At 39.5% G+C, this 57,671-nt stretch carries 53 protein-coding genes, 4 tRNA genes and 2 pseudogenes (1 of these 59 running past the window's edge); 34 read left to right on the forward strand and 25 right to left on the reverse strand.

Annotation, left to right across the window (positions count from 1 at the left end):
• Nucleotides 1-225, forward strand: a pseudogene (locus B0183_RS12435) (IS256 family transposase, variant Zn-binding type); the annotation flags it as partial.
• A 524-nt stretch (nucleotides 226-749) separates the two neighbouring features.
• On the opposite strand, the gene deoD reads toward B0183_RS12435, so the two are convergent.
• The 3 genes from deoD to B0183_RS01480 form a co-directional block, all read right to left on the reverse strand.
• Nucleotides 750-1,469 carry a purine-nucleoside phosphorylase gene (gene deoD / locus B0183_RS01470; protein WP_005712241.1) on the reverse strand — a complete coding sequence of 240 codons (720 nt, stop codon included), beginning with the start codon at nucleotides 1,467-1,469 and terminating at the stop codon, nucleotides 750-752.
• A 28-nt stretch (nucleotides 1,470-1,497) separates the two neighbouring features.
• Nucleotides 1,498-2,277, reverse strand: a complete 780-nt coding sequence (gene deoC, locus B0183_RS01475; protein ID WP_005712239.1) for a deoxyribose-phosphate aldolase — start codon at nucleotides 2,275-2,277, stop codon at nucleotides 1,498-1,500.
• Nucleotides 2,278-2,368: 91 nt separating this feature from the next.
• Nucleotides 2,369-3,628, reverse strand: a complete 1,260-nt coding sequence (locus B0183_RS01480; RefSeq protein ID WP_078208226.1) for a NupC/NupG family nucleoside CNT transporter — start codon at nucleotides 3,626-3,628, stop codon at nucleotides 2,369-2,371.
• A 282-nt stretch (nucleotides 3,629-3,910) separates the two neighbouring features.
• Between B0183_RS01480 and uriH the strand changes: the two genes are divergently transcribed.
• From uriH to B0183_RS13145, 6 genes are all read left to right on the forward strand, one after another.
• On the forward strand, nucleotides 3,911-4,843 hold the full coding sequence (gene uriH / locus B0183_RS01485; RefSeq protein ID WP_035522194.1) for a uridine-preferring nucleoside hydrolase UriH: 933 nt from the start codon (nucleotides 3,911-3,913) through the stop codon (nucleotides 4,841-4,843).
• A 180-nt stretch (nucleotides 4,844-5,023) separates the two neighbouring features.
• Nucleotides 5,024-6,127, forward strand: coding sequence for a PfkB family carbohydrate kinase (locus tag B0183_RS01490; RefSeq protein ID WP_021112727.1), 1,104 nt, complete (start codon nucleotides 5,024-5,026; stop codon nucleotides 6,125-6,127).
• The gene (locus tag B0183_RS01495; RefSeq protein WP_015939678.1) at nucleotides 6,120-7,028 is read left to right on the forward strand and encodes a pseudouridine-5'-phosphate glycosidase; all 909 of its coding nucleotides are present in this window, start codon (nucleotides 6,120-6,122) and stop codon (nucleotides 7,026-7,028) included. The genes B0183_RS01490 and B0183_RS01495 overlap by 8 nt, the downstream gene beginning before the upstream one ends.
• Before the next feature lie 189 nt (nucleotides 7,029-7,217).
• Nucleotides 7,218-7,913: an N-acetylmannosamine-6-phosphate 2-epimerase gene (locus B0183_RS01500; protein ID WP_021112750.1), complete on the forward strand. Its 696-nt coding sequence runs from the start codon at nucleotides 7,218-7,220 to the stop codon at nucleotides 7,911-7,913.
• Between the two features lies 1 nt (nucleotide 7,914).
• Entirely contained in the window at nucleotides 7,915-8,802 is an 888-nt protein-coding gene (locus B0183_RS01505; protein ID WP_078208227.1) for an N-acetylmannosamine kinase, read from the forward strand.
• Between the two features lie 131 nt (nucleotides 8,803-8,933).
• Nucleotides 8,934-9,257 carry a transposase-like zinc-binding domain-containing protein gene (locus B0183_RS13145; protein ID WP_415578959.1) on the forward strand — a complete coding sequence of 108 codons (324 nt, stop codon included), beginning with the start codon at nucleotides 8,934-8,936 and terminating at the stop codon, nucleotides 9,255-9,257.
• On the opposite strand, the gene B0183_RS01515 is transcribed toward B0183_RS13145, so the two are convergent.
• The 14 genes from B0183_RS01515 to fbp form a co-directional block, all read right to left on the reverse strand.
• A complete protein-coding gene (locus tag B0183_RS01515) occupies nucleotides 9,258-9,932 on the reverse strand; it encodes a phosphoglycolate phosphatase (RefSeq protein ID WP_078208228.1) in 675 nt (224 codons plus the stop codon).
• 56 nt (nucleotides 9,933-9,988) lie between these two features.
• Nucleotides 9,989-11,320, reverse strand: coding sequence for a ribosome rescue GTPase HflX (gene hflX, locus B0183_RS01520; RefSeq protein ID WP_457591950.1), 1,332 nt, complete (start codon nucleotides 11,318-11,320; stop codon nucleotides 9,989-9,991).
• A 49-nt stretch (nucleotides 11,321-11,369) separates the two neighbouring features.
• Nucleotides 11,370-11,651 carry an RNA chaperone Hfq gene (gene hfq, locus B0183_RS01525; RefSeq protein ID WP_005712219.1) on the reverse strand — a complete coding sequence of 94 codons (282 nt, stop codon included), beginning with the start codon at nucleotides 11,649-11,651 and terminating at the stop codon, nucleotides 11,370-11,372.
• Nucleotides 11,652-11,705: 54 nt separating this feature from the next.
• On the reverse strand, nucleotides 11,706-12,650 hold the full coding sequence (gene miaA / locus B0183_RS01530) for a tRNA (adenosine(37)-N6)-dimethylallyltransferase MiaA (protein ID WP_075606170.1): 945 nt from the start codon (nucleotides 12,648-12,650) through the stop codon (nucleotides 11,706-11,708).
• 32 nt (nucleotides 12,651-12,682) lie between these two features.
• Nucleotides 12,683-13,585 (reverse strand): c-type cytochrome biogenesis protein CcmI, encoded by a 903-nt coding sequence (gene ccmI, locus B0183_RS01535; protein WP_078208230.1) that lies wholly within the window; start codon nucleotides 13,583-13,585, stop codon nucleotides 12,683-12,685.
• The gene (locus B0183_RS01540; RefSeq protein ID WP_020997106.1) at nucleotides 13,585-14,043 is read right to left on the reverse strand and encodes a cytochrome c-type biogenesis protein; all 459 of its coding nucleotides are present in this window, start codon (nucleotides 14,041-14,043) and stop codon (nucleotides 13,585-13,587) included. Before B0183_RS01540 ends, ccmI begins: the two co-directional genes overlap by 1 nt.
• Nucleotides 14,044-14,048: 5 nt before the next feature.
• Nucleotides 14,049-14,588 (reverse strand): DsbE family thiol:disulfide interchange protein, encoded by a 540-nt coding sequence (locus B0183_RS01545; RefSeq protein WP_021116207.1) that lies wholly within the window; start codon nucleotides 14,586-14,588, stop codon nucleotides 14,049-14,051.
• Between the two features lie 47 nt (nucleotides 14,589-14,635).
• The gene (asd, locus tag B0183_RS01550) at nucleotides 14,636-15,529 is read right to left on the reverse strand and encodes an archaetidylserine decarboxylase (RefSeq protein WP_042905445.1); all 894 of its coding nucleotides are present in this window, start codon (nucleotides 15,527-15,529) and stop codon (nucleotides 14,636-14,638) included.
• Between the two features lie 187 nt (nucleotides 15,530-15,716).
• The gene (locus B0183_RS01555) at nucleotides 15,717-16,679 is read right to left on the reverse strand and encodes an ABC transporter permease (RefSeq protein WP_078208231.1); all 963 of its coding nucleotides are present in this window, start codon (nucleotides 16,677-16,679) and stop codon (nucleotides 15,717-15,719) included.
• 1 nt (nucleotide 16,680) lies between these two features.
• Nucleotides 16,681-18,321, reverse strand: coding sequence for an ABC transporter substrate-binding protein (locus B0183_RS01560; protein WP_021117347.1), 1,641 nt, complete (start codon nucleotides 18,319-18,321; stop codon nucleotides 16,681-16,683).
• Nucleotides 18,318-19,259 carry a sigma 54-interacting transcriptional regulator gene (locus tag B0183_RS12585; RefSeq protein WP_234701708.1) on the reverse strand — a complete coding sequence of 314 codons (942 nt, stop codon included), beginning with the start codon at nucleotides 19,257-19,259 and terminating at the stop codon, nucleotides 18,318-18,320. Before B0183_RS12585 ends, B0183_RS01560 begins: the two co-directional genes overlap by 4 nt.
• Before the next feature lie 809 nt (nucleotides 19,260-20,068).
• A complete protein-coding gene (locus B0183_RS01570; protein ID WP_005712203.1) occupies nucleotides 20,069-21,091 on the reverse strand; it encodes a LacI family DNA-binding transcriptional regulator in 1,023 nt (340 codons plus the stop codon).
• 128 nt (nucleotides 21,092-21,219) lie between these two features.
• Nucleotides 21,220-22,815, reverse strand: coding sequence for an ABC transporter substrate-binding protein (locus B0183_RS01575; protein ID WP_078208232.1), 1,596 nt, complete (start codon nucleotides 22,813-22,815; stop codon nucleotides 21,220-21,222).
• 147 nt (nucleotides 22,816-22,962) lie between these two features.
• Entirely contained in the window at nucleotides 22,963-23,964 is a 1,002-nt protein-coding gene (gene fbp, locus B0183_RS01580) for a class 1 fructose-bisphosphatase (protein WP_021114086.1), read from the reverse strand.
• 121 nt (nucleotides 23,965-24,085) lie between these two features.
• On the opposite strand from fbp, the gene mpl reads away from it, so the two are divergent.
• The 7 genes from mpl (at nucleotide 24,086) to rpoD (ending at nucleotide 34,295) form a co-directional block, all read left to right on the forward strand.
• Nucleotides 24,086-25,474, forward strand: coding sequence for a UDP-N-acetylmuramate:L-alanyl-gamma-D-glutamyl-meso-diaminopimelate ligase (gene mpl, locus B0183_RS01585; RefSeq protein WP_021114085.1), 1,389 nt, complete (start codon nucleotides 24,086-24,088; stop codon nucleotides 25,472-25,474).
• Nucleotides 25,475-25,805: 331 nt separating this feature from the next.
• The gene (gene rne / locus B0183_RS01590) at nucleotides 25,806-28,763 is read left to right on the forward strand and encodes a ribonuclease E (RefSeq protein WP_174221452.1); all 2,958 of its coding nucleotides are present in this window, start codon (nucleotides 25,806-25,808) and stop codon (nucleotides 28,761-28,763) included.
• 92 nt (nucleotides 28,764-28,855) lie between these two features.
• Nucleotides 28,856-29,137: a hypothetical protein gene (locus tag B0183_RS01595; RefSeq protein WP_021116200.1), complete on the forward strand. Its 282-nt coding sequence runs from the start codon at nucleotides 28,856-28,858 to the stop codon at nucleotides 29,135-29,137.
• Nucleotides 29,138-29,658: 521 nt separating this feature from the next.
• Entirely contained in the window at nucleotides 29,659-30,063 is a 405-nt protein-coding gene (locus B0183_RS01600) for a hypothetical protein (protein ID WP_052157431.1), read from the forward strand.
• Between the two features lie 169 nt (nucleotides 30,064-30,232).
• On the forward strand, nucleotides 30,233-30,448 hold the full coding sequence (gene rpsU / locus B0183_RS01605; RefSeq protein ID WP_005712190.1) for a 30S ribosomal protein S21: 216 nt from the start codon (nucleotides 30,233-30,235) through the stop codon (nucleotides 30,446-30,448).
• Between the two features lie 143 nt (nucleotides 30,449-30,591).
• A complete protein-coding gene (dnaG, locus tag B0183_RS01610; RefSeq protein ID WP_016527503.1) occupies nucleotides 30,592-32,340 on the forward strand; it encodes a DNA primase in 1,749 nt (582 codons plus the stop codon).
• A gap of 98 nt (nucleotides 32,341-32,438) precedes the next feature.
• Entirely contained in the window at nucleotides 32,439-34,295 is a 1,857-nt protein-coding gene (gene rpoD / locus B0183_RS01615; protein ID WP_021112717.1) for an RNA polymerase sigma factor RpoD, read from the forward strand.
• Nucleotides 34,296-34,614: 319 nt separating this feature from the next.
• Here rpoD and B0183_RS13150 read toward each other — a convergent pair whose 3' ends face one another.
• From B0183_RS13150 to B0183_RS01635, 4 genes and pseudogenes are all read right to left on the reverse strand, one after another.
• Nucleotides 34,615-34,827 (reverse strand): hypothetical protein, encoded by a 213-nt coding sequence (locus B0183_RS13150; protein ID WP_415578958.1) that lies wholly within the window; start codon nucleotides 34,825-34,827, stop codon nucleotides 34,615-34,617.
• A 590-nt stretch (nucleotides 34,828-35,417) separates the two neighbouring features.
• Nucleotides 35,418-36,389 (reverse strand): tRNA dihydrouridine(20/20a) synthase DusA, encoded by a 972-nt coding sequence (gene dusA, locus B0183_RS01625; protein WP_035523677.1) that lies wholly within the window; start codon nucleotides 36,387-36,389, stop codon nucleotides 35,418-35,420.
• Between the two features lie 114 nt (nucleotides 36,390-36,503).
• Nucleotides 36,504-37,367, reverse strand: coding sequence for an SAM-dependent methyltransferase TehB (gene tehB, locus B0183_RS01630; protein ID WP_062924243.1), 864 nt, complete (start codon nucleotides 37,365-37,367; stop codon nucleotides 36,504-36,506).
• A gap of 223 nt (nucleotides 37,368-37,590) precedes the next feature.
• Nucleotides 37,591-37,785, reverse strand: a pseudogene (locus tag B0183_RS01635) (cation transporter); the annotation flags it as partial.
• Between the two features lie 32 nt (nucleotides 37,786-37,817).
• Here B0183_RS01635 and B0183_RS01640 point away from each other — a divergent pair.
• The 15 genes from B0183_RS01640 to rapA all read left to right on the forward strand — a co-directional run bounded on the left by B0183_RS01640 (nucleotide 37,818) and on the right by rapA (nucleotide 48,933).
• Nucleotides 37,818-38,789 (forward strand): aminodeoxychorismate synthase component I, encoded by a 972-nt coding sequence (locus tag B0183_RS01640; protein ID WP_021116195.1) that lies wholly within the window; start codon nucleotides 37,818-37,820, stop codon nucleotides 38,787-38,789.
• Nucleotides 38,767-39,372, forward strand: a complete 606-nt coding sequence (locus B0183_RS01645) for an aminotransferase class IV family protein (protein WP_021114078.1) — start codon at nucleotides 38,767-38,769, stop codon at nucleotides 39,370-39,372. Before B0183_RS01640 ends, B0183_RS01645 begins: the two co-directional genes overlap by 23 nt.
• Before the next feature lie 132 nt (nucleotides 39,373-39,504).
• Nucleotides 39,505-40,623, forward strand: coding sequence for a recombinase RecA (gene recA, locus B0183_RS01650; protein WP_021112712.1), 1,119 nt, complete (start codon nucleotides 39,505-39,507; stop codon nucleotides 40,621-40,623).
• A gap of 52 nt (nucleotides 40,624-40,675) precedes the next feature.
• Nucleotides 40,676-41,131 (forward strand): recombination regulator RecX, encoded by a 456-nt coding sequence (recX, locus tag B0183_RS01655; RefSeq protein WP_005713086.1) that lies wholly within the window; start codon nucleotides 40,676-40,678, stop codon nucleotides 41,129-41,131.
• Nucleotides 41,124-41,429 (forward strand): N(4)-acetylcytidine aminohydrolase, encoded by a 306-nt coding sequence (yqfB, locus tag B0183_RS01660; protein ID WP_005713088.1) that lies wholly within the window; start codon nucleotides 41,124-41,126, stop codon nucleotides 41,427-41,429. The genes recX and yqfB overlap by 8 nt, the downstream gene beginning before the upstream one ends.
• A 7-nt stretch (nucleotides 41,430-41,436) precedes the next feature.
• Nucleotides 41,437-41,967: a DNA topoisomerase family protein gene (locus tag B0183_RS01665; RefSeq protein WP_021112716.1), complete on the forward strand. Its 531-nt coding sequence runs from the start codon at nucleotides 41,437-41,439 to the stop codon at nucleotides 41,965-41,967.
• A complete protein-coding gene (locus tag B0183_RS01670) occupies nucleotides 41,967-42,521 on the forward strand; it encodes a Sua5/YciO/YrdC/YwlC family protein (protein ID WP_005713092.1) in 555 nt (184 codons plus the stop codon). Before B0183_RS01665 ends, B0183_RS01670 begins: the two co-directional genes overlap by 1 nt.
• A gap of 3 nt (nucleotides 42,522-42,524) precedes the next feature.
• Nucleotides 42,525-43,343, forward strand: a complete 819-nt coding sequence (aroE, locus tag B0183_RS01675; RefSeq protein ID WP_005713094.1) for a shikimate dehydrogenase — start codon at nucleotides 42,525-42,527, stop codon at nucleotides 43,341-43,343.
• Between the two features lie 182 nt (nucleotides 43,344-43,525).
• Nucleotides 43,526-43,602 (forward strand) — tRNA-Met (locus B0183_RS01680).
• A gap of 3 nt (nucleotides 43,603-43,605) precedes the next feature.
• Nucleotides 43,606-43,690 (forward strand) — tRNA-Leu (locus B0183_RS01685).
• 24 nt (nucleotides 43,691-43,714) lie between these two features.
• Nucleotides 43,715-43,789: transfer RNA gene (locus B0183_RS01690), tRNA-Gln, on the forward strand.
• A gap of 46 nt (nucleotides 43,790-43,835) precedes the next feature.
• Nucleotides 43,836-43,910 (forward strand) — tRNA-Gln (locus tag B0183_RS01695).
• 117 nt (nucleotides 43,911-44,027) lie between these two features.
• Complete coding sequence (gene ubiK, locus B0183_RS01700) at nucleotides 44,028-44,288, forward strand: ubiquinone biosynthesis accessory factor UbiK (protein ID WP_005713096.1); 261 nt, start codon at nucleotides 44,028-44,030, stop codon at nucleotides 44,286-44,288.
• 18 nt (nucleotides 44,289-44,306) lie between these two features.
• Nucleotides 44,307-45,950 carry a glucose-6-phosphate isomerase gene (gene pgi / locus B0183_RS01705; RefSeq protein WP_078208234.1) on the forward strand — a complete coding sequence of 548 codons (1,644 nt, stop codon included), beginning with the start codon at nucleotides 44,307-44,309 and terminating at the stop codon, nucleotides 45,948-45,950.
• Nucleotides 45,951-46,026: 76 nt separating this feature from the next.
• Complete coding sequence (rapA, locus tag B0183_RS01710) at nucleotides 46,027-48,933, forward strand: RNA polymerase-associated protein RapA (protein WP_078208235.1); 2,907 nt, start codon at nucleotides 46,027-46,029, stop codon at nucleotides 48,931-48,933.
• A gap of 266 nt (nucleotides 48,934-49,199) precedes the next feature.
• On the opposite strand, the gene B0183_RS01715 is transcribed toward rapA, so the two are convergent.
• From B0183_RS01715 to hemB, 3 genes are all read right to left on the reverse strand, one after another.
• Nucleotides 49,200-50,411, reverse strand: coding sequence for an anaerobic sulfatase maturase (locus tag B0183_RS01715; RefSeq protein ID WP_021112760.1), 1,212 nt, complete (start codon nucleotides 50,409-50,411; stop codon nucleotides 49,200-49,202).
• Between the two features lie 6 nt (nucleotides 50,412-50,417).
• Nucleotides 50,418-50,999, reverse strand: coding sequence for a Crp/Fnr family transcriptional regulator (locus B0183_RS01720; protein ID WP_038515068.1), 582 nt, complete (start codon nucleotides 50,997-50,999; stop codon nucleotides 50,418-50,420).
• 208 nt (nucleotides 51,000-51,207) lie between these two features.
• Nucleotides 51,208-52,230 carry a porphobilinogen synthase gene (gene hemB / locus B0183_RS01725; RefSeq protein ID WP_078208236.1) on the reverse strand — a complete coding sequence of 341 codons (1,023 nt, stop codon included), beginning with the start codon at nucleotides 52,228-52,230 and terminating at the stop codon, nucleotides 51,208-51,210.
• Nucleotides 52,231-52,409: 179 nt separating this feature from the next.
• Between hemB and B0183_RS01730 the strand changes: the two genes are divergently transcribed.
• From B0183_RS01730 to nrdD, 4 genes are all read left to right on the forward strand, one after another.
• Entirely contained in the window at nucleotides 52,410-54,026 is a 1,617-nt protein-coding gene (locus tag B0183_RS01730) for a DNA recombination protein RmuC (RefSeq protein ID WP_042905434.1), read from the forward strand.
• Nucleotides 54,026-54,589 carry an anthranilate synthase component II gene (locus tag B0183_RS01735; RefSeq protein WP_035495974.1) on the forward strand — a complete coding sequence of 188 codons (564 nt, stop codon included), beginning with the start codon at nucleotides 54,026-54,028 and terminating at the stop codon, nucleotides 54,587-54,589. The genes B0183_RS01730 and B0183_RS01735 overlap by 1 nt, the downstream gene beginning before the upstream one ends.
• A gap of 174 nt (nucleotides 54,590-54,763) precedes the next feature.
• The gene (nrdG, locus tag B0183_RS01740; RefSeq protein WP_078208237.1) at nucleotides 54,764-55,234 is read left to right on the forward strand and encodes an anaerobic ribonucleoside-triphosphate reductase activating protein; all 471 of its coding nucleotides are present in this window, start codon (nucleotides 54,764-54,766) and stop codon (nucleotides 55,232-55,234) included.
• Nucleotides 55,231-57,012 (forward strand): anaerobic ribonucleoside-triphosphate reductase, encoded by a 1,782-nt coding sequence (nrdD, locus tag B0183_RS01745; RefSeq protein WP_078208238.1) that lies wholly within the window; start codon nucleotides 55,231-55,233, stop codon nucleotides 57,010-57,012. The genes nrdG and nrdD overlap by 4 nt, the downstream gene beginning before the upstream one ends.
• 24 nt (nucleotides 57,013-57,036) lie before the next feature.
• Here the strand turns inward: nrdD and B0183_RS01750 are convergent, their stop codons facing one another.
• On the reverse strand, nucleotides 57,037-57,582 hold the full coding sequence (locus B0183_RS01750) for a UPF0149 family protein (protein ID WP_021117366.1): 546 nt from the start codon (nucleotides 57,580-57,582) through the stop codon (nucleotides 57,037-57,039).
• 74 nt (nucleotides 57,583-57,656) lie between these two features.
• On the opposite strand from B0183_RS01750, the gene B0183_RS01755 reads away from it, so the two are divergent.
• Nucleotides 57,657-57,671: the 5' portion of a cell division protein ZapA gene (locus B0183_RS01755; protein WP_071610381.1), read on the forward strand. 315 nt of this gene lie beyond the right edge of the window; 15 of the gene's 330 nt are visible here — the first part of the coding sequence; its start codon is at nucleotides 57,657-57,659; the stop codon falls past the right edge of the window.

Genomic DNA, 57,671 nt, shown 5'->3' on the forward strand with positions numbered 1-57,671 from the left:
AAACATAAAGCGTTTTTAGAAGAACGGTCAGATAAACCGAATGAAAAGGGCTATTATCCTTATAAACATAGAAATGTAAGAAGTGCTTATCATAGTTTTAAACGTTATATGGATTATCTATTTACCTATGAAAAGCATGGCGATTTAAATATCGAAAAAACGACAAATAGACTTGAAAACTTATTTGGGCAACTAAAGGAAAACTATCGCATCATACAGGATTAATGAAAAGACATAAGATTATGTTTATAAAGGATTTTTTTAAATAAAAAGAGTTGCTAAGAATAATTAAAATATTCATTAGCAACCACTTTGTCATATAGGCATAGTTTTTACAAAATTAGCAACCATTTTGTCTACTATGCCCTAGCATAGCCGCAGAACTGCTTAATTATGCGGATTTGCTCGCCGTTGGGCATTATCTAGAACTTAAAGTCTTTGCGTAATTGCATTAACAAAGTTTAGAGCGTGATTTTTCCACATTTTATATTTGATCTATGAAAAGAAGAAACTGAAATTAAACACGATTTGCTGGCAGCCGCGGTGGTTCCCCCATTCGATTATTCACCAATACATCAAGCAACAACAAATACCTGATTAATTAGATTTGAAACGACCCACACCGTTTATATCTTATATCTCCGCTCTGAAGGAGAGAACTTTACGGCACAGTTATGATAAAATCCGCATTGTTGTAATACTTCATTTCACAAAAATGCAGATTAATCAATCAGGGGGTATGCCTTTAATTAACCTTGCTGATCACCAATCAACACAGACTCTAACGCAATTTCAATCATATCGTTGAAGGTTAGTTGACGCTCTTCTGCGGTAGTTTGTTCGTGCGTACGGATATGGTCTGAAACAGTACAGATGGTTAATGCTTTTGCACCAAATTCTGCAGCAACACCGTAGATACCAGCCGCTTCCATCTCAACACCTAAGATGCCGTATTTTTCCATTACATCAAACATTTCTACATCTGGAGTATAGAAAAGATCTGCAGAGTAAAGGTTACCTACACGCACATTGATGCCTTTCGCTTTTGCTGCTTGTACAGCCGCTAAAGTAAGATCAAAGTCAGCAATTGCCGCAAAGTCGTTGTCTTTGAAACGGATACGGTTTACTTTAGAGTCAGTACAAGCACCAACACCGATAATGACTTCGCGTAATTTCACGTCTTGGCGTACTGCACCACAAGAACCTACACGAATAATTTTTTTCACACCGTATTCGGTGATTAATTCTTTCGCATAGATTGAGCAAGATGGAATACCCATACCGTGTCCCATTACAGAAATACGACGACCTTTGTAAGTTCCAGTATAACCGAACATATTACGGACATTAGTGACTTGTTCTGCATTTTCTAAGAAAGTTTCAGCGATATATTTAGCACGAAGTGGGTCACCTGGCATTAATACAACATCGGCAAATGCACCTGCTGGTGCGTTAATATGTGGAGTCATAGTCTGTTCCTCTTTGTTTGTTGAGAGATTAATATCCCGTTACATTTTGATTTACTTGTTCATCGTTTAATGTAGCAAGTAAATTTGCTAATAAACTAGATGCACCAAAGCGGAAATGAGCTTGGTTAATCCAATCTTGCCCTAAAATTTCAGCAGTTAATGCGAGGTACTGCTCTGCTTCTTCGGTGGTTTTTACACCGCCAGCGGCTTTAAAACCAACGCTATCTGCAACACCTAAATCACGAATGGTTTCTAGCATAATATGAGCAGATTCAAGGGTAGCATTCACAGGCACTTTACCCGTTGATGTTTTGATAAAATCTGCCCCTGCTTTAATTGAAATCTCACTCGCTTTACGAATTAATTCCGCTGTTTTCAGCTCGCCTGATTCAATAATCACTTTTAATGCAACATTATTGGCAGAACAGACCGCTTTACACTGTTTGACAAGCTCAAAACCGACTTGTTCATTACCTGCGATCAATGCACGATAGGGAAAAACCACATCGACTTCATCAGCACCATAAGCCACCGCAGCTTTGGTTTCTGCCACCGCAATGTCAATATCATCGTTACCGTGAGGGAAATTGGTGACAGTCGCAATTTTAACTTGTTCTGTTCCTTGAGCTTTTAATGTTTTGCGAGCAACTGGAATAAAACGAGGGTAAACACACACCGCTGCAGGCGTACCAAATAGCGTATTGCCTTGTTGGCATAATGTTACCACTTTTTCATCGGTGTCATTATCATTTAATGTGGTTAAATCCATTAAAGATAAGGCTTGTTTTGCAATAGATTTTAAACTCATTCTTTATTCCTTACTTAAAGCAATCGTTTAACTTTGCCATAAACGACAACACCACAGTTTCCTGTGGTGTTTCGTTCAAGAATTGAGAGTGTTAAACCGCACCACCAATTCCGATAAATAGACCTGCAATCGCAGCACTCATTAAGTTTGCAAGAGAACCTGCAACTACCGCTTTGATACCTAAGCGAGCTACATCACCACGACGATTTGGTGCCATAGAACCTAAACTACCGATTAAGATTGCGATAGAGCTAAAGTTTGCAAAACCACAAAGTGCGAAAGTAACGATAGCTTTAGTTTTGTCTGTTAATGCCATTGGAGCTTCGGGGCCTAAGTATTTAGCAAATTCTAAGTAACCCACGAACTCATTGATCGCTAATTTAAGACCGATCATTTGACCAGCGACTTCAGCTTCATTCCAAGGAACACCGATTGCCCAAGCTAATGGTTTAAATATCCAACCAAGAATTAGACCTAAGTTTAGACCTTCATAACCGAACCAGCCACCGACAGCGCCTAAAACACCATTGATTAATGCAATTAATGCAATGAACGAAATTAACATTGCACCTACGTTTAATGCTAAGTGCATACCTGAGCTTGCACCAGCAGCAGCTGCATCTAATACGTTTGCTGGTTTTTCTAATTCAACGTTCTCAATGCTGTCATTGAATTTTTCTGTTTGTGGAAGAATAATTTTAGCGAATAAAAGACCTGCAGGTGCAGCCATAAATGATGCCGCAATCAAGTATGTAAGTGGAGCCCCCATACCTGCGTAACCTGCCATTACAGAACCTGCGATAGAAGCTAAACCACCACACATTACTGCAAAAAGTTCTGACTCAGTCATTTTGCTGATGTAAGGTTTAACCACTAATGGTGCTTCTGATTGACCTGCGAAAATATTCGCAGCTGCTGACATTGATTCCGCTTGAGATGTACCAAGTACTTTTTGTAAGCCACCACCAATGATTTTGATGACCCATTGCATAATTCCAACATAGTAAAGTAATGAAATTAATGCAGAGAAGAAGACAATGATAGGAAGAACTCTGAATGCGAAGACGAAACCACCGCCTCCAAAGACTTCAAACATTTTATCGCTAACAAGACCGCCAAATAAGAAAGCAACGCCTTCGTTACCATAGCTAATCACTTTAGCAACCCCCTCTGCCATTGCACCTAATGCATTACGACCCACTGGAACGTAAAGAATTAATGCGGCAATACCGATTTGTGAAGCTAATGCACCAAAAACTGTGCGGAAGTTAATTGCTCTTTTGTTGTTTGACAAAAGAAAAGCTATTCCTAGTAGAACAACTATACCCAATAAACTATTTAACGTACCCATTTAAGGACTCCATTCAAAGAAAGAGAAGAGATATATGATAAATGTTATAGTGATTATAACAACTAACTCATCAAAAATGATGGGCTACACAATGTACCAAGTTTTCAAACTAAGATCTTTAACTTTTTACATAGTTAAAAAATAAATTGACAGAAAATGGACTTTATTTATCAAAAATGTGAAGTAGCTCTCATTTTTCACGCCAGCTTCTTTTACACCTTATAGAGTTAGAGTTATTGTAGTTTACCCACGGTAATTTTTACTGAACTAAAGGAAGATAATATGCGTAAAAAAATTATTTTGGATTGCGATCCTGGACACGATGATGCTATTGCCATTTTGCTTGCTTACGGCAATCCAGATATTGATTTACTTGCGGTAACGACAGTTGTTGGCAATCAAACCTTGGAAAAAGTTTCTCGAAACGCTTTAGCCATTGCGGAAATTGCAAATATTCGGGGAACCCCTTTTGCAAAAGGGGCAATCCGACCGCTTGTCAGAGAAGTTGAAGTTGCACCAAGTATTCACGGTGAATCAGGTTTAGATGGTCCCGTTCTTCCTGAAGCTACTCAACAACACGTTACTCAGCACGCCGTTCAACTCATTATTGACCTAATTATGAGCCACCCCGAAAAAACTATTACATTAGTACCAACGGGGGGCTTAACCAATATCGCCCTTGCGGCACGACTAGAGCCGAGAATTATCGACAGAGTAAAAGAAGTGGTGTTAATGGGCGGTGGTTATCATACAGGTAACTGGAGTGCTGTTGCGGAATTTAACATTAAAATTGACCCTGAAGCTGCTCATATTGTTTTTAATGCAGGTTGGAAAGTGACAATGGTTGGTTTAGATCTAACTCACCAAGCCTTAGCAACGCCTGAGGTTGTAGAACGTATTGCCGCAATTAATACTAAACCAGCCAAATTTGTGGTGGAGCTGTTAGACTTCTTCGGCAAAATGTATAAACAGGCTCAAGGGTTTGATTATCCACCTGTTCACGATCCTTGTGCCGTAGCTTATGTGATTGATCCGACGCTTATCGAAACACAAAAAGTCCCTGTGAATATTGAATTAACAGGAACACATACACTTGGAATGACGGTAGCAGATTTCCGTTATCCGCCAAAAGAATGTAACACTTATGTGGCAAAAGTTTTAGATCGAGAACGTTTTTGGGATCTCGTGATTGATGCGATTAAACGACTTCAATAATACAAGCGGTTAGATTCTTCAAGTTTTTTGCAATACTCTATAAGGCTGAACAGGATTCAGTCTTTATTTTTGTGAGCTTGTTCACAAATTTTTGAAAAAGACATTGACGCTGTTTCTAATGGATTTAATAATATGACAAATGTCCTTTCGTTAAAACATTTGTCCTAATGGAGTTCGGCAATGAATCAGAACGAAAAAACGATTTTAGATTTAATACGTCAAAACCCTTTCATTTCACAGCAAGAACTCGCTGAATATATGGGATTATCTCGTTCAGCGATTGCCAACATCATTTCCGCCCTAATAAAAAAAGAATATTTATTAGGCAGAGCTTATGTTCTTAATGAGCGTAGCGCTATTTTATGTATTGGTGCGGCGAATGTTGATAAAAAAATTAAAACGGACGAAGAACTTCGAGGTTATACGTCAAACCCAGTAAATTCCACAACAACGATTGGCGGTGTTGCTCGTAATGTGGCTGAGAATTTAGGCAGACTCGGGCAGAAAGTGAGCTTTATTTCTACGGTTGGCAACGATCCTGAATGGGAGAGAATTAAATCCTTCTCGTCTGAGTTTATGGATATGAATAATGTGATTACCGTAGAAGGACAATCTACAGGCTGTTATACCGCATTACTAGACAAAGAAGGCGAAATGTATCTAGGCTTAGCGGATATGTCGATTTATGACAGCTTAACCCCTGAAGCCCTGAATAAACACACTGCATTAATTAAAAATGCTCGTTGTATTGTGGCTGATCTGAATTGTCCAAAAGCGACCATTGAATACCTTTGCAAAAGTGCCGAAGGTTATCACATTCCTTTGGTGTTGATTGCCGTTTCCGAACCGAAAATGGATCGTCTTCCTCAAGATTTACAAGGTGTAAGTTGCTTAATCATCAATAAAGGGGAACTTGCAGCCTATTTAGATATGCTATTAGATACCGATCAAAAAATTGAAGAAGCCGCTAAAATATTGTTAGCAAAAGGCGTAAAACAAATTGTATTAACCGCAGGTTCTAAAGCTATTTTGAGTGCATCTCAGGATGAAACCCGTTGGTATTCCGTTAAAAAAGTGGATAGCCACAAAGTGATTGATGTCACAGGTGCAGGCGACTCTTTTAGTGGAGCATTTATTTATGCTTGGCTTAATAATTATGAGCAAGACAAGGCGATCTTAGCTGGTTTAACCAACGCCTATCATACAATTCAGTCGGAATTTACTGTTCGACCAAATTTAACCAAATCTCAATTAGAAACCGAAATGGAGCATTATTATGAATAACTACCTTATTTTATCTGATGAAGTGCAACGTGGTATGGCTCAAGGCTTGCCGATTGTTGCCTTAGAATCGACCATTATTTCTCACGGTATGCCATATCCACAAAATGTTGCAATGGCAAGGGAAGTTGAGCAAATTATCCGTGATAACGGTGCTGTACCTGCGACGATTGCAATCATTGATGGCAAAATCCGTATTGGTCTTTCTGATGATGAATTAGAGTTATTTGGTAGCAGCAAAGGGATCGCAAAAGTTTCTCGCCGTGATTTACCACAGATTATTGCGTCTAAAAAATTAGGGGCAACAACGGTTGCTTCTACAATGATTTGTGCTCACCTTGCAGGTATTAAATTCTTCGTAACAGGAGGATTAGGTGGCGTACATAAAGGCTGGGAAACCACATTAGACATTTCTGCGGACCTTGATGAATTAGCACAAACAAGCGTAACCGTTATTTGTGCAGGGGCGAAATCTATCCTTGACCTTGATGCAACCTTAGAATATTTAGAAACCAAAGGTGTGCCTGTCGTTGGTTATAAAACCAAAAATCTACCAGCATTCTTTACTCGTGATAGCGGTTTACCATTGGCGTTATCGTGTGAAGAATTAACTGAAATTGCTGAAATGATCAAAGTGAAATGGCAGCTAGGCTTAGAAGGTGGCGTGGTCGTTGCAAACCCAATTCCACAAGAAGATGAATTAGCACCAAGTTATATCAACGGTATTATTGATACAGCAGTAAAAGAAGCCGAAGAAAAAGGCATTATAGGTAAAGATATTACGCCATTCTTACTCGGTAAAATCGTTGAAATGACCGAAGGCAAGAGCTTAGAAGCGAATATCAAGCTGGTGAAAAATAATGCGAAAGTCGGTGCTCGTTTAGCCGTTGAATTTTTTAAATAATCGATTAAAACTCGTTTTATAACGACTTATCTTGAACGGTGAATTTGTAATAAATTCACCGTTTTGTTTTTTATTTGTAGAAAAATTTGATCTATCTCTCACTTTTTAATGCTATTGATTGCATTACTTCATTTGTAGGGGTATGCTTTGGAGTAAATTTTCTTTTTGTTTAATGCTAATGGAGTTTTTATGTCGAGATTAACCAAACAACAAATTTTAGAACAATTAAAAAATGGTTTAATTGCTTCTTGCCAACCTGTTGATGACGGTCCGATGGACTCGCCAGAGATTGTAGCGGCAATGGCAAAAGCATCAGTCATTGGCGGAGCGGCAGGGCTTCGTATTGAAGGCATTGATAATTTAAAAGCGGTGCGTAAAGTCGTTGATGTGCCGATTGTCGGTATCGTAAAACGTGATTTACCTGACAGCCCTGTTCGTATCACGCCATTCTTACAAGATATTGACGATTTGTATCACGCAGGAGCAGACATTATTGCCTTTGATGGTACAGATCGTGTTCGTCCAACCACGATTGAAGCCTGTGCAAGACGTATCCAAGAGTTAGGAGCAATGTCAATGGCGGACTGCTCAAACTACAAAGAAGGTATGCACTGCCAAGAGTTAGGCGTAGATTTAATCGGTAGCACAATGTCAGGCTATACAGGCGGTGAAACCCCTGATGAGCCAGATGTACAACTGGTGCGTGATTTAGTCGCCAGTGGTTGTCGTGTAATGGCTGAAGGGCGTTACAATACCCCTGAACTTGCTGCCGTTGCGGTTGAAAATGGGGCTTATGCTGTAACCGTTGGCTCTGCTTTAACTCGCCTTGAGCATATTGTGAGCTGGTTTGTGACCGCCATTGATAATCGCAAAACAGGAGCCTAATATGACCGCTTGTTTAGCCATTGACGTGGGTGGAACCAAAATCGCTGCCGCTCTTGTTACCTTAAAGGGAAAAGAAGCAATAGTGGCGGAACGTACACAAATTCACACACCACAAAATCCAAGTGCAGAAGCTCTAGACAGCGCTTTGGCACAAATTTTAACGCAGTTCAAAGGGAAATTTGATCAGGTTTCGGTGGCTTCAACGGGAATTATTCAAAAGGGTATTCTAACCGCACTTAACCCGAAAAATTTAGGCAATCTGGCATTCTTTCCTCTTGAGCAAAGCGTTGCCAAACACACGGACAAGCCGATTACACTGTTAAATGATGCCCAAGCGGCGGGTTGTGCTGAATTTTTACGTCAAGATGACATTGAAAATTTTGCCTTTATTACCGTTTCGACAGGCGTAGGGGGCGGTATTATCTTAAATCGCAAACTCTTTACTGGCACAAACGGCGTAGCTGGACATATCGGACATAGCCTTGCTGATCCAAATGAGGAAGTGTGTGGCTGTGGACGTGTCGGCTGTGTCGAAGCGGTTGCTGCAGGGCGTGCGATTGCTCGTGATGCAGCCAAATGGGATAACCCTTGCGAACCGCCAGAAGTGTTTGCACGCTTTAGAGCAGGCGATCCACAAGCGGCTGCTTTAGTGGATAAATCTGCAAAAGCGATTGCTCATTTAATTGCTGATCTCAAAATTAACTTAGACATTCAACGAATTACCCTTGGCGGAAGTGTTGGATTAGCAGAAGGTTATTTAGCCAGAGTAACCCATTTCCTTTCCGAAATGCCTGAAATTTATCGTCCTGAAGTTGTTCCTGCTTATTATGCTCAAGATGCAGGATTGATAGGCGCAGCTTGGTGGGCTGAAAATCAAAAACAGATATAATGATTATTACATTATTAAATGTTTTACCGCTGATATCATTAGATATGATTAGGCATAGTAGACAAAAGCGTTGATAAAAAGCGGCTTAAAGCCTTGTACTATAAGGCTTTAAGCCACTTTTTGAAATATGAATAAAAACCAGTCCTTTTTGCCTTAGGAACAATATCCAAAAGTATGGAAATAAAAATAATATTCAGAGATACTTTTGTTCGTCCTGCCATAAAACATTTTCTTCCACAAATAAATTAAATCCAATAGATGATTACACAATAGGAAAACAAACCTATAAACAATTATCCGAAAAATATCACTGTTCCATTAGAACTGTTCAACGTTTGTCCATTAGAGGCATAGTTTGCAAAAAAACAACACTCTTGTCTACTATGCCAATAATTTTTGATAGATGGGTAATAAATTTGCCTACTATGCCTATTATTCAAATGCTACCTTACTAGTTACTGGTGTATGACTTTCAAAATCTCAGCAAAATCCTCACAAACATAATCAGGCTCAGATTCACTAATTGGAATGTTGTAGTTATAGCCATAGGTTAAACCTACGCTTTTACAACCAGCTGCTTTCGCTGCCAGAATATCGTTTTTAGAATCGCCGACAAATAACATTTCGTGGGGATATAAACCAAATTTGCCACAAAGGTAATAAAGTGGGGCTGGGTGTGGTTTTATTTGAGGCAGAGATTGTCCACCAAGAGCCTCAGAAAAGAGATGATCGATTTTAAAGGCTTGCAACACAGGTAAAACGTGTTTAGTTGGTTTGTTTGTGACTACGGCTAAAATATAGCCCTGTGTTTTAAGTGTTTCTAATGTTTCTTTAACATTTGGATAGAGTTTGCTGATGTTGCAGACATTTTCGCCATAAAAATATCCAAATCGGCGTTTAATTTGGGCTAATTCTTCCTGTGAAAATTCATCTGCTTTTCCTGTCCATTCCATTCCTTTCGCAAAAAGCACATCAGCTCCATTGCCGATCCAAGTCAGTACAAGCTCTTCAGGGGCTTGTGGCAAGCCAACTTCGGCGAAGGCAGAGTTAAGCGATAAGGCTAAATCGGGCAAGCTATTGACTAGCGTTCCATCTAGGTCAAAACCGATTAATTTGAATTGTTTCGTCATCTTATTTCCTTAACCAAGCGGTGAGATACGCTCGATATTTTGTTTTTAGGTCAATATTAACTCTCTGCTTCCCATTTCGCAAACTCAACAAATTCTGTGAGTTCAGGGTATTGTTTAAGCCACTTTTGCCATTGAATTTTATCGACTTCAATTTCCACTAAACGATCGCCAAATTCGGTGAAACGCTCTGATTTGATACATTGCTGTTGGTAAAATTTAGTGTAAATCTGACCGCTTGTTGTGGGTAGCAGTACTCTTTCACAGACCAGCTCGTTTTTAAGTCTGACTCGCATTGCTTCAAATAGCAGATCAATGCCTTGATTTTGTTGTGCCGAAAGATAAACCGCCACAGGTTTGCCGTCATCGTTGTATTCGATATGTGGCTCAATGCTGTCCAAGCGATCCACCTTGTTATACACGAGCAAGGTCGGAATTTCTAATGCTTCAATCTCATCTAACACTTGATTAACTGCATCAATATTTTCATTTTTACGGTCGTCTGCACCATCAATAACGTGTAGCAACAATGTCGCTTCTGTGGTTTCTTGTAGGGTGGATTTAAACGCAGAAACTAAATCGTGGGGCAAAAAGCGAATAAAGCCAACGGTATCTGCCAAAATCGCTGTGCCAACATCTTGAATTTGAATTCGTCTTAATGTCGGGTCAAGGGTAGCAAACAGTTGATCTGCCGCATAAACACCTGCATCAGTAATCACATTAAATAGGGTTGATTTACCTGCGTTGGTATAACCCACAAGGGAAATGGTTGGAATGTCTGCTTTTTGACGAGTTTTGCGGTTCTGATCACGCTGTTTACTTACCTTTTCCAAGCGGTTTTGTAACTGCTGAATACGCACTTTAATTAAACGGCGATCTGTTTCTAACTGGGTTTCCCCTGGGCCTCGTAAGCCTACCGCACCGCCTTTTTGTTGATCTTGGTTACCTAAACGGCGGACTAAGCGAGTGGATAAATGGCGAAGCTGTGCCAGCTCGACTTGTAACTTACCTTCGTGAGATCTTGCTCTTTGGGCAAAAATATCCAAAATCAAGCCTGTACGATCCACCACTCGGCAATCGCAAAGGGATTGTAGATTACGCGTTTGAGCAGGGCTGAGTTGGTGATTAATTAAAACGACGGTCGCATCAAAATCTTTGATTGCATCCGCAATTTCTTGGGCTTTACCTTGACCAACATAGTATTTGATATGGGGTGCGGAACGTGTGGTTGTCAATGTAGCGACAACCTCTACCCCTGCGGACTCGGCAAGAGTTTGAAATTCCATCAGATTTTCCACATCTTTAGTTTGAGAGAGATAAAGATGTACCACAATAGCACGCTCTTTGTCAGGCGTGTTTTGTGTTTTTTCAGGCAACGGAAAACCAAACACAGAATTTGCTGTGTTTGGTTCATTCAAGAGGTCTAACGTAGTAATAAAATTATTCCACTTTCTCTACCACTTCAGCAGATTGCACTGGTGCGGCTTGATGAGCGTGGTTAGAGTTATTGTTGTGAGAAATCGCACGAGCTGGCACAACGGTTGAAATTGCGTGCTTGTAAACCATTTGACTCACTGTGTTTTTTAATAAAATAACGAATTGATCGAAAGACTCAATTTGACCTTGTAATTTAATGCCATTCACGAGGTAAATGGAAACTGGAATCCGTTCACGGCGAAGTGCATTTAAGTATGGATCTTGTAAAGATTGACCTTTTGCCATTTTATGTTCCTTCTAATTATTGTTGTTTAATGCTTTGCCAAAGGCGTTGCGATATTACCACAGTTTCAAATGCTTTTGCTGTACTTTTTCGATCATTTTTTTATAAGAATTTTCAGGATCCAAACTATCAAGCCATTCCAACCCACTCGTCCAACCTCTTAGCCAAGTAATTTGGCGTTTAGCCAGCTGACGAGTTGCACAAATGCCCCTAAAGATTGCTTCATCAAGAGAAGTTTGTCCTTCCAAATATTCCCACATTTGTCGATAACCGACACAGCGAATAGAAGGCAGATCAACATTTAAATCGCCCCGTTGATAAAGCTGTCGAACTTCTTGTTCAAAGCCTAAATCGATCATTTTATGAAAACGTTGCTCAATCCGTTGATGTAGCACGGCACGCTCTTGAGGGGCTATCGCAAACTGCATTATCTCATAAGGAATACCTTCGCCTTGTTGAGCGGTGAGTTCCGTCATTGTTTTTCCCGAAATATAAAAGACCTCTAACGCCCGATTAATACGCTGGCTATCATTAGGGTTGATCCGCTCAGCTGAAATCGGGTCAATTTTAACCAGCTCTTGATGCAAACCTGCCCAACCGATTTGCTCTGCTTTTGCTTCAATTTCTGCCCGAATAGCTGGATCTGCTGAAGGCAATGGCGATAAACCATCAAGCAATGATTTGTAATAAAGCATTGTTCCGCCTACCAACAACGGAATTTTACCTTGAGCCGTAATATTCGCCATTTCTCGTAACGCATCTTCACGAAAATTCATTACCGAATAGCTTTCTGATGGGTCAAGAATATCAATTAAACGATGGGGGGCAAGTTCGAGTTCAGCCTTACTCGGCTTAGCCGTGCCTATATCCATACCCTTATAAATTAAGGCGGAATCCACACTGATTACCTCAACAGGAATCTGCTGACGTAGGGCAATGGCAAGATCGGTTTTCCCCGATGCTGTTGGCCCCATTAAAAAAATTGCGAGAGGTTTTTGCATTACATCTAGTCTATAAAATAACAAGCGGTGAGTTAGGGGGTTTTTATTTCTCCTGATTTTATCATCGACAACGCAGATTGAATACTACGCTCAATCGTAGGACGACGAGGGTCATCTTCAGGCATTAGCTTCAACATCATTCCCCACGTCATTGCCGCCATTTTATAGTCTTCCTGTTCAAACGCACGGAAAGCCAATAAGCTCAAGGCATTGGTATTTGTATGATCTGCCCTAATCACTTCTTTGAGCAATAACTCACCTTGTGATTTATCTTTTGGGTCTTCAGAGAACAATAAAATTTCAGCGTGGCGTAACTTATACTGCATATTCTCTGGTTTTAGTTTGCTCGCTTTAGCAAAGCTATCAAGAGCTAGCTGTCCATTATCCAACGCCATTCCTAACTGACCCAACATAAACCAATGTTTATCGTCATTCGGATTTTTTTGTAGCTCAACACGCAGTGCCATTGCAAATTGGTTCAGCTCTTGTTCTGAAAGGGGATCGGTTTCTTCCGTTTTTACTCTTTCATAAAAATAATCAAGCTTTTTGTGGCTCATTTCAAGCATTGTGCCACTAAACCACGAACCGATGTTCCAATAGATCCCAGCACTAATACCGCCAATCAATAAGATCAAGGTGATAAACCATAATTTGCCAAGATGTCCAAATGATTTCGCCGAACTTACCGCTTGTGCTTGATGTTCAGGAATATCATCAAGCAGGCTTTGTTGAAGTTCGAGCTTCGTCTGCTCGCTATCTTCAATAATTCCCGCTGCCGCTTCTTGTTCCACTTCTTTTAAACGGTCAAAATAGAATGCCTTATTCAGGTTATCACGCTTTTGTGCACTTAAATTTTGACGCTGTTTCAATAAAGGGTAGAACGCCACTACGCCAATAATCAGCGTAATAATCGTGACTAAAATCCAAAAATTCATTATTTATCCTTTTCGTTTAAAATCTGATTAAGGCGAGCTGTATCAACCACATTTGCATTTTTCTGCTCAGAACTGACCGCTTGTACACGCTTTTTACGTTTAAACATAATGCCTAAACCTACCCCAATTAATAATAACGGCATAAGCCAGAGTAGAATGGTCGCTGGTGTGATAGGCGGATCATAGGTAACGAAATTACCATAACGTTCCACCATATAGCCAACGACTTCATCTTTACTTTTACCTTGTTTCAATAGCTCAAGGGTTTTGTTACGCATATCTGTCGCAATGGTTGCATTTGAATCTGCAATATTGTTATTTTGACATTGGGGACAACGTAGCTCTTGGATTAACGCACGATAATCAGATTCTTGCTGTGCATTATCAAATTGCTGAATATCCGTCGAAGCTATGCTTAATGCGGAGACAAGCAATAAGAGTGCAAATAATTTCTTCATAGCCATTACTTCAATTTCTCATACATTGGTTTTAGCACTTCATTCCACACTTTTTCATTCACATCTCCTGTGTGGCGGTAATGAATTTTACCGTTACCATCAATAATAAAGGTTTCAGGCGCACCATAAACCCCTAAATCTAACCCTAAAGAGCCTTTTGGATCATAAACAATGGCTTTGTAAGGATCACCATAATCTTTTAAAAATTTTAAGGCCTTAGCACGCTCATCTTTATAATCTATCCCAACAATTTCAACCCCTTGTTTAGCAAGAACAGTTAAAAATTGGTGTTCAGCAAAACAAGTTGGACACCAGGTTGCCCATACGTTTAATAAGCGTGGCGTTCCTGTTTTAACCACAGATGAATCTAACATCTGTGTTGCTTCGTGTAACGATTCTAACTTAAATTCTGGGATCGTTTTACCTACGAGAGCAGACTCAAGTGCTTTTGGATCTTCTCCATTGGCATTGCGTTGAAGCTGAATAGTAAAGGTAATAATTAACCCTAAAAAAACAATCAGTGGAATAAGTAACTTGGCTTTCATCTGTTTTCCTTACACATAACAAAGGGCGTATATGAACGCCCTAATTTTTAGAGATTGATTTTACCTAAACGTTCACCCATTTTGGTTGGTTCGCCTGCTTTTAAGTGAGCTTCCAACTCCACAGCACCTTTCGGGAACAAATTAATCACCGTAGAGCCTAAACGGAATGCTCCCATTTCTTGCCCTTTTTTCAGATGTACTGCGGTTTCGCCTGTGGTGAGATATTCATAAACCGTCACCTCTTTTGCTCTTGGCGGATTGATTACTCCAGCCCAAACAGTACTCATACTTGCGGTAATGGTTGCTCCTACAAGGATTTGCACCATAGGACCAAATGCCGTTTCAAATTCACAAATCACACGTTCGTTACGCGCAAAAAGATTTGGAACGTGTTCTGCTAAAAATGGATTGACCGAAAACAGCTCACCAGGCACATAGATCATCTTACGCAACGTTGCATCGCACGGCATATGCACACGATGATAATCTCTTGGCGATAAATAAGTGGTAATAAAATTGCCGTTTTTGAATTTATCTGCCAGATTAAGATCATTAGCAAGTAATGTTTCTAAGCTAAATTGGTGACCTTTCGCTTGTAATAATTGGTTCTCTTCAATTTTACCCAACTCACTCACACGACCGTCCGCAGGTAAACAGAGTGCTTGCGGATCTTGGTTAATCGGACGAGCATTTTCCTTTAATGGGCGAATAAAAAATTCATTGAATGACGAATAATCAGAAGCCTTGTTTTTTTCTGCTTCTGCTAAATTGACTTGGTATTTTTTCGCAAAAACATTGATGATGAAATGAGTGATTGCCCCCCATTTACGTTCCGCCAGCCAGCCTGCGGTTTGGGTTAAATATAGCTGTGGCATCATATATTGAAACGCGATTTTGGCACGTTGTGCGTAGGTTGGCGCTGGGTAGGATTTTAATTGCATTGCAGTATCCGATGAATAAATAAGTTAAAGGAATAAAAGTATAGCAAATGCACGGAAGAATGAGTAGATACAATGAGACACAACAAACTATATTTTCTAAATTAAATGCAGAAAACAAAGCGTATTAGCAGAGTAAAAAATGTTTAACAGCACGAGATATAGCCCCCCTAAAAGTCCCCATTGTTTCTTATACCTTGACATACCAATCTTTTTTCTGCGATGGGTCAAGTAGGGTAGTTAATAGGCTTGCCAGTAAATCCACACTGAGAACAAAAATACCAATCGCAAGCACGCCTGCGGAAATCGCATTGTAATCTTTTAGTGCAAGGGCATTAACTATCCAACGTCCTACGCCTCCCCAGCTCACCACATTTTCGACAAGCATAGCAAAGGCGAAAATTAAAGTGATATTTCTTGCGATCATCGGAATAAGTGGAGGCAAGGTATTGCGTAAAATATGCACCCACCAGATTTTAAGTGGCGACCAGCCTCGTGTACGAGCGACTTTGACATAATTTTGTTTCAGCACATATTCCGTACGTTGTTTTGTCATTCGGATAATTTCTAACGTCGCTGGCACGGCTAATACAAGGGTAGGCAGTGCAAGATGATGCAAGGCGCTTTGCATCATTTTTAATTTATGTGGTGTATCTGAAAGAAAAATATCTAAAATTTTAACGCCTGTGATTGTTGGCACCGCATAAATGGGGTGGAGTTCGCCGACAGCTGAAATTGCCCAATGATGGCTAGAAGCATACGCCAATAAGACAATGGCAAGCCAAAATACAGGCACAGCAAGGCTTAATGACCCCAGTGAGCCTAACAGTTTGCCAATCATATTTTGCCGTTGTAGCGCCGCAAAAAAGCCAAGCGGAATGCCTAGCATCAACGAAAGTAACATAGCCGATAAACAGAGCGAGATCGTGGCTGGAAAGACATTTAAAATTAATTTCGTTAAAGGCTCACCTGTCATTTCGCTAACGCCTAAATTCCCTTCAAGCAATTGTTGCAAATAAATTACATATCCTGAGAAGCCTTGTTCAATGACAGAATAATGCGGATTTCTCAGCAAAATAAAATAACTGATAAGCGATAAAATCATCAGTGAAATGATGATTAACAAGAGCTTACGAATAAGAACGAACAACATTTTATTTCACCTTAATGTCAGATAATTTAACCTGCCCAAACGCACTGATTTTGACATTCTTAACGCTGTTATTGGCAACTAACAACCGTTTGACATTCACCAAAGGTAACAGCGGTAAGCGTTCTTCAAGTAGAGTTTGAAGTTGTTGATAATATTGCATTCGGCTTTGTGGATCTTCAGCGGTTCTTGCTAATTTAAGCAATTCATCAAATTCCACGCTACACCAATTAGATAGATTGGTCACCGCATCTTGCAAGCGACAACTTAAAATCGAAGAGAGAAAACTATCAGGATCAAAATTATTGGCTAACCAACCACTTAGAATTAAATCATAATCTGCCTGATGATTTTCAAGTTGCTGAGTTAAGTAGGCTCGGCTCACTTGGCGAACATTGAGTGTAATCCCCACTTTCGCCAACTCTGCACGCAGATATTCCGCCATTTTTAACGGGTGCAAGTGATAAACACGTTTCTCATCAATTACCCATAGCGTTAAGCGGTCTGTTTCCTCCATTTTTTTACTCGTATCAGGCGGATAATAAGGGTAGCTTGTTGGATTTTCTTGCGCATACAACGCCTTCGGCAGTACATTTTGTGGTACTTCAGCAACGCCGTAAAACAGAATACGCGCCAGACGCTCACGATCAATACTTGTCGCAATTTTTTGGCGTAATGCTGGATCTTTCATTTTATCTTGGCGGAAATTAAAGGCTAAAAAGGCAAGGTTTGCCCCAGCCGTTTCAATTACATAGCCTTGCGTTTTATCCAAAATAGAGAGCTGACTTGGTTCTGGAAAGGCAGAAATATCGCACTCGTTGTTCAAAAACTTTGCCATTCTCCCTGTGCCAGAGGTAGAGAAATCCACCACTAAATTACTGATATTGGCTTTTTTGCCCCAATAGCGAGGATTAGGCTGTAAGCGAACAAAATCGTTTTGTACATAATTATCAAGCTGATATACCCCCGTGCCAACAGGCAGAATATCGAGTTGCATTAGATTATCATCGGCATTGAGTTGTAAGGCATACTCTTTCGATAAAATCACCGCATACTGACTGGCAAGATGGGCCAAAATTAAGCTATCAGGCTGTGCCAAACGAATTTTAACGATATGCGATGAAGGCGCTGAAATCTCGACGATCTGATTAGCAAGATCGACACTTTCAAAATAAGAGAAATGGGTGCGGTCTGCAATTCGGTGACGAACTTGATGTAGTACTTCTCGATTAAGCTCAGGCAGTTCCCCAACTTTGCCTAAAATTCGATTTAAAGAAAAGATCACATCTTCACTTGTCAAATAGCGTGTTGGCGTAAACCATTTTGTATGATGAAAAGAGACTTTTTTGCGTAAATATAACGTAATGGTTAAACCGTCCTCACTCATTTCAAAGCGTTCTGCAAGGGCAGGCTTCAGCTGGTTTTGTTCGGGATCAAATTCAATCAGTTTGTCGTAAATCTGTTCTGTAACGACATTCATATTTGAACCAACATCGGCTTTTTGAGGATTAAAAGAAAAACCAGAGGCACTGGTACAGTAAACCAGACTGTCTGTCAGTAACGCTTGTGGAATTTTAGGAGATGCGTAAGCGGTGAGATATGTGCCTAAAAATGCAAATCCCCATAGCATAAGTTGTTTCATCATTTGCTGATCCCATAACTCCGCAATTTATTGGCAATTGCAGTATGTGAAACACCTAAGCGTTGAGCCAATTTACGCGTACTTGGATATTCCGCATAGAACTTGCGTAACAGTGAGGCTTCAAAACGATTAACCAGCTCTTCTAATGAACCTTGCTCTAAATGTGAAATTTCAAAATGGCTTGGTACCGTTTCAGGCAAGTTAAGATCACTCGCTTTAAGTTGATCGGTAGCTAAAGAGCAAGCTCGATAAATTGCATTATAAAGTTCGCGTAAATTTCCAGACCAATGATAGGCTTGCAGAGCTTTGATAAAATGTTCATCGTAAAGCGGTTTACGAATGCCTAGTTGCTGACTGATTTGGGTAATAAAGTGATCGGTCAGTAGCATTAAATCCCCTTGTCTTTCACGCAACGGCGGTAAATTCAAGGTAAGCACATTCAAGCGATGGTATAAATCTTCGCGTACTTTTCCTTCCGCAACTAAGGTCGCAAGCGGTTTTTGTGATGTACAAATAACACGCACATCAACTTGAATTTCTTTATCTTCACCTACGCGGCGAAATGATCCATCATTCAAAAAACGTAATAATTTGCCTTGCATTTCAAGGGATAGTTCTGCAACCGAGTCGAGCAATACTGTTCCGCCATTGGCATACTCAAAAAAGCCAACGTGCGTACGGTCGCCACCGTGATGTCCAAACATTTCGCTCTCAGCCTCTTCTTCAGGCAATCCAGCACAATTAACGGCAATGAATTTTTGATCCCGACGAAAACTAAATTGGTGGCACGCTTTGGCAAACAAATCTTTACCTGTTCCCGTTTCGCCTTGAATAAGCAAAGGCACATTGAGTGTCGCAAATTTCTTGGCTTGTTCAATCACCGCTTTCATTTTGGCACTCTTCGTCAAAATATGATCGAAATCACTGTTTTGATTTGCCATAAATTGACGTAAATCGAGTTGCATTGTTTGCTGAGATTGCAGGGTAACAACATACCCAAGCGGTCGGTTTTGTGCCGCCTCCCACAATTCAATCGGCAGTAAATCCATTCGCCATACTTGATCATTAAATTGAATAGGGTGAGAAATTGGCTGTAACGTTGTCGGTAAAATAGAACGACCTTGTTGCAAAACCCACTGATACCATTTGGTGCGATTGAGATTGACGATAATTTCGTTGAGATCAACGCCTTCAAGAGAAAGAATTTGCTCTTGTTTTTTCTTAGGTAGCGACTGGCGATAAATCGGTAATAAAACTTTACAGGCTTGAGAATTAGCAAAGGCAATTTTACCGTTGAGATCAAGCGATAAAACAGGATTAGGCAACGCCTCAATTAAGGCTCTCAACTCAAGATTTTTACGTTCTTGTGGAAGATGATGAATTTCTTGAACAGCAGTAATACTTGGAATTTTCTTCAACTGTTTGACAAAATTAGCTTGCTGGCTAGTCTCCATTGCTTCAGTACGCAAATAAACAAGCCCTTTTTCGCCTAATTTTTGCAGTTCGATCCCTTCTAAATTTATGCCTTGCGTTGCCAATAAACTTAAAATATCTTGAGCAACGCCCACACGTTCAATACACTCAATCGCAAATCGCATCTTCTCTTCCTTTTGTAAAATAAGCCTTTGATCTGTCCGCTTATGATACTCCGAAAAAAGAATTTTGGAAATTTTTGTTTACAATATAGTAAGACAAGAATGGATTAACTATTATTGTAGGGAGAAAAATCTAGGCTATACTTGTAATCATCTTATCTTCTCCAAATAATTTCACATTCTACTTTTAACTGCTCCATTGGCTTTCCTTGCAACTTTTGGCGTATCAGATTAAACAGCGAAAATGCAATTTGTTGATGATTCTGTTTAATCGAATGAATATGAAACGGCAGAGCGTTAAGTAAATCGTGATCATCAAAAGTGGCTAAATGTAATTGACCGTTCAACAGTTTATCCATTTGCTTGTGTTCAGTGAGGTAACGTAGAACACCTTCCAAAATGGTATAAGACGCGGTAAATACTGCTTCAGGCAAACGCCCTAAACGTTCAACCAGCTCTGCCATCAACTGATAACCCGATTCAGGTTGGTAATTTTTATGTAAAATCCAACCGCTTTCTTCTTGTAAGTTACCTTGCTTTAAGCCTTGGCGAAAACCAGCTAAACGAGATTCACTAGGAGAAAGTGAGCATTGACCGCCAAAATAAAAATATTCTTTAAGTTGATAGCGTTGGATCGTTAGAGATACTAGTTCTGCAATTTTTTCGGTATCAGCACTAATCACATAACCTAATTCAAGTTGAGGAACATAGCGGTCAAGTTGTAATAGAAGAGTGTGCTTTAATACGGATTTATAGTATTTTGGATCTTGATGTGTTGGAGCGGTAATTAAGAGATCAATTTGACGGTCAAGTAAACGATCTATCGCTTGTTTCTCCTGTTGAGGATTATCATCAGAACAAGCAATGACTAAGTACAAACCATTCTCTCGGCACAATTTCTCTAAAGTCTTTGCTGTAGAGGCAAAGCCATAATTGGTTAAATCAGGAATGACCAGACCAATAACATTGGTGCGACGTAGTTTAAGTGCTTTTGCATAAGCATTTGCACGATAACCGTGCTGTTTTGCGATTTCTTCAACTTTTTGGCGGGTTTCAGGCTTAATGCGAAATTGTTCTGCCTGCCCATTTAAGATCATACTTGCTGTGGTTTTTGATACACCCGCAAGTTGTGCAATATCATTGAGGGTTAAGCGTTTCCGTGACGACTTAATTTCCATATATTCTCCCTTATTTAAGATGTGTATTTTATTTCTTTATTTTTGGGAAGAATTATAGCTGATTTATCTTCTCATCGGTAATGAAATGAAAAAGGAAGCTTATTGCTTCCCTTTCCTGTTAAGACAGATTAATCCGCCAACTTCGTACCATATAAGTAAGTATAACCAAATGGGCTTTGTTTATAGTCTTGAACACGTTTACTTGTTGGGGCAAAGTTAATTGAGTGTGCTACGTTGATCCAAGGGGCTTGTTCTTTTAACAATACCTGTGCTTGTTCATAAATTTTGGCACGCTCTGCCTTGTCAGATAAACCAACCGCTTTGTGTAATAACGCATCTAATTCAGGATTTTTGAGGCGAGCGTAGTTACTGTTACCCACGTTTTCACTACCGAATAATGGCGATAAGAAGTTATCAGGATCACCATTATCTGCCGACCAACCGTAAGTACCAGCTGTTAATTCACCTGCTTTAGTACGCTTGATGTAGTCGCCCCACTCATAGCTAACCAGTTTTGATTTCACGCCCACTTTTTCCCAGTCGCTTTGCACTAATTCCGCCATACGACGTGGGTTCGGGTTAGAAGCACGCACCACAGGCTGTACCCAAATATCCGTTTCAAAACCATTTTCAAAGCCAGCTTCTTTTAATAACTGTTTTGCTTTTTCTGGGCTATATTCATAACCTGTAATTTCGTTATTATAGCCCCAAATTGTTGGTGGAAGTGGGTTTTTCGCAGCAACACCAGCTCCACGATAAACGGCATCAATGATGGCATTTTTATCTACCGCATAGTTTAATGCTTGACGTACTTTCACATTATCAAATGGCGCTTTTTCAGTATTGAACGCAATATATGCGATATTTAACCCTTCTTGAGAATGTAAATTCACTTTTGGATCGGTTTTCATCTTTTCAAGATCCGCTGCATTTGGGAAATCAATTAAGTCACAAGCACCCGCTTGTAATTTTGCATAACGAGCCGTAGCATCAGGGACAATTTCAAAGATCAAGCGGTCAATATCGGCTTTTCCTTTCCAATACTCTTTATGTGCTAAATAACGGCTTTTTTGATCCACTTGATAGCCTGCAAACACAAACGGACCAGTACCAATAGGGGTTGTATCAATGGTTTCTGGTTTGCCTGCCGCTAACATTTTATCTGCATATTCCGCTGAATAAATCGAGATGAAGTCCATACCTAAACTTGCTAGGAATGTCGCATCTTGGCGATTTAAAGTAATTTTCACTGTATGTTCATCAACTTTTTCCACTGATTTCAACAATGTTGGGAATTTCATTGCTTTGAAGTACGGATAAGTTGCTTTAGATACATTGTGATATGGGTGATTTGGATCTAACTGACGTTGAAATGAGAATACTACGTCGTCCGCATTAAAATCACGACTTGGGGTAAACTCTTTATTTGAGTGGAATTTCACACCTTTACGCAAATTAAAGGTATAAGTTAAACCATCATCACTCACTCTCCAGCTTTCTGCAAGAGCAGGTTCAATATCTGTTGAACCACGTTTGAACTCAACAAGGCGGTTATACACTTGTTGTGAACTTGCATTATACGAAATCCCGTCCATCACTAATGCAGGGCTAAAGCCTGTTGGTGAACGGCTAACACAGTTAATGAACGTTTTATCTGCGGCTTGAGCAACGGTTGAAACCAATAACGTTGCAGCTAAGAGAGAGAATTTTGTATTTAATTTCATAATATCTCCAATAAAGAGTGAAAAATTGCGAGTAAGATACTGATTATTTTATTGAAGGTAAAGAACAAAAATGTGGTCTTTATAACAAAATGATATAAAAAACTCACCGCTTGCGTAAACAAGCGGTGAGTTTCTTTCCATTATTTACTAGCGAAATTCAGCCATTAACTCACCCGCTTTTTGCACCATTGCTGTTGAACCCACAAAGAACGGCACACGTTGATGTAGTTCTGTCGGTTTAATATCTAAAATCGGATTAAATCCGTCTGTCGCCATACCACCAGCTTGTTCAGCTAAAAATGCCATCGGGTTGCCTTCGTAAAGTAGGCGTAATTTACCGTTCGGGTGGCTTTTCGTACTTGGATAAATGTAGATACCGCCTTTTAACAAGTTACGGTGGAAGTCTGAAACCAATGAGCCGATATAACGAGAAGAGTATGGGCGCCCCGTTGCTTTATCTTCTTCTTGGCAGAATTTAATGAATTTCTTCACGCCCTCTGGGAATTTGAGATATTGCCCTTCGTTAATCGAATAATATTTGCCTTCAAACGGCATTTTCATATTTGGGTGAGAGAGAATGAACAAACCTAAAGAAGGATCATAGGTAAAGCCGTTTACGCCATTACCCGTCGTATAAACTAACATTGTTGATGAACCATAGGTCACATAGCCTGCTGCAACCTGTTTACGTCCAGGCTGTAAGAAATCATCCATCGTCACTGGTGTACCAATCGGTGATACACGTTTGTAGATCGAAAAGATTGTTCCGACAGACACATTCACATCAATGTTGGACGAACCATCAAGGGGATCTGTCATTAGAATGTATTTTGCATTTCGACCACGTTCTGTATCAAACGCCACGAAAGTATCATCTTCTTCAGATGCAAATCCTGCCACATCGCCACGAGCAATTAATGCTTTTTTCATTGTTTCGTTGGCAAATACATCGAGCTTCATCTGGGTTTCGCCCTGAATGTTTTCATCGCCAGATACACCTAAAATATCTTGGGTTAAACCTGCTCGGTTAATATCACGGTGAATGATTTTGGCTGACAAACGAATGGACGATAGAATACCACTGAGTTCCCCCGTAGCTCCTGGATATTCTGCTTGGCGTTCAACAATAAATTCGCCTAATGTTTTCATTTTTTATCTCCTTATTAGCTATTCAATGCAGTTTGCTTTATTATACTCGCCCATTGAAGCTCTGTTTTCGAGTAAAGTTTTGTTTTGTGATACTGTTCACAATTTTTATGTAAGGAATGCTATGAAACAGCAACATATTCATATTTTAGGGATCTGTGGAACCTTTATGGGTGGCGTGGCGATTATTGCAAGGGAGTTAGGTTATAGAGTCACAGGGTCAGATACCAATGTTTATCCACCAATGAGTACCTTTTTGGAAAAAAGTGGCATTGAAATTATCCCCCATTACGATATTGCACAGCTCGATCCTGTTCCCGATATGATTATTATCGGCAATGCGATTAGCCGTGGTAATCCTTGCGTAGAACATATCTTAAATCACCGCTTGCCATACACTTCAGGGCCACAATGGCTAAGAGATCATTTACTCAAAGATCGTTGGGTGCTTGCCGTTTCAGGCACACACGGCAAAACCACCACAACGGGAATGTTAAGCTGGATTTTAGATCAAGCTGGCATTGATACGGGTTTCTTAATCGGCGGTGTGGCAGGCAACTTTGGTATTTCTGCTCGTGCAGGCTCAAGCGATTTCTTTGTGATTGAAGCGGACGAATATGATTCAGCCTTTTTTGATAAACGTTCTAAATTCGTACATTACAATCCAAAAACTTTAATTATTAATAACATTGATTTTGACCACGCAGATATTTTTGATGATTTAAAAGCAATTCAACGCCAGTTCCATCATCTTATCCGCACAATGCCACAAAATGGCTGCATTTTGTCTGCAACATCAGATGAAAATGTCCAAAACACCTTAAAAATGGGCTGTTATAGCGAGCAGCAATTTATCGGACAAAATCAAGAATGGTTTGCAGAGCCGTTAAGTTCAGACTATTCTCATTTTGCGATTTACCATAAACAGCAAAAAGCAGGAGAAGTGAAATGGAACTTGCTTGGTGCTCACAATATGCACAACGGCTTAATGGCGATTGCTGCAGCACATCACGCGGGGGTAAGCGTTGAGCAAGCCTGTTTAGGTTTAAACAGCTTTATCAATGCCAACCGTCGTTTAGAAGTCAAAGGGGAAGTGAATGGCATTACCGTTTATGATGATTTTGCCCACCACCCAACCGCTATTTTAGCAACCATCGACGCACTTCGTGGCAAAGTAGGTAAAGAACAACGCATTTTAGCGGTATTAGAGCCTCGTTCAAACACAATGAAAATGGGCGTTCACAAAGAGGAAATTGCCCCATCGTTGAAAGACGCTGATGCCGTCTTTGTTTATCAACCCGATACCATTCCGTGGCAAGTCAGCACGATTACAGATGCACTAAGCCAGCCGGCACAATGGTCGACAAGCCTAGATGAATTAGTGGAATTGATTGTCAAGGAAGCTAAACCAACGGATCATATTTTAGTGATGAGTAATGGGGCATTTGGCGGGATTCATCAGAAGTTATTAGAGAGACTACCTTTTTCGTTAGTAGCCGCAAACATTGTATAAAATACATTCAATGTTATTTATGGTACGTTATTTACTTTTGCCTTTCTATTTTTCTCTTAAAATGCCATAATGACTCGCTTTTTCTGTCTATTGAATTTTACTGAATAAAATTGTAGAAAATCAGACAAAAGTACCGCTTGCAACGGTTAAAAATGCAAATATCGTGATTGATTATGCGGTCAGATTTTGAGTGTAAGACATAAAACAGATCACCTTAGATCATAGGGTTCACGTCAGTTTGTCCTTAGACAGTCGGGAGATTGACAGATTAGCAAAAATACAAACCCGAACCCTATGAATAGCACTAACAAAAATAAAATGAGAAAACACAATGAAAAGAATGTTAATCAATGCAACTCAAAAAGAAGAGTTGCGTGTTGCCCTTGTTGATGGGCAACGACTGTTCGACTTGGATATTGAAAGCCCAGGACACGAACAAAAGAAAGCGAATATCTACAAAGGTAAAATTACCCGTGTTGAACCCAGTCTTGAAGCAGCATTCGTTGATTACGGTGCAGAGCGTCACGGTTTCCTTCCGTTAAAAGAGATTTCTCGTGAATACTTCCCTCAAGGTTATGTATTCCAAGGTCGCCCAAACATAAAAGATATTATTCAAGAAGGGGCGGAAGTTATTGTTCAAGTCAGCAAGGAAGAGCGTGGTAATAAAGGGGCGGCTTTAACGACCTTTATCTCTTTGGCTGGTAGCTATCTTGTTTTAATGCCAAATAACCCTCGTGCTGGCGGTATTTCTCGTCGTATTGAAGGGGACGAGCGTTTAGAGCTGAAAGAAGCGTTAGATTGCTTAGATGTACCTGAAGATGTGGGTTTAATTGTGCGTACTGCTGGGGTGGGTAAATCCCCTGAAGAGCTACAATGGGACTTAAAAGTTTTATTACATCACTGGGAGGCAATCAAAAAAGCGGCAGAATCTCTCCCTGCACCGTTCTTAATTCATCAAGAAAGTGATGTGATTGTGCGTGCAATCCGTGATTATCTTCGTCGTGATATTGGTGAGATTTTGATCGATAATCGTAAGGTATTTGAGAAAGCAAAAAATCATATCCGCCTTGTGCGTCCTGATTTTATCAACCGTGTTCGCCTGTATGAAGGTGAAGTACCGTTGTTCAGTCACTATCAAATCGAATCCCAAATCGAATCAGCATTCCAACGTGAAGTGCGTTTGCCGTCAGGCGGTTCTATTGTGATTGATGTAACCGAAGCATTGACAGCTATCGACATCAACTCATCTCGTGCGACCCGTGGTGGAGACATTGAAGAAACAGCATTAAATACCAACTTAGAAGCGGCAGACGAAATTGCTCGTCAGTTACGTTTGCGTGACTTGGGCGGTTTAATCGTGATCGACTTTATTGATATGACCCCAGTTCGTCATCAACGTGAAGTGGAAAATCGTATCCGTGAAGCGACACGCCAAGATCGTGCAAGAATCCAGTTTGGACGCATTTCTCGTTTCGGATTACTTGAAATGAGCCGTCAGCGTTTAAGTCCATCATTAAGTGAAGCGTCATCACACGTTTGCCCTCGCTGTCAAGGTACAGGAAAAATTCGTGATAACGAGTCGATTGCACTCTCCATTTTACGTTTATTAGAAGAAGAAGCGATTAAAGAAAACTCAGTACAGGTTCACGCTATTGTGCCTGTGGAAATTGCTTCGTACTTATTAAATGAAAAACGTAAGGCGATTAGCGACATTGAAAAACGCCACGATGTCCAAGTGATTGTTGTACCAACCGAAAGTATGGAAACCCCACACTTTAGCGTATATCGCCTGCGTGAGAATGAGATCGTTCCAACCTTAAGTTACGATTTAGCGAAACGCTACCAAGAACAAGATGAAGAAAATCACATTCATCATCACCATTCGGAAGAAGCGTTGGTTAGCCGTAATAAGCCAGTGATTACCGTTGAATCAGTATTACAAAGTTCAGAGTTAAATTTACAGCCTGCACCAACACCAGTTGAGCCAGCAAAACCTTCGTTAATCAGTCGAATTATTGCGAAAATCAAAGCAATGTTTGCAAGCGAAGAGAAAGAACCTGAGAAGAAGCAAGGTAAAGGTAAGGCTCGTAACCAGCGTGAACGTCGTCAGCAACGCCGTGAAAAACCAAACCGCAACGAACGCCAAGAGCGTAAAAACACGGTCGTTGAAGCAACGAAAGAAGCTGAAGTCGTTCCAGTAGAGCCTAAGAAACGTCGTGAAATTGTAGAAGAAGTGGCAGGTGTTTCAGTTCCGCAACAGCGTGAAGCGAAAGTGGCTGAGCGTCGCCAACGTCGTGACTTACGTAAGAAAGTGCGAATTGAAACTGCAGAACATTCAGCGGAAATTACCGCTTCTTTACCACCAGCAGAAGAGAATGCGGCTGATTCATTTGTGGCAGAGCCTGTGGTGACTACAGTAAATGCAGAGATGCCTTTGGAAACTTCAGAGCCTGTAGTAGAAGAACGTACAGAGCAACGTGAGCCTCGCCAACGCCGTTTACCTCGCCATTTACGCGTAGGCAATCAGCGTCGTCGTGAGCGTCGTGAGGAAGTAAAAGCAGTAATGCCATTAACTTCGGCTGTCGCTTCGCCTGAACTTGCAAGCGGTAAGGTTTGGATTAAATTTAGCGAAATGCCAAAAGCTGTTGCGGAAGAGAAACCTCGTTTCTTATCTGTTGATGAGATGTTACAACAGCAAGAACAGCCAGTTCAATCTGTAGCAAGAGAAGTAGCTGAACCCGTAAAAGAGGAAGCTAACACTCAGGCTCATCAAGATTCAGCGGTGCCATTTGGTTATTTCGTAACTCAAAGTTCAGATCGTGATTTAGTCAAAGACAACCACAAACGTCGTACGAAAGTTGAAGCAGAATCCACAGAAGTTGATCCGAAAGCAGTGGCTTTATCGGCTAAACCATTCGGGCTTGTGGTTTCTCAACCGACTAACCGAGATTTAGTTAAAGAAAATCACGAACGTCGCCATATTAAATTGGAAGAGCTAGGGCCTCAAGCGGTCGAATCTGAGCAGAAAGTTGCAGCTCCGATTCCAGAACCGATTAAGGTTTATCAAAGTCAATATCAGTTTGAAGGGAAACTAGGCACATTCTCTCGTGTTGCACATACGCAAGTAGAAATGACGGTTGCAGCAGCACCAGCGGAAGAAATTGCCTTAATTCAAGCAAAAGAGTGGCAGAACTCAAAATACTATTTCTACGGAAAAGGCTTTGGCGGACATAGTAGTGCAGTGAGCCACGTTTATTCTGCACCGAGGGTTGCAAAAATAAAAGGTTGATCTTTAATCACTTGTAAATGCTTAGGGAACTAATTCCTAAGTATTTACTCTAAATGTGGCAATTTAAACCTTAATTTATAGGAATTATTTTTATGAAAAAATCTTTATTAACCGCTTTAGTTTTAGGTGCAGCAACGCTTTCTTTAACCGCTTGTGATCAAGCAAAAGAGAAAGTTGCTGAGGTAAAACAAACAACAGAAACTAAAGTAGAAGAAACTAAACAATTAGTTGAAACTAAAGTGGACGGGTTAAAAGATGCAGTATCTCTTCCAATTGAAGAGGTAAAACAATTAGTTGAAACTAAAGTGGATGGGATAAAGGACGCAGTGTCTTCTCAGACTGAAGAAGCAACACCAGTCATAGATACTAAATAATATTTGTCCATTTCGTATAATTGAAATGAAATATACTTCTCTATAAACAAAATTCAATAAGATTGATATTTAGATATTGAGGAGTAATTTATGTAAATACCGGTTTTTGAGATTATTAGAAAATCGGTATTTTTTCTTTGCAAGAATAAAAGTATTGAAGTATTTTTAAGAATTTATAGATACATACTTCGTTTTTATACATGTTTTCTAAAACCAAGTTACCAGTTGGTGATGGAGCAAGATTGTAAATATATAGGAAAATGGTTTTCTATTTTATAAAATTACTTGGACTGAATAAGTTATAATTGTCATTCTACTGTAATTTTTGTAATATATCCGAGATAAGGAAGTCTTCTCTACATGAGATGAAGATAATCTTACATGCTCTTCTATGCATGTACTATTAAGGAGAGAAATATGAAATTGATAAAATATCTGATTGTACTTTCTTTATCTAGTTGGGTTACGTTAGGTGTTAATGCAGAAACTATAAAAATAGCCCCCTTGTCTCTGAAAAAAATGTGTATAAGAATGCTAAACTCACAAGAGAGGAAGAAAATTTAAAGCGCTTTACTGATACTATTGAAGTTAATTTTATAGGAGCTGAGATATCTCAGAATAAATCGTCGAACTTTATAGTGAATTTCAAATATACCATAAAAAATAAAAGTAAGCGTAATATTCGTAGTGTTCATTGGAAAACGAATTATTCTTATCAAGATGAAATTGTCCTTGTACAAGATACCCCAGTTTCTTTTAAAGAGAATTTAAAAAGAGGTACAACTAGTGAAGTAATATTCTCTATTTCATTGGATACTTTGCCTCAGAATATACAGGATAGTTTTAGAAATAATATTGCATTAAATGCAATTTATGAGGCAAGAGGCATCGTATTTTCTAATGGTTCCAAGATTATTGTTCAGTGAATACCAAAGTAAAGTTATTTTTGAAAAGCTGTATGTTTGTAGATTATTTTGATAAGGTGCTCTTTACTTATTAGTCAGTCTAAGCTAAAATGCATCAACTTTTTTAGTTCTATGCCGCCACCAATTTGTGCGGCTTCATTTAAACATATATTTCCTGAGGTGATGGCTTATGCCAGTAATTAAAGTTCGTGAAAATGAATCATTTGACGTAGCATTACGTCGTTTTAAACGCTCTTGCGAAAAAGCAGGTCTTTTAGCTGAAGTTCGTGCTCGTGAGTTCTATGAAAAGCCAACTACAATTCGTAAACGTGAAAAAGCGTCTTTAGCAAAACGTCATGCTAAACGTAACTTCCGTGAGAACGCGCGTAACACTCGTTTATACTAATTTTAAATTAGGTAGCAGAAGTTAAATTGGAACCGTGAAACCTTTAAGGAATCACGGTTTCAATGTTTATACCGTCCATCATAAGCGGTCTGAATTGTAAAAAAATTTGCAAAACTATCCGCTTGCTAGCAAGGAGATAATCAATGAAAGGCTCTATTCCTCGTTCATTTATTGATGATCTTGTTGCTCGAACCGATATTGTCGAGCTGATCAATAGTCGTGTTAAACTCAAAAAAGCAGGGCGAGATTACCAAGCCTGTTGTCCTTTTCATCACGAAAAAAGTCCCTCTTTTACAGTGAGCCAATCTAAACAGTTTTATCACTGTTTTGGTTGTGGCGTACACGGTAATGTCATTAGCTTTTTAATGGAATATGACAAGTTAGAGTTTCCTGAAGCAATTGAGGAACTTGCTGCATTGCACGGGTTAGAAGTGCCTCGTGAAAATGTGATCAATAGAGATGGCAAACCACAAGCCAGTTATAAAACTCGGCGTAATCTTTATGAATTGTTAGATTTGGTCGCTAAGTTCTATCAACAGCAATTAACACAAGACAGGGCTAGTCAAGCCTATTTGCAGCAACGAGGTTTATCTCAAGAGATTATTGAACGCTTTGAAATCGGTTTTTCACCAAATGCGATGGACGCAGTGCTTCGTCGTTTTGGAAACAATCCTGAAGAAGTGCAAAAGTTGCTTGATACAGGTATGCTCTCTAAAAATGATCGAGGCAATGTGTATGATCGTTTCCGTAATCGTGTGATGTTCCCGATTCGAGATAAGCGTGGGCGAGTAATTGCTTTTGGTGGGCGAGTATTAGGCGATGAAAAGCCGAAATACCTTAATTCCCCTGAATCTGCCACTTATCATAAAGGCAATGAGCTTTATGGTTTGTATCAAGCCTTACAACATAATGAAAACCCTGAGTTTTTATTTGTAGTTGAGGGCTATATGGATGTCGTAGCTTTAGCTCAATTTGGAGTGAATAATGCCGTTGCCTCTTTAGGAACAGCGACAACAGGTGAACAAATTCAGTTGATGTTCAGATCAACAGAACAAGTGATTTGTTGCTACGATGGCGACCGTGCAGGGCGAGATGCCGCGTGGCGAGCATTAGAAAATGCGCTGCCTTATTTACACGATGGCAGACAGATAAAATTTATCTTCTTACCCGATGGGGAAGATCCTGATACCTTTATTCGCGTTCAGGGAAAAGAGGGGTTTGAACGCTATTTGGAACAAGCATTAACATTGAGTGAATTTTTATTTGATTCTTTGCTTACTCAGGTCGATCTTTCCACTAAAGAAGGAAAATCTAAGCTCGCTTCATTAGCATTACCTTTGATCAAGCGTATTCCAGGGGAAATGTTACGTTTGTATTTACGAAATATATTGGGGCAAAAACTGGGTATTCTTGATCCAATACAATTGGAATCGATGCTGTCTCAGAAAAGTGTTGAAACTGCACCTAAACGCCACAATATGCCACATATTGAAAGGACACCGATGCGGTTACTGATTGCGTTACTGCTTCAAAATCCTCATTTGGTTCAAAATGTACCTGAAGATGTGACATTTTTGCAGAGTTTGCAGGAAAAAGGCTTCGATTTATTTTTGGAATTAGTCAATATCTGTCACGCTAATCTTGGTATTTCAATGGGCGGTTTATTGGAATATCTGCGAGAAAGCCCAAATTATCGCCATTTAGAATTATTGGCAAATTGGGATCACTTGGTATCTTCTGAAAATGTCGAAAACACTTTTATTGATACGCTTGATTTTTTCTATAAGAAACTGCTTGATCGACAAATTGACATTTTAATGGCAAAAGATCGTACGACAGGGTTAAATCAACAGGAAAAGCAGGAATTAATGATGCTATTGGCTGGACGGTAAGCGGTCAAATACTGATAATTTTTCGCGAAACTATTTATCACACCCAAAGCAGTGGTATAATCCACTACTTATTTTTGCTCTTAAGAACGGATAAAGCTATGGAACAATACTCTCAATTAGAAGAACAACAATCTCAGTTAGAACTTCTTATCGCTCAAGGGCGTGAGCAAGGATACTTAACAATTTCGGAAGTTCACGACCATTTGCCTGAAGAACTTGTCGATGCAGATCAGATCGAAGATATCATTCAAATGATCAACGATATGGGGATTAAGGTACTTGAAACTGCCCCTGATGCTGATGATTTAATGCTTGCGGGCAATATTGCCGATGAAGATGTAGTGGAAGAGGCGACTAAAGTACTTTCAACGGTAGAGTCTGAACTTGGTCGTACCACAGACCCAGTCCGTATGTATATGCGTGAAATGGGAACTGTTGAGTTACTAACCCGTGAAGGCGAAATTGATATTGCAAAACGTATTGAAGAAGGTATTAACGAAGTTCAATGTGCAATTGCAGAATATCCTGAAGCCTTAAGTGAATTAATTGCTCGTTATGATCAAGTCGAAGAAGGCACTGTACGTTTATCCGATCTTGTAACCGCTTTCGTTGATCCAAATGCAGTAGAAAGCACCTCTGTAGATGATCTAGATGAAGAAAGCGAAAGTGATACCGTTGCAGATATTGATGATGAAAGTGAAGATGAAGATGGCGAATCATCGGGCGATGGCGGTGATGACAATAGCATTGACCCAGAGCTTGCTCGTGAGAAATTTACGCTATTAAAAGAGCAACATCAAAAAGCTTTACAAGCAATCCAAAAACACGGACGTACTAGCAAACGTTCAAGAGATCAAATTCAAGCACTTTCCGATATTTTTCGAGAGTTCCGTTTAGTGCCAAAACAATTTGATTTGTTAGTTGAATCAATGCAAAAAATGATGAAGCAAGTGCGTGCGGAAGAGCGCCAAATTCAACGTTATGCGGTGGAGTATGCTGGAATGAAAAAAGCGGACTTCGTTAAAGCATTCCAAGGTAATGAATTATCTGAAGCGTGGATTGAAAAAGCGATCAATGCGAAAAAAGGCGGAGTGCCTAAGCTAGCCAACTATGTGGATAATATTCGTGTAAATATCGCAAACTTACAGAGACTTGAGGAAACAACTGGTTTAACCATTACGCAAATTCGTGAAATTGGTGGACGTATTGCAGATGGCGAATTAAAAGCTCGCAAAGCGAAGAAAGAGATGGTAGAAGCCAACTTACGTCTTGTGATCTCTATTGCTAAAAAATATACCAACCGTGGTTTACAATTCCTTGATTTAATTCAGGAAGGTAACATCGGCTTAATGAAAGCAGTAGATAAATTTGAATATCGCCGTGGTTATAAATTCTCAACTTATGCGACTTGGTGGATTCGCCAAGCGATCACACGCTCTATTGCGGATCAGGCTCGTACTATTCGTATTCCTGTGCATATGATTGAAACGATCAACAAATTAAATCGTATTTCTCGCCAATGCTTACAAGAGATGGGACGTGAAGCAACACCTGAAGAGTTAGCAGAAAAAATGGGAATGCCAGAGGATAAAATTCGTAAAGTCCTCAAAATTGCTAAAGAGCCAATCTCAATGGAAACGCCAGTGGGTGACGACGATGATTCACATTTAGGGGATTTCATCGAAGATAGCTCTCTTGAGTTGCCTCTTGACTCTGCAACGGCAGAAAGTTTGCGAATTGCAACTAATGCTGTACTAGAGGGTTTAACACCTCGTGAAGCAAAAGTATTGCGTATGCGTTTTGGTATTGATATGAATACCGATCACACTCTTGAAGAAGTGGGTAAACAATTTGATGTAACTCGTGAGCGTATTCGTCAAATTGAAGCAAAAGCGTTACGCAAACTTCGCCATCCTAGCCGTTCCGAAACTCTACGCAGTTTCTTAGATGATTAATGGTTAATCCGGTATAGTAGATAAAGGCATAGTAGACAAAATGGTTGCTAATGTTTATTTTCTTTAAATGTTAGCAACTCTTTTTATTTAAAAAATCTTTTATAAACAACATGTTGCGCTTTTCGTTAATCTATTGTGATTATTTAATTTTCGCTTAAGTTCACTAAATAACCCCTCTAAGCGATTTGCCGTCTTTTCTATATTTAATTCAGAATGTTTTTCATAGATAAAAATAAAATCCATATAACGTTTTAAACTGGCATAAGCGCTTCTTACATTGCGATGTTTATAAGGAAAATAGCCTTTTTCATTCGCTTTATCACTCCTTTCTTTTAAAAAATGCTTGGTGTTTTATGAACCAAGAGTGTAATCGCCGATAAAATTCATTTTTTGAGCTTCTTGTGAGTGTTTTTACAATTATTTTTAATTCTTTGCCCGCTTGTAATTGATGTTTTTTTCTTAATTTTCTCATCACAATTGCCACCATATGAAATTGATATATTTGTACTGGGGTATTAAATAAATCTTTCATCAAACCACGCCTACCATCGCAAGTAATCGATTGAATTATATAGCCTTTTCTCTTAACCTATTCAGGACAAGTTTGTAGTAAATATCTTTTCGGTTCGCACAAAATAATGGGAAATGACATTATTTGAAAGCGTATCCATTAACACGAATCCGCTAAAATAACGTCCTAAAAACGTTGTATCCATAATGATGTTTAGGTATCGATTTAAAGGTAGTTTTAAAGCCGTTTTAGGTGCTTTATCAATATATCTTTGAATCGTTCTGACTGAACAATGATATTTAACGGCAAGTTGTTGATAGGTTTGTTTTCCGGATGTGTAATCAGTCCAAATTTTAATTGGATCTAATTTATTCTTAAGGGAAAATGTTTTATGACCCTTATGACAAAATATCGTTGAATATTATTTGATGTACCATGTTTCTTTATTTTCAGACTTTAGCAAAATGGGCAGTTTTTGTTCATATTTCAAAAAGAGTGCTTAAAGCCTTGTACTATAAGGCTTTAAGTCACTTTTTAGCAATAAATTTGTCTATTACACCTGCAATAAACCATAAGCACCTGAGTCGTTAAGTATTTAATAGATTTTGCAACTAGTAAGGCAAAAAAGATAATGCTTGTTCAACCACTTCTACACCCGCCCCTTGTTTGCACGCATTTTCACTTAAATGCCTACGCCATTGTCTTGCTCCCTTGCAGTTTTGGAATGCACCAAGAATATGGCGGATAATGTGATTGAGATAAACGCCTTGTGAAAGTTGCTGTTCAATATAAGGTAGCATTTTTTCAACGGCTTGTTTTGGTGTAACAATCTCGGCGTTTGGATCAAACAGCTCTCGATCAATATAACCAAGCAAGGACGGATTTTGATAGGCTTCACGCCCGACCATCACGCCATCAACAAATTGCAAGTGATGTTTGATCTCTTCAATCGTTTTAATCCCGCCGTTAATGCTCATTTTAAGATGTGGAAAATCCCGCTTGAGTTGATAAACTCGTTCATAATCAAGCGGTGGGATTTCACGATTTTCTTTCGGACTTAGACCTGACAGCCACGCTTTACGCGCGTGGACAATAAAATCGTTACAATAAGGCTGAATTTTCTCAATAAAATCACATAAAAATTCATAGCTATCCAGATCGTCAATGCCGATACGATGTTTAACGGTAACAGGAATACTCACTTCGTTCTTCATCGCTTCTACACATCGAGCAACTAAATCCGCTTTTCCCATTAAACAAGCACCAAACATACCATTTTGAACACGATCTGACGGACACCCGACATTCAGATTGATTTCCGCATAGCCCCGTTCTTCGACTAATTTTGCACATTTCGCTAACTGTTCAGGATCGCTTCCCCCTAATTGTAACGCCACAGGGTTTTCTGTGGGATCGTAAGCAAGCAGATCATATTTTGCGTGCAAAATTGCGGGTGCGGTAATCATCTCACTATAAAGTAGGCTATGTTGAGTAAATTGACGGTGAAAATAGCGACAGTGGCGAGTTGTCCAATCGAGCATTGGTGCAACGGAAAAACGCCCGCGATAGTAAGGTTCTTGCATTGATAAAATCCAAATAATGTATAAAACGAAGAATCTATTGTCATTGATAACAATAGATTCTTATAAAGTTTCCATTATGCCATAAAATTGAGTTTAAGATGAGAACTACGCGATCTACCCCAACTTCTTCGCCAACATTGTCACAAAACGTAGCTGAATACGATTGCCGTGTTCATCGGTTTTATGTAAATGCCCCAAATCTTCATTGTATTTAACAAGTTCCCAGCCTTGATAATACTGCTTCAGTTCATTTTCTTGGAATGTAAATGAAAAAGGCATTGGACAAGGGAAATCCTGCGTGTTCATTGCACAGACAATAAGATTATATCCCCCGACTTTGGTATTTTTTTGCATATTTTCGATAATTGCAGAGATACGATGACGATTTAGGAACATCATTACGACAGTGGAAACAATAAAGTCAAATTCACCTTGTATATTAGCTTGGTTGATGTCGTAAATACCTGTTTGGATATGTTGAGCATTTTCTTTTTCGATGATTGAATTGAGGAAATGGATACTTTCTTCATTCTGATCAACTGCGGTTACATCAAACCCTTTTAAGTTAAGATAGAGTGCATTTCGTCCTCTTCCACAGCCAAGGTCTAGTACTTTTCCAGTCGAAAGATAATTCATCGCATTTAATACTTCAGAATGTGTTGCGGTGAGATTATATTTTTTAGCGAAATAATCTTCGGGTGTACAATAAAAAGCGAGTTGGCAAGCTAGATCTTCGCTTAGTGGCTCAACTTTATGCCAAATTTGTGGCTCCACAAAAGGTGGTTGGTTTTGCTCATCGAAAATCATTTCTTTAACAATTTCACCTTCTTCGGTTAATTCATAGTATTTCAATGATCCTTTCAAGATCGTTAATTTTGCCCAAGTCCCTACTTTAGTATTATGTTTCTCTTGAAACATCTGTGGTAGGTTTTCTTTATTCCAAACTGGCATCTGTTTATAGCAAATTAAGTTGTCCATATTTTTCTCCAAAGTTGCACTACGTTGGAGATGTTATGCTTTTTTTTACTAAAGGCAACAAAAAACCGACTATTTTAGTCGGTCTTTATTAACTATTTGATTAATATCAAATAGTTAATGATGGTGGGTGCACTCTGTTTTTCCGTGCTGTTCAAAATAAACGGCTAAATCATTTTGCAATGTGGCGTGAATATCCATTTTGTGAAAACGTTTTGCAAGGTTATGCAAAAAGTGATAATAAGAGCGATAAACTATCGCTTGCCATATGCCCGGCATCAGCAAGTAAGGCAAGGCTATTAAAGAAATAGCCAGAGATTGCTTCAACAACCATAAAAGTCGTTATAATAGCTAAACTAATCAATAGGATAGGCTTATTTTGTGGGGCGTGCGTCTCCATATAAGAATGTGAATGGGACATAGGTTTTAACTTCGAATAATAGAAATATCAAAATGCAACAATTTATTCAAATAGCTAATCAGTATGGAAAAATGCGTTTGCCTTTTTTCTTTTTAATTGATTTTGAAAAACAGAAACCATTAATTTATCCTTTATCTGAAATAGAAGATAAAGGGCTTTATTTTGATTTTAATGGACAACAAAAGTTTATTCAATCATTAAAAACAAATGAAAATTTTGAGTTAGAGATTATTCCACCTAATTATACACAATATAAAAAAGCCTTTGATTTTGTTCAACAACAGATCCAAATTGGGAATAGTTATCTTTTAAACTTAACTCAGCAAACTAAAATTAAAACAAATTATCATTTAGCACAAATTTTTCAGCAAAGCAAAGCTAAATACAAATTGTTATTAGATGAGAATTTTGTCTGTTTTTCCCCTGAGTGTTTTATTCGTATAAAAGAGAATAAAATCTATTCTTATCCTATGAAAGGCACAATAAATGCAAATGAAGAAGATGCAGTAAATAAATTATTAAATTCAGAAAAAGAGTTTACCGAACATAATACTATTGTTGATTTAATTCGAAATGATTTAGCTTTAGTATCAAAATATATTCAGGTTACGAAATACCGTTATGTTGAAAAAGTAGTAACACATCGTGGAGCGATTTATCAGACGAGTTCTGAAATTTGTGGGGAGCTCGATGAAAATTGGCAAGAAAATATTGGTACAATGTTGGATAAACTCTTGCCAGCAGGCTCAATTAGTGGAGCACCGAAAGTGAAAACCGTTGAAATTATTCAGCAGGCAGAACAACAAGAACGTGGCTATTATACAGGTATTTTCGGTTATTTTGATGGTGAAAATGTAGAGAGTGCAGTGGCTATTCGTTATATTGAAAAACAAGGGGACAAATATTATTTTCGTAGCGGTGGCGGAATTACTGCATTAAGTCAGCTAGATGATGAATATAATGAAATTTTAGAGAAGGTTTATGTGCCAATATCCACTCTTTGAAACAATTGCGATTATTGATGGTAAAGTGCAGAATATTTTTTATCATCAACAACGAATGAATAATGCTTTTAGATATTATTTTAAACAAGAGAATAATTTTGCACTTTCGGAGATTATTAATATCCCTGAAGAATATCAAAAGGGATTAGTACGTTGTCGTATTGATTATAATACAAAAGAATATCAAGTTCAGTTTTTCCATTATGTACCTAAAAAAATAAAAACCTTTCAATGCGTTTATGTAGAGAATTTTGATTATCAATTCAAATATACTGACCGACTTGAATTAGAACAATTAAAACAGACCGCTTGTGATGAAATTATTCTTGTTAATAATGGTTTTATTAGTGATTGTTCTATTGGCAATTTACTTTTTTTAAAACAAGGAAAATGGTATAGCCCAAATCATTATTTATTAAAAGGCACACAACTGAGCCATTTATTAGACGAGCAAAAAATTAGCTTAGTTGATATACCTGTGGAAGCACTTTTTGATTATGATCAGATAATGGTGATCAATGCCTTAAATCCTTTCGATCTGCAAAGAGCAGTTTCAATCACAAGCGGTCACATCTTGCGGTAATTTGGCAAAATTTGTGACATAGATCGAAAAACTGAAAAAAATAGTTGAAACTGTATGGTTAAACAGTATAATAATTTACAGTTTTATGGCAATGCGATTGCCCTATCCAAACAATGAACAAAGGAAAGCATTATGGCTGAGAATAAGAAATCTTCAAAAAACAATACCGTCGTTAAACAAGTTGAACCAGAACAGAAAAAACAAGCATTGGAAGCGGCACTTGCTCAAATTGAAAAACAATTTGGTAAAGGCTCTATTATGAAATTGGGGCAGACTGAACAATTAGATATTGAGTCTGTTTCAACGGGATCATTAGGACTAGACCTTGCTCTTGGTATTGGTGGCTTGCCAATGGGACGTATTGTTGAAATCTATGGGCCAGAATCATCAGGTAAAACAACCTTAACACTTTCTTTAATTGCCCAAGCTCAAAAAGGCAATAAAACCTGTGCATTTATTGATGCGGAACACGCATTAGATCCTGTCTATGCTCGCAATTTAGGGGTAAATACCGATGAATTACTAATTTCTCAGCCAGATAACGGCGAACAAGCTCTTGAAATCTGTGATGCGTTAGTGCGTTCAGGGGCAGTTGATGTCATTATTGTGGACTCTGTCGCTGCACTCACGCCAAAAGCTGAAATTGAAGGGGATATGGGTGACTCGCATATGGGCTTACAAGCACGTTTAATGTCACAAGCGTTGCGTAAACTTACTGCGAACATCAAAAATACCAACTGTTTAGTTGTATTTATCAACCAAATCCGTATGAAAATTGGTGTAATGTTTGGTAATCCAGAAACCACCACAGGCGGTAATGCACTGAAATTCTATGCCTCTGTTCGTTTAGATATTCGTCGTTGTGGTGTAGTCAAAGATGGCGATGAAATTATTGGTAGTGAAACAAAAGTAAAAGTAGTAAAAAACAAAGTTGCACCGCCATTCCGTGAAGTACAATTTGATATTATGTACGGCGAAGGGATTTCTCGTATGAATGAGCTACTGATTTTAGCTGAAGCAAATGGCTTTATTAAGAAATCAGGTGCTTGGTTCTCTTACGACGGAACGAAAATTGGACAAGGTAAAAATAATGCAGTGAAATGGTTAAAAGAGAACCCTGAAATTGCAGATAAACTTGAACAAGAGATCCGAAATACATTGGCGTCAAACCCAAATAGCGTATTAAAAGCGACGGCAAGCGACAGCAATGATGAAAGCGATGTCGAAGAGTTTAGCGAAGAAGAACTATAATAACTTAATGCGGTTTGTGAGAACCGCATTTTTATTTTACTGCGGTAAATAAATGACACATAAATATTCTGCGAATAGCTATTTGCTTTATCTACTTTCTAAACGAGAATATAGCGAAGCTGAAATTCGCCACAAATTACAACTTAAAGAATATAATACACAAGAAATTGAGCAAGCCATTGAACAGGCTCAAGCGAATAAATGGCAAAGTGATGAACGTTTTGCCATCAGTTACGTTCGCTATCGTTCACAACAAGGCTATGGGCCACGCCGTCTAAAACAAGAGTTACAGCTCAAAGGTATAAAAGAGTGGGTAATTAGCCAAGCCATTGATGAAGCGGAAGTCGATTTTTTTGAACTTGCCGAACGGCTTTTTGAGAAAAAAAGACCATCACATTGGGATATAAAAGCGAAACAAAAAATGTGGCGATATATGGTGAGCCACGGTTTTTATAACGATCATTTTAGGCATTTATTGGATCTAGATTATGGTGACTACGATGAATAAGATTACTTTTTTTAGTCGTTTTGAAGCAGACATTGTCAGTGGTAAAAAGACCATTACCATTCGTGATAAGTCAGAAAGCTATTTTCAAGCGGGCCAAGAGTTAAGTGTTTTTACAAATGAAACAGACCGCTTGTTTGCTCATATTCGTGTACTATCTGTTACCCCTATTCAGTTTGAACAGCTCAATGATACGCACGCTAAACAAGAAAATATGACACTTGCCGAACTAAAACAAGTAATCAAAGAGATTTACCCGAACCATAACGACTTTTTTGTGATTGAATTTGAGTTAATTTAGTTTAAAAATGAGCCTTTTTAAGTCCACGAAACAGACAGAATTATGTCCGCAATGCCATTCTCCATTACAACTAAAACGGGGAAAGCAGGGGCTTTTTTTAGGCTGTAGTAGCTATCCGCAATGCGATTACCTCAAACCTATCCACCAAGCAAGCCATATCATCAAAACCCTTGATGAACAATGCCCTGAATGTCAATCGCCATTGCAATTAAAACAGGGGCATTTTGGTATGTTTATCGGTTGTAGCCAGTATCCAGACTGCCATTTTACGGTACACGAAGAAGCTGAAATCGAGGAAGAATTTGACTGCCCTGAATGCCAGAAACATAAATTAGTGGCACGAACAGGGCGTTCAGGTAAAACATTTTATGGCTGTTCAGGCTTTCCTGAGTGTAAATTTACCTTGCCAACCAAGCCCATAAAGCAACAATGTCCACAATGTTTAGGTGAATTAGCCACCATCAAAAAAGTGCGTGGAAAATCCTATTTTCTCTGTGCAAACAGAAAATGTCAGCATCTATTTAGTGAAAGCGAATAATGTATTCTTTTAATCAACTTATTGACAAACTTAAACAAAATCAAGTGATTGCCTATCCTACTGAAGCCGTTTTTGGATTAGGTTGCAATCCGCAAAGCGAGCAAGCGGTAAGATCTCTGCTTCAATTAAAAAATCGTCCAGAAGAAAAAGGGCTGATTTTAATTGCCCATAATAAAAAACTGCTTCTACCCTACATTGATGATACACATTTGACAGAGGTGGAATGGCAACGTTTTGAAACGCTAGGCGAACAGGCAATTACTTGGATAATGCCAGCCAAAGCCACAGTTCCACGTTATCTGAAAGGGCAGTTTGACACCATTGCTGTGCGATTATGCCAAGTGCCAGCCGTTGTCGAGCTTTGTACAGCGACGGGCTTTGCACTCACTTCTACGAGTGCAAATTTAACGACACTCCCACCTTGCCTAACTGCCGACGAAGTACGACAGCAATTTGGCAAATCGTTCCCAGTATTAGATCAAGCCACAGGCGGAAAGTCAAATCCGTCTGAAATCCGTGACATTTTTAGCCAACATATTTTTCGACAAGGATAGACAATGAACCAGTACGCAGTTTGGGGAAATCCGATTGCACAAAGCAAATCCCCAAGAATACATACACTTTTCGGGCAACAAACGGGCAAAGCGATTTCTTACGTAGCGAAATTAGGCGATGAACAACAGTTTGAACAGCAACTCAAACAATTTTTTGCGGAAGGTGCTAAAGGTGCAAATATCACAGCCCCTTTTAAAGAGAGAGCCTTTGCCCTTGCGGATATTTATAGCGAAAGTTGCTTACAAGCCGAAGCTTGTAATACGCTCAAGCGGTTAGATGATGGGCGTTTATATGCGGACAATACCGATGGTGTTGGATTAGTATCCGATCTTGCCCGTTTAGGCTGGCTTAACCCACATCAACGCATACTGATTTTAGGGGCTGGTGGAGCAACCAAAGGCGCGCTTTATCCCTTATTACAAGCTCAACAGCAGATCACCATTTACAATCGAACGGCAGATAAAGCGGCCAGTTTAGCTGAAAAGTTTGCAAAGTTTGGGCAAATTCAATCCGCTTGTTTCGATGAACTTCCCGAACAGTCGTTCGATTTAATTATCAATGCGACATCGCTTGGATTGCAAGGCAAGTGCGTCGAATTGCCAGCACGATTACTTACACAAGCCAACATTTATGATATGCAATATGCTCCAAATATGCAGACCCCATTTCTTGAATACGCCCGTTCACAAGGGGCAACACAATACCAAGATGGTTTAGGAATGTTAGTTGGACAAGCGGCTTATGCGTTTCAGTTGTGGGAAGATGTATTACCAGATGTTGAACCTATATTAAAACAGATAAAACAAGAAATGGAATTTTAAAACGGCAATCGTTAACTTATTATAAAATCAGTCTTTTATAGAGATTATTGTTGTTTTTTCTGACAATTTGCCGAATCTCTAGTCAAACAAGCAGAAAAATTTACTTTTTTCAAAAAAGTATTTGACGAGGTAGAGTGAAATCAGCATAATACGCCCCGCAAAGCCGATATGGTGACGCAAATGGCTACATAGCTCAGCTGGTTAGAGCACAACACTCATAATGTTGGGGTCACAAGTTCGAATCTCGTTGTAGCCACCATTTGCGGGACTGGCGAAATTGGTAGACGCACCAGATTTAGGTTCTGGCGCCGAGAGGTGTGTGGGTTCAAGTCCCTCGTCCCGCACCATTTTAAGCTTGCAAATAAAACGACTGGAGTATCGCCAAGCGGTAAGGCACTGGGTTTTGATCCCAGCATTCCTAGGTTCGAATCCTAGTACTCCAGCCATCTTATTTCAAATCGAATGAACTAACGCAAGTTAGTTTTTTTCTTTTGGGGTATCGCCAAGCGGTAAGGCACTGGGTTTTGATCCCAGCATTCCTAGGTTCGAATCCTAGTACCCCAGCCATCTTCTTATTTCTCTAGATAAAATAATTCTCTAATTTTTTAAATTCTCTCTATTCTTTGCTTTTTATCTTTACTGAAATTCTTTAGAATTAATGCCCTAATTTACAAGGGGAACATTATGCTTAATCCAAAAAATTTAGAATCTCTCGCACAGCAACTTCACAATGCATTACCACAAGGTTTAAAAAATGTGGGCAATGATTTAGAAGAAAAATTTAAACAAATCTTACAAGCCCAACTCGCTAAACTTGATGTAGTTACTCGTGAAGAGTTTGAAGTTCAATCTCAAGTTTTACTTCGCACCCGTGAAAAATTGAATGAATTAGAAAAACGCTTAGATGAACTAAGCTCAACACAATCAACTGAATCACAAAATTAAATTTTAGAGGATAATTCAATGCAAAACATCAATCCAACCCAAACTTTCGCTTGGAATGCCCTTGAACAGCACAAAGCTGAGAATTTGACGATTCCACAGCTATTCAATGAAGATCCAAAACGTTTTGATAAATATTCATTACGTTTTGAAGATCAAATTCTCGTTGATTTTTCTAAAAATGCGATCAACCAACACACCCTTTCCCTATTGCGTAAATTGGCCGATGAATGCCAAGTTAAATCAGCCACTTACGCAATGTTTAATGGTGAAAAAATTAACCGTACAGAAAATCGAGCAGTACTTCATACCGCTTTACGCAATCGCTCAAATACCCCTGTTGAAGTAGATGGCAAAGATGTGATGCCAGAAGTAAATGCGGTTTTAGCGAAGATGAAAGGCTTCTGTGAGCGTGTGATTTCAGGCGACTGGAAAGGCTACACAGGCAAGGCGATTACTGATGTGGTAAACATTGGGATTGGCGGTTCAGACTTAGGTCCATATATGGTCACTGAAGCATTACGTCCATACAAAAATCACTTAACAATGCACTTTGTTTCTAATGTCGATGGCACGCATATTGCTGAGACCTTAGCGAAAATCAATCCAGAAACAACCCTTTTCCTTGTGGCATCAAAAACCTTTACTACTCAAGAAACAATGACGAATACTCTTTCAGCACGTCAATGGTTATTGGATACTGCAAAAGACGAATCTGCTGTGGCGAAACATTTCGTAGCTCTTTCAACGAATGCCAAAGAGGTCGCTAAATTTGGTATTGATACAGAAAATATGTTTGAATTTTGGGATTGGGTTGATGGACGCTACTCACTCTGGTCTGCGATTGGGTTATCTATTGCTCTTTCTATCGGTTTTGAACACTTTGAGCAACTACTTGATGGTGCTCACGCAATGGATAAACATTTCCTTAATGCTCCAACAGAGCAAAATATCCCATTAACACTCGCCCTTATCGGTATTTGGAACAATAACTTCTTAGGTGCAGAATCAGAGGCGATTTTACCTTATGATCAATATCTGCACCGTTTTGCGGCTTACTTCCAACAAGGCAATATGGAATCTAACGGTAAATATGTTGGGCGAGATGGAAAAGTTGTCAATTACCAAACAGGGCCTATCATTTGGGGTGAACCAGGTACAAATGGACAGCACGCCTTCTATCAATTAATTCACCAAGGTACAAAATTGATCCCTTGTGATTTTATTGCACCTGCACAAACCCATAATCCGATTGGCGATCATCACCCTAAATTGCTTTCAAACTTCTTCGCACAAACTGAAGCACTTGCTTTTGGTAAGTCAAAAGAAGTAGTGGAACAAGAGTTCTCACAAGCGGGTAAATCTTTAGAAGAAGTTGCAGAAATTGTGCCATTTAAAGTATTTACAGGCAACAAACCAACGAACTCAATTCTAGTCCAAAAAATCACCCCATTCACCTTAGGGGCGTTGATTGCAATGTATGAACATAAAATCTTCGTTCAAGGCGTGATTTTTAATATTTATAGTTTTGACCAATGGGGCGTTGAGTTAGGTAAACAACTTGCTAACCGTATCTTGCCAGAGCTAGAAAATAACGAAACCATTACTAGCCACGATAGTTCAACGAATGGTTTGATTAATCAGTTCAAATTATGGAAACAATAATGGCAAAATCTGACCGCTTGCTCCACCAAGATCAGATAGTCCCCGAAAATTTTAGTAGAATAGCAGAGAGGTAAGTATGAGCTTTGTAGTCGGACAACGTTGGATTAGTGAGTCGGAAAATAACTTAGGATTAGGCATTGTCACCGCAGTGGATAACCGCACTGTGACCCTTTCATTTCCTGCATCGGACGAACAACGTGTGTACGCTGTTGCCGTTGCCCCTTTAACCCGTGTGCAATTCCAAAAAGGCGATCGTGTTACCAGTGTTGATGGCTGGCAGTTAGATATTGAAGATGTCGTTGAAAATCAAGAGGTTGCGCTCTATTTAGGTAAACGTGTCGATACTCAAGAAGAGAGCGTTCTGCCTGAGATGCAACTCGATCATAAAGTGAGTTTTAGTAAACCGCAGGATCGTTTATTTTCCGCCCAAATTGATCGCAGTGATCGTTTCGCCCTGCGTTATCGTGCTTTGAAACATCAACAAGCCCAGTTTCAATCTGAACTGCGTGGAATGCGTGGTATTCGTGCAAGCCTAATTCCCCATCAATTACATATTGCTAAAGAAGTTGGGCAACGCCTTTCCCCTCGTGTGTTGCTGGCTGATGAAGTGGGTTTGGGGAAAACCATTGAAGCTGGTATGATTTTGCAACAACAGCTTTTCTCTGGACGAGTGGATCGTGTGTTGGTGCTTGTGCCGGAAAGTTTACAGCATCAATGGCTGGTTGAAATGCTTCGTCGTTTTAGCCTGAATTTTTCTCTGTTTGATGAGGAACGTTGTGCCGATTTCACTAAGAAAGATGAAGATAATAATGACATCAGTGAAAATCCGTTTGAAACGGAAGCCTTAGTGATTGCCTCTATCGATTGGTTGTCGGCAAATCCACAACGTGCAAAACAAGTGCTTGATGCCGATTGGGATATGTTGATTGTTGATGAAGCTCACCATTTGGAATGGGACGAGCAAAATCCAAGTATGGCATATCAGTTTGTTGCACAACTCTCCAAGCAGATTTCAGCAGTCTTGTTGCTCACGGCGACCCCTGAGCAATTAGGGCAAGAGAGCCATTTCGCTCGTTTAGCCCTGTTAGATCCCGACCGTTTCTACGATTATCACGCCTTTGTGGAAGAACAGAAGCAGTATCAGCCTGTCGCCGATGCAGTCGCTACCTTGCTTAACGATAAGCCGTTAAGTGCCAAAGAGCAGGAAAGTATCAGCGAATTGCTGGCGGAAGAAGATGTTGAGCCGATGTTCCGTATTATTAATTCGGATGCTAGCGAAGAACAGCGTCGGGAAGTCCGCCAAGAGTTAATTAGTGAGTTAATTGACCGACACGGAACAAGCCGTGTGCTATTCCGCAATACTCGTCAAGGCGTAAAAGGCTTCCCACATCGTATTTACAATGAAATTGTGTTGGAAATGCCTACGCAATATGCAAATGCCTTGAAGGTAATGGGTATGATGTGGGGAAATAAGATGGAAGATCTGCTCTACCCTGAACGCCTATTCCAACGTATGAACCCAAATGCGAAGTGGCACGAGTTTGATCCACGCATTGAGTGGTTAATTACGTTCTTGAAAAATCATCGTGATGAAAAAATTCTAGTAATTTGTAAACAAGCAGACACCGCCATTCAGCTAGAACAAGTGTTGCGTGAAAAAGAAGCCATTCGCTCTGCGGTGTTCCACGAAAAAATGTCGATTGTGGAACGAGATAAAGCGTCGGCTTACTTTGCTCAACAAGAAGATGGCGCGCAGGTTCTGATTAGTTCAAGTATCGGTTCAGAAGGTCGAAACTTCCAGTTTGCACGCCGTTTAGTACTGTTTAATTTGCCTGATAATCCAGACTTACTTGAGCAGGGTATCGGGCGTTTAGACCGTATTGGGCAAAAACACGATATTGAAATCTATGTGCCTTGTTTCAATCACTCCACCCAGTTGATCTTGGCGGAATGGTATCATCGTGGCTTAAATGCCTTTGAAGAAACTTGTCCGATGGGGGCGACATTATTTAGAGAATTTCATGCGGAACTCACCGCTTACCTACTCAACCCAGAACGTAGCGAAGCCTTTGAAGCCTTTGTGGAACAAACCCATAAACGCCAACAACAGCTTAAAGTGGAATTAGAAAAAGGGCGAGATCGTCTGTTAGAACTCAACTCGAACGGCGGTGAAACTGCTCAACAATTAGCTCAAGCTATTGCTGAACAAGACGACAATCCGCAGTTGGTCAATTTTGCCTTAAATCTATTTGATGTGATTGGTCTAGAGCAGGAAGATTTAGGCGAGAAAAGCATTGTGATTAGCCCGACAGGACATATGCTTGTGCCTGATTTCCCAGGGTTGTCTGAAGAAGGCAACACAGTGACTTTTGATCGTGAACTTGCCCTAATGCGAGAAGATGTGTTGTTCTTAACGTGGGATCACCCTATGATCCGCAACGGTATCGATCTTATTACGTCCGCCGATATTGGTAAGAGTGCTGTTTCATTACTCGTCAATAAAAACTTGCCGGCAGGCACATTACTGCTTGAAGCGATCTATATCGTAGAAGCCCAAGCACCAAAAGATTTACAGCTCACCCGTTTCCTACCGCCAACGCCTGTGCGTATCTTGCTGGATAACAAAGGCAACGATATGGCATCGCAGGTGTCGTTTGCAGGGTTGGAAAAACAGCTCAAGCCGGTCAATAAACAGATGGCAAATAAAATTGCGAAGATGGCTCGTGGTGATATTGAGAAGCTGATCGCATTCAGTAATGAAAAAGTTGTGCCACAGGCACAATCCTTAATTGAACAAGCAAAACAGAATGCGGATCACACTTTAGGTACAGAATTACACCGCTTGACATCACTACAAGCAGTGAATAAAAACATTCGTGCTGATGAAATTCAAGCCCTAGAGCAGTTGCGAGAAGCATCACTGAAACATCTAGACCAAGCAAATTGGCGATTGGATAGCTTGAGGGTGATTGTGAGCAGTTAACTTAAAAGGCATAGTAGACAAAAGTGTTGCTAACATTTAGAGAAAATAAACACTAGCAACTGTTTTGTCCTCTTGGCATAGTTTTTGACGAATCAGCAACTATTTTGTCTATTACACCTTCTTTTTTAGATAAAGGTTAGAAACTCATTGATAAATATAAGATTTTTCTTTCTTCAGCTGACCTCAGGACTACCTTTTTTATAACTCTTTTATTAGCATGAAGGTCATATGGCTGTATTCTTTTTTTATCCAATGAGTAATATTTGTTATATATTCTTGTTAGCATCTTTATCGCCAATAAAATTCACAATATCCCCAGCTGATCCACCACTGCGAATAATATCTCGCATTTTTCGCATAAATGAAGCAGTTTTGCGGAAAAAGAGTTGGTAGGATTGGCAAAGGTAGTTATGTTTATTTGCTTCATTTGGTAGGCTAATCATTCGATGTTTCGGGCAACCGCCGTGACAAAACGGTCGCACATCACAAGCCCAACAGGGCTGAGTGAGTGCGGTTCTTTTTTGTTGTCCAAAGTTGCGTTGTGGTTGGGAATGCACAATCTCGCCCAAAGGCTGTTCATTTAAATTACCCACCTTATACGCTGGATAGACAAAATGGTCGCAGGAATAGACATCACCATTCGCTTCCACAATCAGCGACTCGCCACAGGTTTCTTGATGAACACAACTGCTTGACGGGTAGCCAAGCCATTGCCCAAGCAGATTGTCAAATTCCAACACATAAATTTTGCCGACATCCTGTTGCACCCACTCTTTAAACACTTCAAGCAAAAAATGCCCATAACCTTGCGGTGGCACAGAAAAAGCGGTCGGTTTTACTTCCTTTTTTGCAAAAGGTGCTGTGCCACAGCCTGTTTCGACAATCGGGATAAATTGCATAAAGGTTGAACCCAACTCTTTTAAAGCAAGGTAGGTTTCTCTGCCTTTATGCCAATTTTGATCGTTAATCACCGTCAATGTATTAAACTCCACACCGTAGTCTTTCAATAAATCTACCGCTCGTTTGACCCGTTCAAAGGTCGGCTGACCATTGACTGATATGCGATATTTGTTATGTACTTCGCTCAAGCCATCAATCGAAATACCAATCAAAAATTGATGTGTTTTGAAAAATTCTGCCCATTGGCGATTTAGGGCGATGCCATTGGTTTGAAAAGCATTGGTGATCGTTTTGCCGTTTGCAAATTCTTGCTGAAATCTGACCGCTTGTTTAAAAAAATCCAAACCTAATAACGTTGGCTCACCCCCTTGCCACGCAAATTCAACCCGTTGTCCTGCACTTGATTGAATGTAATTACGCACATAATTTCGCAAGGTGTCTTCATTCATAAAACGCACATCTTGCTCAATGGTATATTCTTTTTCAAGATAAAAGCAGTATTCACATTTGATGTTACATTGAAAGCTACTCGGTTTTGCCATCAAATGAAAATGGGCTTTGGGGGCGTTTTCAAACATAGTGACCTACTTCTGTTTATGCCAATCTTGTAATAAACCGTTGCGTTTCAACTCTTTAGTAATACGGATCGCTGTTTCGGTTTCACACCCTGCATATTCGGCAATTTCACGGTGCGTCCAGTTATAGTAAGGGAAGTTTTCCGTGAGAAAATAAATGCTGTCGATAACACGATCAAGGGTGCGTAAATAGGCACTTTTTGCCAAGCGTTGTTCCGCTTCTCGCAGTTCATTTGCAAGGGATTGCAACAAAAATTTGCTCATCTTCGGATTTTCTACGAAGAAAGTATCAATGTCTTTTGGTTTAATCCGAATGATCTCCGCTTCAACCAAAACTTTGGCATTGCAATGGTAGCCGTCATCGCCAAACAATGTTCGATAACCGAAATAATCCCCTTTTTGATATAGACGAACAAGACTCTCTTTGCCGTTATCTAAGGTGTGATAAAGCCCAATAAGTCCATTATTGACATAATAAAACTCTTTAGCGGTTTCGCCTTGTTTATATACGGTCATTCCTTTAGTGAAGGAATGAAGATGGGTGAGTTGGCACCGTTTTAAATCGGTTGGATGTAGCAAATTCATAAGCATTTTATTTCCTGACATACCAGAATTTTTATTAATTCATTTAATTATTCTACCCAATATTCAGATTGGAAAAATTTTACATTTTATCAATTATAAATAATAGTACAGAGTTAAACGCAATATAGGGGCAATGTCCAGTAATTCTACTTCAAAATTAAAGTTCCATATAGAAGGTATTGGAATAGTAGCGCCATGTTCTCCGTAACTCAGCTCATTTATACTTTTCTTGATACAACCACTCTGCTACCTGCTTCGCAAAATAGGTCAAAATCCCATCTGCCCCCGCACGTTTAAAACAAAGCAGTGACTCCATAATACACTCTTTTTCTTTGAGCCAACCATTTTGAATCGCGGCCATATGCATCGCATATTCCCCTGATACTTGGTAGGCAAAAGTTGGCACACCAAAAGTCTCTTTTACACGGTAAACTAAATCCAAATAAGGCATACCTGGCTTGACCATCACCATATCTGCCCCTTCTTGAATATCAAGAGCGACTTCGTGCAACCCTTCATTTCCATTTGCAGGATCAAGCTGATAGGTTTTCTTGTTACCACCTTTTAAGTTACCCGCAGAGCCGACTGCATCACGGAAAGGTCCATAATAGTTTGACGCATATTTCGCAGAATACGCCATAATTTGAGTATTGATAAAACCGTGAGCCTCAAGTGCTTGGCGGATTGCACCAATACGGCCGTCCATCATATCACTTGGTGCGACAATATCTGCGCCTGCTTGTGCGTGAGAAAGCGCTTGCTTCACTAGGATTTCGGTCGTAATGTCGTTTACCACATAACCATCTTCATCAATAATGCCGTCTTGTCCGTGAGTCGTAAATGGGTCAAGCGCCACATCTGTAATCACGCCCAATTTTTCTCCAAAGGCTTGTTTTAACGCTCTTACTGCACGTTGTGCCAAACTGTCAGGATTATAAGCTTCTTCTGCCATCAGTGATTTTTTTGCATCACCAACCACAGGGAAAAGCGCGATAGCGGGCACACCATATTTGACTAATAATTCCGCTTCAATCAGTAATTGATCTAAAGTTAAACGTTCAACACCTGGCATTGAAGGCACTCTTACACGTTGATTTTCCCCTTCAATGATAAATACAGGGTAAATTAAATCACTCGTAGTTAAGCTATTTTCAGCAACTAGACGGCGACTAAAATCGTGTTTGCGTAAGCGGCGAGGGCGGTGAGCTGGAAATGAAGTTGAAAGATATTGGGTCATATAAAATCCTATTTGTAAAAAACGATAGCTTGTATATAGGCAAGGCTATAATAGTGGGCTATTGTAGCAATTTTTTATATAGAGCACAGCTGTCCCATTCTGACTCTACTTTTCGCCCTTGCTTTTTAACAGCAAAACTCGTTAAAATAACACTAGTTATTTTTACAGTATATATTCCTATGAATCTCGACCCAATTTGGCTTTATGCAACGATAGCATTACTCTTATTGATCTCACTTTGGCTCTTTTTTAGCTATTCCCGTTCACAACGAGATAGTCAAGAACGACAACAGGATCTTGAACAATTGCAACAGCAGTTTTCAACGCTCTCGCAAAAATATGAGCAAATTTCCCTTGAAAAAAATCAAGTAGAACAATTTGCCGTTCAGCAACAGACAAAAGCAGAATCAACCCTTGAGCGTTTAAATGAACGAGATTTAGCGATTCAAAAACTTCAGCAACAGCTTGAGCAGGCAGAATTACAGGAAGACCAACTAGAGCGTTATATTAATGAATTAAAAGAGCGGATCGGTTCGGCTCAGACTAAAGCGGAAAGTTTGGAAGAACAGTTACAACAAACTCAGTTACAGCTACAACATCAGCAAGCAGAAAGCGGTCAGTTACAGGCTAAATTTTCCCAATCACAGCAAGAATTAACGGAATTACGCACGACACTTTCGGAAAAACAGGCAAATTTTGAAGCTCAACAGAAGAATTTCCTAGAAGTCCGCCAGCAGTTAAATGTTGAATTTCAACATCTTGCTCAACAAATTCTGGAAGAAAAGAGTAAATCCTTTTCTGAGAGTAATCAGTCAGCACTCGATTTACTGCTCAAGCCTTTTAAAGAGCAGATCGAAAGTTTCCAAAAACGTGTCAATGAGGTGCATAGTGAAGCAATAAAAGGCAATGCGGATTTAGGGGCTGAGATCAAACGCGTGCTTGAGATTGGGCTGTCAATGTCACAGGAAGCACAAAATCTCACTACGGCATTAAAAGGCAATAATAAAATTGCAGGAAACTGGGGAGAAATTCAGTTAGAAAGTGCGTTACAAACAGCAGGGCTTTTGGCTAGGGAACATTATGTTGCCCAAGAGAGCTACCGAGATGAAGAGGGAAAACGCTTTGCTCCTGATTTTGTGGTGAAGTTGCCTGACGATAAGCATTTGATTTTAGACAGTAAAGTTTCCTTGATTGCCTACGATCAAGCGGTACGATCCGAAGATAATTTTGCAATTCAACAAGCACTTGATGAACACTGCCGTTCACTTCGTACTCACATTGATGGATTGTCTAAGAAAAATTATAGCCAGTTGATTGGGATAAAAAGTCCTGATTTCGTGTTGATGTTTGTACCGATTGAACCTGCTTATATTGAAGCAATGAAGCACGATCCACAGCTCTTTAATTATGGCTATGAACGTAATGTCATTTTGGTTTCTCACACAACATTAATGCCGATTTTACGCACAGTCGCAAATTTATGGCGAATTGAGCGAGGTAATGCAGAGGCACGAGAGATCAGTGAAAAAGCAGGGGATATTTATAACCAGGTTTGCGTCATTGCAGAGCGTCTTGCTAAATTGGGTAACACCTTGAATACAGCGAGCAATCAATATAACCAAAGTGTAACAGCACTGGTCGGTAAACAGGGATTACTAGGGAAAGTCGAGCGGTTCCAACAGCTTTCCGCTAAGGCACATCAGACAACGCCACAAGTTGAATTACTTGAAACCGATTGGGATACGACTCGTTTACATTTACTGGTTGAAAAACCGATAACACAGGATAATGTTTAATGTTGCTTATTATTGATAATCACGACTCTTTTACTTTTAACCTTGTTGATTTATTACGCAAAATCGGGGTTGAAATGCAGGTGGTGTCGGTGGAAGAGTTAGATTTAGACGACGTGGAACGTTTTAGTCATATTATGATTTCACCAGGTCCTGATGTACCAAGAGCATATCCACAACTATTTGCAATGCTAGAACGTTATCACCAACATAAGTCAATTTTAGGGGTTTGTCTTGGACACCAAACCTTATGCGAATTTTTTGGCGGTGAACTCTACAATCTTAATCAAGTTCGCCACGGACAGCAACACCCATTAATTCAGCAACAAGCCAACCCATTGTTTAAAAATTTACCGAAGCAATTCAATATCGGCTTATACCATTCTTGGGCGATTTCGCAAAAATCATTAGAAAATACACCGCTTGTTGCTACTGCAACTTGCGATCAAGGCGTATTAATGGCAGTTAAACATAGCTCTCTTGCGATCTATGGCGTGCAATTTCACCCTGAGTCTTTTATTACGGAATACGGGGAACAGATGTTGAGAAATTGGCTGGGGCATTAATCATACAAAAAAATTTACATTTTCTATCCTTTTGATTTTCTTCCTTTTCTTTTGAGCTTATCAAAGTGATTTCACTCACTTTGATTTTTATCAATTCCCTTTACATTAAAATGCATAAACTACTACATATTGTGTTTTTAATGGTTTAAAGCCACAAGATATAGTGGTTATATAATGAAACAGATCCGTTTTATTTCAGAACAGATTGTGTGGCAAGAAGTCCCCAATGAAACCTCTTTAGCTTTTCTAATTTCAGGTTGTCCTTTAGGTTGTAAAGGTTGCCACAGCATAGAAAGTTGGAAACTTGGAAGCGGTCAGTTTCTCTCAGAAATTTACTTACAACAGCGATTAGCGCAATATCAAGGGCTGATTAGTTGTGTGTTGTTTATGGGGGGAGAATGGTTGCCTGAATTGTTATTGCAACGATTACAGCTTGTTCGTCAGTCTGGTTTAAAAACTTGTCTTTATACAGGATTAGAGCTTGAGCAACTGCCACAAGAGATTTTAGCAGTGTTGGACTATGTCAAAACAGGTCGCTGGATTGCTGAACTTGGCGGGTTAAATTGTATTACCACAAACCAACGATTTATTAATCTTCAAACAGGTGAAGTGCTAAATGCACATTTTAGACAGGATAAACAATGATTAGACTTGAACACTCGCAACTACTCGGCAAATTAAATTTTATCGACCAATACATTCACGCTAAAAATGCGGCGGACGGTTCAAAAATGGACGCTAACGCTAATGTTACCCAAAAGAATTTAGCAACAATGGAACAGGAATTGATGAAGGATTTCTTTGTACAAATCAATCGAGCCAAAGTAAGCGGTAAAATTGCAGAGATTTTTGGTCAATCCCTTGCGGACGAATATCTGCGTCAAATTGAAGCACACGAAATCTATGTTCACGATGAAACCAGTCTGAAGCCTTATTGTGTATCGGTAACACTTTATCCTTTTTTAAGAGACGGTTTAACCAAACTGGGTGGGGAATCTCGAGCACCACAACACCTTGCCTCTTTTTGTGGATCTTTTATTAACCTTGTCTTTGCGATTAGCTCTCAATTTGCAGGGGCAGTGGCAACCGTCGAGTTTTTGACCTATTTTGACTATTTTGCTCGTAAGGATTATGGCGATAATTATCTTCAAACACATCAACACGAAATTGCCAACCATTTACAGCAAGTGGTGTATAGCATTAATCAACCTGCTGCCGCTCGTGGTTATCAAAGTGTCTTTTGGAATATTTCCATTTACGACCATTACTATTTTAATGCGATGTTCGGCAATTTTGTTTTTCCTGATCTCACAGTGCCAAATTGGCAAACCACATCAGCGTTGCAAGATTTCTTTATGCAGTGGTTTAATCAAGAGCGGACAAAAGCGATTTTAACCTTTCCAGTCGTGACAGCGGCAATGCTGACTGAAAATGGCAAATGCAAAGACAGTGATTTTGCCGATAAAATGGCAAAAGCCTTAGCCGAAGGAAATTCCTTCTTTATTTATCAATCGGATAATCCTGATTCGCTTGCATCTTGTTGCCGTTTACGCAATGAAATTGCCGATCACTCTTTTTCTTACTCCTTAGGGGCTGGTGGTGTTGCAACTGGCTCAATTAATGTTATTACACTCAATATGAACCGTTTGGAGCAAGATGGACGAGATTTAGTGACAGAAGTCGGTAAGATCCATCAATATCAATATGCTTACCGAAAGCTAATGGAAGATTATCTCAATGAGGGAATGTTACCTGTTTATGATGCTGGGTTTATCTCATTAGATAAGCAGTTCCTGACAATTGGTATTAACGGAATGGTCGAAGCGGCAGAGTTTCGGGGCATTAAGGTGGGGTACAATTCAGAATATATTGATTTTGTGCGTGAGCGACTATTTGCAATTTATCAAGCCAATCAGACCGCTTGCAAAACCTACGGCGTGAAATTTAATACCGAATTTGTCCCTGCGGAAAATTTAGGGGTGAAGAATGCGAAATGGGATAGGGAAGCGGGCTATGTTGTACCGAGAGAGTGCTATAACTCTTATTTTTATGTGGTGGAAGATGAACAAATCAATGCGTTAGATAAATTCCTATTACACGGAAAAGCGTTGGTTGAATACCTTGATGGAGGTTCGGCATTACATCTGAATTTAGAAGAAGCCTTAAGCCAGCAGAGCTACCGCTCACTATTAGACATTGCGGCAAAAACAGGCTGTAACTATTTTTGTATCAATGTGAAAATCACCCTATGTAATGCCTGTGACCATATTGATAAACGTACCCTTTCGCAGTGTAGCTGTTGCGGTTCTAAAGACATCGATCACGCAACCAGAGTCATTGGCTATTTAAAACGTATTTCGTCTTTTAGTTCTGCTCGTCAAAAAGAGCAGGCGTTAAGGCATTATCATCGCCAAGCAGCATAATAAAAGGGGCGTATGCCCCTGATATTAATGAACCTTTGGCTTTTCCGCCATTTTAGGTGTGGCGAAATGGCTATGTAAAAAGAGTGTAACAACTCGTAGATATTCAATAATTTCTTCGCCAGCGTCTAGCAATTCATCATTTTTATCTTCTTCACTATAACCTAATTTAGCGATTTCATCTAAATCATCAATGGCTTCGCCAACTTCGTTGGTTTCTTGCTGTAAAGTGGGCTGTGCTAAACCTAACCCAAGTAAAAAATGCCCTGTCCATTCAGCAATACCATCTGCCATTGCAAAACCGTCTTCTTCATTTAACCACAATGAAAAAAGCGTATTCGTTTCATCAAAACTTTCGCTAAGTTGTTGATAAAATTTGGTTAATTTTGCAAGTGGAGCTTGAGAAAATGCGTATCCATCATTGGTAAATTGATAGGTTAATGTTTTCCAAGACTCATCTTGAATACCGCCAGCGATTAATCCACTTAAAAAACCGTGAAACTCAGCAGGGGTGTAGTCGATTTGTAACTCAGAAATCAGTTGTTTAAAGTCGTTTGATTGTGAAATTGCCATATTAGATTATTTGTGATTTGTTCAAAGGGTGGCATAATAGCAAAAATTTTTGTGTTCGTAAGGATTTCTCAACAATGTCGAAAAATAAC

This window comes from Glaesserella parasuis, assembly GCF_002015085.1.
Lineage (GTDB): Bacteria > Pseudomonadota > Gammaproteobacteria > Enterobacterales > Pasteurellaceae > Glaesserella > Glaesserella parasuis.

What these genes read in the sequence shown, in the direction of transcription:
- deoD (WP_005712241.1), bottom strand. Translation starts at nt 1,469, where the DNA reads ATGACTCCACATATTAACGCACCAGCAGGTGCATTTGCCGATGTTGTA.
- deoC (WP_005712239.1), bottom strand. Translation starts at nt 2,277, where the DNA reads ATGAGTTTAAAATCTATTGCAAAACAAGCCTTATCTTTAATGGATTTA.
- B0183_RS01480 (WP_078208226.1), bottom strand. Translation starts at nt 3,628, where the DNA reads ATGGGTACGTTAAATAGTTTATTGGGTATAGTTGTTCTACTAGGAATA.
- uriH (WP_035522194.1), top strand. Translation starts at nt 3,911, where the DNA reads ATGCGTAAAAAAATTATTTTGGATTGCGATCCTGGACACGATGATGCT.
- B0183_RS01490 (WP_021112727.1), top strand. Translation starts at nt 5,024, where the DNA reads ATGAATCAGAACGAAAAAACGATTTTAGATTTAATACGTCAAAACCCT.
- B0183_RS01495 (WP_015939678.1), top strand. Translation starts at nt 6,120, where the DNA reads ATGAATAACTACCTTATTTTATCTGATGAAGTGCAACGTGGTATGGCT.
- B0183_RS01500 (WP_021112750.1), top strand. Translation starts at nt 7,218, where the DNA reads ATGTCGAGATTAACCAAACAACAAATTTTAGAACAATTAAAAAATGGT.
- B0183_RS01505 (WP_078208227.1), top strand. Translation starts at nt 7,915, where the DNA reads ATGACCGCTTGTTTAGCCATTGACGTGGGTGGAACCAAAATCGCTGCC.
- B0183_RS01515 (WP_078208228.1), bottom strand. Translation starts at nt 9,932, where the DNA reads ATGACGAAACAATTCAAATTAATCGGTTTTGACCTAGATGGAACGCTA.
- hfq (WP_005712219.1), bottom strand. Translation starts at nt 11,651, where the DNA reads ATGGCAAAAGGTCAATCTTTACAAGATCCATACTTAAATGCACTTCGC.
- miaA (WP_075606170.1), bottom strand. Translation starts at nt 12,650, where the DNA reads ATGCAAAAACCTCTCGCAATTTTTTTAATGGGGCCAACAGCATCGGGG.
- ccmI (WP_078208230.1), bottom strand. Translation starts at nt 13,585, where the DNA reads ATGAATTTTTGGATTTTAGTCACGATTATTACGCTGATTATTGGCGTA.
- B0183_RS01540 (WP_020997106.1), bottom strand. Translation starts at nt 14,043, where the DNA reads ATGAAGAAATTATTTGCACTCTTATTGCTTGTCTCCGCATTAAGCATA.
- B0183_RS01545 (WP_021116207.1), bottom strand. Translation starts at nt 14,588, where the DNA reads ATGAAAGCCAAGTTACTTATTCCACTGATTGTTTTTTTAGGGTTAATT.
- asd (WP_042905445.1), bottom strand. Translation starts at nt 15,529, where the DNA reads ATGCAATTAAAATCCTACCCAGCGCCAACCTACGCACAACGTGCCAAA.
- B0183_RS01555 (WP_078208231.1), bottom strand. Translation starts at nt 16,679, where the DNA reads ATGTTGTTCGTTCTTATTCGTAAGCTCTTGTTAATCATCATTTCACTG.
- B0183_RS01560 (WP_021117347.1), bottom strand. Translation starts at nt 18,321, where the DNA reads ATGATGAAACAACTTATGCTATGGGGATTTGCATTTTTAGGCACATAT.
- B0183_RS12585 (WP_234701708.1), bottom strand. Translation starts at nt 19,259, where the DNA reads ATGGCAAATCAAAACAGTGATTTCGATCATATTTTGACGAAGAGTGCC.
- B0183_RS01570 (WP_005712203.1), bottom strand. Translation starts at nt 21,091, where the DNA reads ATGGAAATTAAGTCGTCACGGAAACGCTTAACCCTCAATGATATTGCA.
- B0183_RS01575 (WP_078208232.1), bottom strand. Translation starts at nt 22,815, where the DNA reads ATGAAATTAAATACAAAATTCTCTCTCTTAGCTGCAACGTTATTGGTT.
- fbp (WP_021114086.1), bottom strand. Translation starts at nt 23,964, where the DNA reads ATGAAAACATTAGGCGAATTTATTGTTGAACGCCAAGCAGAATATCCA.
- mpl (WP_021114085.1), top strand. Translation starts at nt 24,086, where the DNA reads ATGAAACAGCAACATATTCATATTTTAGGGATCTGTGGAACCTTTATG.
- rne (WP_174221452.1), top strand. Translation starts at nt 25,806, where the DNA reads ATGAAAAGAATGTTAATCAATGCAACTCAAAAAGAAGAGTTGCGTGTT.
- B0183_RS01595 (WP_021116200.1), top strand. Translation starts at nt 28,856, where the DNA reads ATGAAAAAATCTTTATTAACCGCTTTAGTTTTAGGTGCAGCAACGCTT.
- rpsU (WP_005712190.1), top strand. Translation starts at nt 30,233, where the DNA reads ATGCCAGTAATTAAAGTTCGTGAAAATGAATCATTTGACGTAGCATTA.
- dnaG (WP_016527503.1), top strand. Translation starts at nt 30,592, where the DNA reads ATGAAAGGCTCTATTCCTCGTTCATTTATTGATGATCTTGTTGCTCGA.
- rpoD (WP_021112717.1), top strand. Translation starts at nt 32,439, where the DNA reads ATGGAACAATACTCTCAATTAGAAGAACAACAATCTCAGTTAGAACTT.
- B0183_RS13150 (WP_415578958.1), bottom strand. Translation starts at nt 34,827, where the DNA reads ATGAAAGATTTATTTAATACCCCAGTACAAATATATCAATTTCATATG.
- dusA (WP_035523677.1), bottom strand. Translation starts at nt 36,389, where the DNA reads ATGCAAGAACCTTACTATCGCGGGCGTTTTTCCGTTGCACCAATGCTC.
- tehB (WP_062924243.1), bottom strand. Translation starts at nt 37,367, where the DNA reads ATGGACAACTTAATTTGCTATAAACAGATGCCAGTTTGGAATAAAGAA.
- B0183_RS01640 (WP_021116195.1), top strand. Translation starts at nt 37,818, where the DNA reads ATGCAACAATTTATTCAAATAGCTAATCAGTATGGAAAAATGCGTTTG.
- B0183_RS01645 (WP_021114078.1), top strand. Translation starts at nt 38,767, where the DNA reads ATGTGCCAATATCCACTCTTTGAAACAATTGCGATTATTGATGGTAAA.
- recA (WP_021112712.1), top strand. Translation starts at nt 39,505, where the DNA reads ATGGCTGAGAATAAGAAATCTTCAAAAAACAATACCGTCGTTAAACAA.
- recX (WP_005713086.1), top strand. Translation starts at nt 40,676, where the DNA reads ATGACACATAAATATTCTGCGAATAGCTATTTGCTTTATCTACTTTCT.
- yqfB (WP_005713088.1), top strand. Translation starts at nt 41,124, where the DNA reads ATGAATAAGATTACTTTTTTTAGTCGTTTTGAAGCAGACATTGTCAGT.
- B0183_RS01665 (WP_021112716.1), top strand. Translation starts at nt 41,437, where the DNA reads ATGAGCCTTTTTAAGTCCACGAAACAGACAGAATTATGTCCGCAATGC.
- B0183_RS01670 (WP_005713092.1), top strand. Translation starts at nt 41,967, where the DNA reads ATGTATTCTTTTAATCAACTTATTGACAAACTTAAACAAAATCAAGTG.
- aroE (WP_005713094.1), top strand. Translation starts at nt 42,525, where the DNA reads ATGAACCAGTACGCAGTTTGGGGAAATCCGATTGCACAAAGCAAATCC.
- ubiK (WP_005713096.1), top strand. Translation starts at nt 44,028, where the DNA reads ATGCTTAATCCAAAAAATTTAGAATCTCTCGCACAGCAACTTCACAAT.
- pgi (WP_078208234.1), top strand. Translation starts at nt 44,307, where the DNA reads ATGCAAAACATCAATCCAACCCAAACTTTCGCTTGGAATGCCCTTGAA.
- rapA (WP_078208235.1), top strand. Translation starts at nt 46,027, where the DNA reads ATGAGCTTTGTAGTCGGACAACGTTGGATTAGTGAGTCGGAAAATAAC.
- B0183_RS01715 (WP_021112760.1), bottom strand. Translation starts at nt 50,411, where the DNA reads ATGTTTGAAAACGCCCCCAAAGCCCATTTTCATTTGATGGCAAAACCG.
- B0183_RS01720 (WP_038515068.1), bottom strand. Translation starts at nt 50,999, where the DNA reads ATGCTTATGAATTTGCTACATCCAACCGATTTAAAACGGTGCCAACTC.
- hemB (WP_078208236.1), bottom strand. Translation starts at nt 52,230, where the DNA reads ATGACCCAATATCTTTCAACTTCATTTCCAGCTCACCGCCCTCGCCGC.
- B0183_RS01730 (WP_042905434.1), top strand. Translation starts at nt 52,410, where the DNA reads ATGAATCTCGACCCAATTTGGCTTTATGCAACGATAGCATTACTCTTA.
- B0183_RS01735 (WP_035495974.1), top strand. Translation starts at nt 54,026, where the DNA reads ATGTTGCTTATTATTGATAATCACGACTCTTTTACTTTTAACCTTGTT.
- nrdG (WP_078208237.1), top strand. Translation starts at nt 54,764, where the DNA reads ATGAAACAGATCCGTTTTATTTCAGAACAGATTGTGTGGCAAGAAGTC.
- nrdD (WP_078208238.1), top strand. Translation starts at nt 55,231, where the DNA reads ATGATTAGACTTGAACACTCGCAACTACTCGGCAAATTAAATTTTATC.
- B0183_RS01750 (WP_021117366.1), bottom strand. Translation starts at nt 57,582, where the DNA reads ATGGCAATTTCACAATCAAACGACTTTAAACAACTGATTTCTGAGTTA.